Annotated in this window: 54 protein-coding genes and 1 riboswitch (2 of these 55 only partly in view); of the genes, 32 read left to right on the forward strand and 22 right to left on the reverse strand. The window is 62.8% G+C overall.

What is annotated here, in order from left to right; all coding sequences use genetic code 11:
• The 3 genes from NGR_RS08590 to NGR_RS08600 all read left to right on the forward strand — a co-directional run.
• On the forward strand, positions 1-1,140 hold the 3' portion of the coding sequence (locus NGR_RS08590) for a glycosyltransferase family 2 protein (RefSeq protein ID WP_015887861.1). The gene continues 714 nt to the left of window position 1, outside the view; the window shows 1,140 of its 1,854 coding nt (coding positions 715-1,854); the start codon falls outside the window, past its left edge; it ends in the stop codon at positions 1,138-1,140.
• 89 nt (positions 1,141-1,229) lie between these two features.
• A complete protein-coding gene (locus NGR_RS08595; RefSeq protein ID WP_032490813.1) occupies positions 1,230-2,168 on the forward strand; it encodes a glycoside hydrolase family 26 protein in 939 nt (312 codons plus the stop codon).
• Positions 2,169-2,199: 31 nt separating this feature from the next.
• On the forward strand, positions 2,200-2,697 hold the full coding sequence (locus tag NGR_RS08600; protein WP_015887863.1) for a DUF995 domain-containing protein: 498 nt from the start codon (positions 2,200-2,202) through the stop codon (positions 2,695-2,697).
• A gap of 193 nt (positions 2,698-2,890) precedes the next feature.
• Here the strand turns inward: NGR_RS08600 and NGR_RS08605 are convergent, their stop codons facing one another.
• From NGR_RS08605 to NGR_RS08640, 8 genes are all read right to left on the reverse strand, one after another.
• Positions 2,891-3,199 carry a hypothetical protein gene (locus NGR_RS08605; RefSeq protein ID WP_015887864.1) on the reverse strand — a complete coding sequence of 103 codons (309 nt, stop codon included), beginning with the start codon at positions 3,197-3,199 and terminating at the stop codon, positions 2,891-2,893.
• 175 nt (positions 3,200-3,374) lie between these two features.
• Complete coding sequence (locus tag NGR_RS08610; RefSeq protein WP_015887865.1) at positions 3,375-4,157, reverse strand: intradiol ring-cleavage dioxygenase; 783 nt, start codon at positions 4,155-4,157, stop codon at positions 3,375-3,377.
• 114 nt (positions 4,158-4,271) lie between these two features.
• Entirely contained in the window at positions 4,272-5,576 is a 1,305-nt protein-coding gene (locus tag NGR_RS08615) for a Gfo/Idh/MocA family protein (protein ID WP_015887866.1), read from the reverse strand.
• Positions 5,577-5,740: 164 nt separating this feature from the next.
• A complete protein-coding gene (locus NGR_RS08620; protein ID WP_015887867.1) occupies positions 5,741-6,565 on the reverse strand; it encodes a sugar phosphate isomerase/epimerase family protein in 825 nt (274 codons plus the stop codon).
• 21 nt (positions 6,566-6,586) lie between these two features.
• Positions 6,587-8,002, reverse strand: a complete 1,416-nt coding sequence (locus NGR_RS08625) for an enolase C-terminal domain-like protein (protein ID WP_015887868.1) — start codon at positions 8,000-8,002, stop codon at positions 6,587-6,589.
• A gap of 9 nt (positions 8,003-8,011) precedes the next feature.
• A complete protein-coding gene (locus NGR_RS08630; protein WP_015887869.1) occupies positions 8,012-9,175 on the reverse strand; it encodes a dihydrodipicolinate synthase family protein in 1,164 nt (387 codons plus the stop codon).
• Between the two features lie 3 nt (positions 9,176-9,178).
• Complete coding sequence (locus NGR_RS08635; RefSeq protein WP_015887870.1) at positions 9,179-10,327, reverse strand: Gfo/Idh/MocA family protein; 1,149 nt, start codon at positions 10,325-10,327, stop codon at positions 9,179-9,181.
• Positions 10,328-10,448: 121 nt separating this feature from the next.
• Positions 10,449-11,129, reverse strand: coding sequence for a TetR/AcrR family transcriptional regulator (locus NGR_RS08640; RefSeq protein ID WP_015887871.1), 681 nt, complete (start codon positions 11,127-11,129; stop codon positions 10,449-10,451).
• 195 nt (positions 11,130-11,324) lie between these two features.
• Here NGR_RS08640 and NGR_RS08645 point away from each other — a divergent pair, with 195 nt between their 5' ends.
• Genes NGR_RS08645 through NGR_RS08670 form a run of 6 tightly spaced genes read left to right on the forward strand, consistent with a single transcriptional unit; the run spans position 11,325 to position 17,665 of the window.
• A complete protein-coding gene (locus NGR_RS08645; protein ID WP_015887872.1) occupies positions 11,325-12,611 on the forward strand; it encodes an ABC transporter substrate-binding protein in 1,287 nt (428 codons plus the stop codon).
• A gap of 5 nt (positions 12,612-12,616) precedes the next feature.
• Positions 12,617-13,573, forward strand: coding sequence for a carbohydrate ABC transporter permease (locus NGR_RS08650; RefSeq protein ID WP_015887873.1), 957 nt, complete (start codon positions 12,617-12,619; stop codon positions 13,571-13,573).
• Positions 13,566-14,453, forward strand: coding sequence for a carbohydrate ABC transporter permease (locus NGR_RS08655; protein WP_015887874.1), 888 nt, complete (start codon positions 13,566-13,568; stop codon positions 14,451-14,453). Before NGR_RS08650 ends, NGR_RS08655 begins: the two co-directional genes overlap by 8 nt.
• Positions 14,454-14,475: 22 nt before the next feature.
• Positions 14,476-15,492 carry a Gfo/Idh/MocA family protein gene (locus NGR_RS08660; RefSeq protein WP_015887875.1) on the forward strand — a complete coding sequence of 339 codons (1,017 nt, stop codon included), beginning with the start codon at positions 14,476-14,478 and terminating at the stop codon, positions 15,490-15,492.
• Position 15,493: 1 nt separating this feature from the next.
• Positions 15,494-16,567: a Gfo/Idh/MocA family protein gene (locus tag NGR_RS08665; protein WP_015887876.1), complete on the forward strand. Its 1,074-nt coding sequence runs from the start codon at positions 15,494-15,496 to the stop codon at positions 16,565-16,567.
• 18 nt (positions 16,568-16,585) lie between these two features.
• Positions 16,586-17,665, forward strand: a complete 1,080-nt coding sequence (locus NGR_RS08670) for an ABC transporter ATP-binding protein (protein WP_015887877.1) — start codon at positions 16,586-16,588, stop codon at positions 17,663-17,665.
• Positions 17,666-17,679: 14 nt separating this feature from the next.
• On the opposite strand, the gene NGR_RS08675 is transcribed toward NGR_RS08670, so the two are convergent.
• Entirely contained in the window at positions 17,680-18,591 is a 912-nt protein-coding gene (locus NGR_RS08675; protein WP_015887878.1) for a LysR family transcriptional regulator, read from the reverse strand.
• Between the two features lie 126 nt (positions 18,592-18,717).
• On the opposite strand from NGR_RS08675, the gene NGR_RS08680 reads away from it, so the two are divergent.
• The 4 genes from NGR_RS08680 to NGR_RS08695 all read left to right on the forward strand — a co-directional run bounded on the left by NGR_RS08680 (position 18,718) and on the right by NGR_RS08695 (position 21,604).
• Positions 18,718-19,197 (forward strand): carboxymuconolactone decarboxylase family protein, encoded by a 480-nt coding sequence (locus NGR_RS08680; RefSeq protein WP_015887879.1) that lies wholly within the window; start codon positions 18,718-18,720, stop codon positions 19,195-19,197.
• 66 nt (positions 19,198-19,263) lie between these two features.
• Positions 19,264-20,016 (forward strand): SDR family oxidoreductase, encoded by a 753-nt coding sequence (locus NGR_RS08685; RefSeq protein WP_015887880.1) that lies wholly within the window; start codon positions 19,264-19,266, stop codon positions 20,014-20,016.
• Between the two features lie 61 nt (positions 20,017-20,077).
• On the forward strand, positions 20,078-20,500 hold the full coding sequence (locus NGR_RS08690; protein WP_015887881.1) for a cupin domain-containing protein: 423 nt from the start codon (positions 20,078-20,080) through the stop codon (positions 20,498-20,500).
• A gap of 78 nt (positions 20,501-20,578) precedes the next feature.
• Positions 20,579-21,604 (forward strand): mechanosensitive ion channel family protein, encoded by a 1,026-nt coding sequence (locus NGR_RS08695; protein ID WP_015887882.1) that lies wholly within the window; start codon positions 20,579-20,581, stop codon positions 21,602-21,604.
• Here NGR_RS08695 and NGR_RS08700 read toward each other — a convergent pair.
• On the reverse strand, positions 21,587-22,075 hold the full coding sequence (locus NGR_RS08700; RefSeq protein WP_015887883.1) for an RrF2 family transcriptional regulator: 489 nt from the start codon (positions 22,073-22,075) through the stop codon (positions 21,587-21,589). The genes NGR_RS08695 and NGR_RS08700 overlap by 18 nt on opposite strands.
• A 341-nt stretch (positions 22,076-22,416) precedes the next feature.
• On the opposite strand from NGR_RS08700, the gene NGR_RS08705 reads away from it, so the two are divergent.
• From NGR_RS08705 to NGR_RS08715, 3 genes are all read left to right on the forward strand, one after another.
• Complete coding sequence (locus NGR_RS08705; RefSeq protein ID WP_015887884.1) at positions 22,417-24,366, forward strand: methyl-accepting chemotaxis protein; 1,950 nt, start codon at positions 22,417-22,419, stop codon at positions 24,364-24,366.
• 181 nt (positions 24,367-24,547) lie between these two features.
• The gene (locus tag NGR_RS08710) at positions 24,548-25,018 is read left to right on the forward strand and encodes a carboxymuconolactone decarboxylase family protein (RefSeq protein ID WP_015887885.1); all 471 of its coding nucleotides are present in this window, start codon (positions 24,548-24,550) and stop codon (positions 25,016-25,018) included.
• Positions 25,018-25,875, forward strand: coding sequence for a sigma-70 family RNA polymerase sigma factor (locus tag NGR_RS08715; RefSeq protein WP_015887886.1), 858 nt, complete (start codon positions 25,018-25,020; stop codon positions 25,873-25,875). Before NGR_RS08710 ends, NGR_RS08715 begins: the two co-directional genes overlap by 1 nt.
• Before the next feature lie 80 nt (positions 25,876-25,955).
• Here the strand turns inward: NGR_RS08715 and NGR_RS08720 are convergent, their stop codons facing one another.
• Positions 25,956-26,207 carry a helix-turn-helix domain-containing protein gene (locus NGR_RS08720; protein WP_015887887.1) on the reverse strand — a complete coding sequence of 84 codons (252 nt, stop codon included), beginning with the start codon at positions 26,205-26,207 and terminating at the stop codon, positions 25,956-25,958.
• Positions 26,208-26,776: 569 nt separating this feature from the next.
• On the opposite strand from NGR_RS08720, the gene NGR_RS08725 reads away from it, so the two are divergent.
• Positions 26,777-28,597 carry an ABC transporter ATP-binding protein/permease gene (locus tag NGR_RS08725; protein WP_015887888.1) on the forward strand — a complete coding sequence of 607 codons (1,821 nt, stop codon included), beginning with the start codon at positions 26,777-26,779 and terminating at the stop codon, positions 28,595-28,597.
• A gap of 78 nt (positions 28,598-28,675) precedes the next feature.
• Here NGR_RS08725 and queE read toward each other — a convergent pair whose 3' ends face one another.
• From queE to queC, 3 genes are read right to left on the reverse strand one after another with little or no spacing between them, the layout of a single operon-like run.
• A complete protein-coding gene (queE, locus tag NGR_RS08730; protein WP_032490809.1) occupies positions 28,676-29,413 on the reverse strand; it encodes a 7-carboxy-7-deazaguanine synthase QueE in 738 nt (245 codons plus the stop codon).
• Positions 29,410-29,766 (reverse strand): 6-carboxytetrahydropterin synthase QueD, encoded by a 357-nt coding sequence (queD, locus tag NGR_RS08735; protein WP_015887890.1) that lies wholly within the window; start codon positions 29,764-29,766, stop codon positions 29,410-29,412. Before queD ends, queE begins: the two co-directional genes overlap by 4 nt.
• Positions 29,766-30,476: a 7-cyano-7-deazaguanine synthase QueC gene (gene queC, locus NGR_RS08740; RefSeq protein WP_015887891.1), complete on the reverse strand. Its 711-nt coding sequence runs from the start codon at positions 30,474-30,476 to the stop codon at positions 29,766-29,768. The genes queD and queC overlap by 1 nt, the downstream gene beginning before the upstream one ends.
• Before the next feature lie 647 nt (positions 30,477-31,123).
• On the opposite strand from queC, the gene NGR_RS08745 reads away from it, so the two are divergent.
• On the forward strand, positions 31,124-32,404 hold the full coding sequence (locus tag NGR_RS08745; protein ID WP_015887892.1) for an ATP-binding protein: 1,281 nt from the start codon (positions 31,124-31,126) through the stop codon (positions 32,402-32,404).
• A gap of 33 nt (positions 32,405-32,437) precedes the next feature.
• Here the strand turns inward: NGR_RS08745 and NGR_RS08750 are convergent, their stop codons facing one another.
• Both NGR_RS08750 and NGR_RS08755 read right to left on the reverse strand, forming a co-directional pair.
• On the reverse strand, positions 32,438-32,818 hold the full coding sequence (locus NGR_RS08750; protein WP_032490807.1) for a hypothetical protein: 381 nt from the start codon (positions 32,816-32,818) through the stop codon (positions 32,438-32,440).
• Positions 32,819-33,496: 678 nt separating this feature from the next.
• On the reverse strand, positions 33,497-35,311 hold the full coding sequence (locus tag NGR_RS08755) for an ABC transporter ATP-binding protein (RefSeq protein ID WP_015887895.1): 1,815 nt from the start codon (positions 35,309-35,311) through the stop codon (positions 33,497-33,499).
• Positions 35,312-35,802: 491 nt separating this feature from the next.
• On the opposite strand from NGR_RS08755, the gene galE reads away from it, so the two are divergent.
• A complete protein-coding gene (galE, locus tag NGR_RS08760) occupies positions 35,803-36,783 on the forward strand; it encodes a UDP-glucose 4-epimerase GalE (protein WP_015887896.1) in 981 nt (326 codons plus the stop codon).
• 21 nt (positions 36,784-36,804) lie between these two features.
• On the opposite strand, the gene NGR_RS08765 is transcribed toward galE, so the two are convergent.
• The 4 genes from NGR_RS08765 to exoY are packed head-to-tail and all read right to left on the reverse strand — an operon-like array spanning position 36,805 to position 41,117.
• The gene (locus NGR_RS08765) at positions 36,805-37,812 is read right to left on the reverse strand and encodes an acyltransferase family protein (protein ID WP_015887897.1); all 1,008 of its coding nucleotides are present in this window, start codon (positions 37,810-37,812) and stop codon (positions 36,805-36,807) included.
• A gap of 18 nt (positions 37,813-37,830) precedes the next feature.
• Positions 37,831-39,111 (reverse strand): O-antigen ligase family protein, encoded by a 1,281-nt coding sequence (locus NGR_RS08770; RefSeq protein WP_015887898.1) that lies wholly within the window; start codon positions 39,109-39,111, stop codon positions 37,831-37,833.
• 4 nt (positions 39,112-39,115) lie between these two features.
• The gene (locus NGR_RS08775) at positions 39,116-40,381 is read right to left on the reverse strand and encodes a polysaccharide biosynthesis/export family protein (protein WP_015887899.1); all 1,266 of its coding nucleotides are present in this window, start codon (positions 40,379-40,381) and stop codon (positions 39,116-39,118) included.
• A 55-nt stretch (positions 40,382-40,436) separates the two neighbouring features.
• The gene (exoY, locus tag NGR_RS08780; RefSeq protein ID WP_015887900.1) at positions 40,437-41,117 is read right to left on the reverse strand and encodes an exopolysaccharide production protein ExoY; all 681 of its coding nucleotides are present in this window, start codon (positions 41,115-41,117) and stop codon (positions 40,437-40,439) included.
• Positions 41,118-41,895: 778 nt separating this feature from the next.
• Here exoY and exoX point away from each other — a divergent pair.
• The 12 genes from exoX (at position 41,896) to NGR_RS08840 (ending at position 54,119) form a co-directional block, all read left to right on the forward strand.
• On the forward strand, positions 41,896-42,186 hold the full coding sequence (gene exoX / locus NGR_RS08785) for an exopolysaccharide production repressor ExoX (protein ID WP_015887901.1): 291 nt from the start codon (positions 41,896-41,898) through the stop codon (positions 42,184-42,186).
• Between the two features lie 244 nt (positions 42,187-42,430).
• Complete coding sequence (locus NGR_RS08790) at positions 42,431-43,456, forward strand: glycosyltransferase family 2 protein (RefSeq protein ID WP_015887902.1); 1,026 nt, start codon at positions 42,431-42,433, stop codon at positions 43,454-43,456.
• A gap of 43 nt (positions 43,457-43,499) precedes the next feature.
• On the forward strand, positions 43,500-43,652 hold the full coding sequence (locus NGR_RS08795; protein WP_164923766.1) for a hypothetical protein: 153 nt from the start codon (positions 43,500-43,502) through the stop codon (positions 43,650-43,652).
• A 170-nt stretch (positions 43,653-43,822) separates the two neighbouring features.
• Positions 43,823-44,389: a thermonuclease family protein gene (locus NGR_RS08800; RefSeq protein WP_032490806.1), complete on the forward strand. Its 567-nt coding sequence runs from the start codon at positions 43,823-43,825 to the stop codon at positions 44,387-44,389.
• Between the two features lie 39 nt (positions 44,390-44,428).
• Positions 44,429-44,680, forward strand: coding sequence for a hypothetical protein (locus tag NGR_RS08805; RefSeq protein ID WP_015887904.1), 252 nt, complete (start codon positions 44,429-44,431; stop codon positions 44,678-44,680).
• Positions 44,681-45,641: 961 nt separating this feature from the next.
• A complete protein-coding gene (locus NGR_RS08810; protein ID WP_032490805.1) occupies positions 45,642-46,436 on the forward strand; it encodes a glycoside hydrolase family 16 protein in 795 nt (264 codons plus the stop codon).
• Positions 46,437-46,538: 102 nt separating this feature from the next.
• The gene (locus NGR_RS08815; RefSeq protein WP_015887907.1) at positions 46,539-47,750 is read left to right on the forward strand and encodes a succinoglycan biosynthesis protein ExoL; all 1,212 of its coding nucleotides are present in this window, start codon (positions 46,539-46,541) and stop codon (positions 47,748-47,750) included.
• On the forward strand, positions 47,747-48,742 hold the full coding sequence (locus NGR_RS08820; protein WP_015887908.1) for a glycosyltransferase family 2 protein: 996 nt from the start codon (positions 47,747-47,749) through the stop codon (positions 48,740-48,742). Before NGR_RS08815 ends, NGR_RS08820 begins: the two co-directional genes overlap by 4 nt.
• Complete coding sequence (locus NGR_RS08825; protein WP_015887909.1) at positions 48,739-49,662, forward strand: glycosyltransferase family 2 protein; 924 nt, start codon at positions 48,739-48,741, stop codon at positions 49,660-49,662. The genes NGR_RS08820 and NGR_RS08825 overlap by 4 nt, the downstream gene beginning before the upstream one ends.
• Positions 49,659-50,708, forward strand: coding sequence for a glycosyltransferase family 2 protein (locus NGR_RS08830; RefSeq protein ID WP_015887910.1), 1,050 nt, complete (start codon positions 49,659-49,661; stop codon positions 50,706-50,708). The genes NGR_RS08825 and NGR_RS08830 overlap by 4 nt, the downstream gene beginning before the upstream one ends.
• Positions 50,709-50,712: 4 nt before the next feature.
• Positions 50,713-51,618 (forward strand): UTP--glucose-1-phosphate uridylyltransferase, encoded by a 906-nt coding sequence (locus NGR_RS08835; RefSeq protein WP_015887911.1) that lies wholly within the window; start codon positions 50,713-50,715, stop codon positions 51,616-51,618.
• Positions 51,619-51,752: 134 nt separating this feature from the next.
• Complete coding sequence (locus NGR_RS08840; protein ID WP_015887912.1) at positions 51,753-54,119, forward strand: polysaccharide biosynthesis tyrosine autokinase; 2,367 nt, start codon at positions 51,753-51,755, stop codon at positions 54,117-54,119.
• Between the two features lie 48 nt (positions 54,120-54,167).
• Here the strand turns inward: NGR_RS08840 and thiD are convergent, their stop codons facing one another.
• The gene (thiD, locus tag NGR_RS08845) at positions 54,168-54,986 is read right to left on the reverse strand and encodes a bifunctional hydroxymethylpyrimidine kinase/phosphomethylpyrimidine kinase (RefSeq protein WP_015887913.1); all 819 of its coding nucleotides are present in this window, start codon (positions 54,984-54,986) and stop codon (positions 54,168-54,170) included.
• Between the two features lie 58 nt (positions 54,987-55,044).
• Positions 55,045-55,147: riboswitch (TPP riboswitch) on the reverse strand.
• 210 nt (positions 55,148-55,357) lie between these two features.
• Between thiD and NGR_RS08850 the strand changes: the two genes are divergently transcribed.
• Positions 55,358-56,017, forward strand: a complete 660-nt coding sequence (locus NGR_RS08850; protein WP_032490803.1) for a peroxiredoxin — start codon at positions 55,358-55,360, stop codon at positions 56,015-56,017.
• 111 nt (positions 56,018-56,128) lie between these two features.
• Here NGR_RS08850 and NGR_RS08855 read toward each other — a convergent pair whose 3' ends face one another.
• Positions 56,129-56,313 carry the end of a serine hydrolase domain-containing protein gene (locus NGR_RS08855; RefSeq protein WP_015887915.1) on the reverse strand. 823 nt of this gene lie beyond the right edge of the window, so only the last 185 of its 1,008 coding nucleotides appear in the window; its start codon lies beyond the right edge, outside the window; the stop codon is at positions 56,129-56,131.

Here is a 56,313-nt window from a genome sequence, read left to right on the forward strand (position 1 = left end):
GCGGCGCGGGGCCGGCTCCATGCCGAGGCGAGCATGCACGGCGCGCTGCAGGCCGGCTACAACGGCGGCCTGGCACCGCTCTGCATCGGCTCGCATTACGCTGTCCGCACGGCGGCCCTGAAGGAGATCGGCGGCCTCGGCCCCGAGCTCGCGGAGGACCATTCGACGACCCTGATGATGAATGCCGCCGGCTGGCGCGGCGTCCATGCCCTCGAGGCGATCGCCCATGGCGACGGGCCGTGCACCTTTGGCGACCTGGTGACCCAGGAATTCCAGTGGTCGCGCAGCCTGGTCATGCTGCTGCTGCAGTACTCGCCCCGCCTCGTCGGCCGGCTGCCGCTCCGCCTCAAATTCCAGTTCCTGTTCTCGCAGCTCTGGTATCCGCTCTTTGCGTTCTTCATGGCGCTGATGTTCGCGATGCCGCTCCTGGCGCTCGGCCGCGCCGAAAGCCTTGTCGCCGTCAGCTATCCCGATTTCCTGGCGCATTTCGCACCGCTTTCGATCGTCCTCATCCTGATGGCCTATCGCTGGCGAGCAACCGGGACCTTCCGTCCCTATGACGCGAAGATCCTGAGCTGGGAATGCACGCTCTTCCTCTTCGCCCGCTGGCCCTGGGCACTGGCCGGGACCCTGGCTGCAATCCGCGACTGGCTGACTGGTTCCTTCGTGGATTTCCGTGTCACCCCGAAGGGCACGTCGGAAGTGGACCCGCTGCCCCTGAGGGTCCTCCTACCCTATGCCGGCCTCGCGCTGGCGGCCGTGCTTCCGGTCCTCCTGATCGACGATGTCGGCGAAGCCAAGGGCTTCTATCTGTTCTCGATCATGAATGCGGCGATCTACGGCCTGCTCCTGGTCGTCATCGTTCTCCGGCACGAATGGGAGAACAGGCTTGCCGCGATACCCCGCTTCTATCGTCCGGCCATGGCGGCCGGGCTGCTGTCGCTCATCGCCTTGCCGGGGATCGCCACCGCCGAGCACGGCAAGGACAGTCTCGAAGCGCTCTCCTGGGGATCGGATCACCTGCGCCTCTTCGAGGAACGCTACACGGTGGCGGGGGCCGGCGGCGCGACCTCGCGCAAGACCGTGTTCCGGCCGCGATGGATCTTTCTTCCGACCGACGCGCCGCAGGCGGAGGAGTGACGATGAAAAGGGCGATCCCCGCACCGCATCCCGGCTCAGTCCAAGTGAAGTTGGAAAGCGCGTACCACGACCGCATTCGGAGACGCAGGATGGACAGAGCATCAAAGACAATCGCCCTCGCAATGGCCGGCCTGATGTTTTCGGGCGCCGTGCTGGCGGCGAGCATTCCCGGCCTTGCCGGAAATTCAACGGAAACCGTGCAGAAGCGGCCGATCCTCACCAAGGAATCGATCGACTTCGGCGCCTACGATCCGCATGGCGACTTCGCGGAACCGTCGGCGTCCAGGATCGAGCATCTCTTCCTGCCCTGGGAAGACGTCGATCTCACCACGCTGAACATTGCCGACGACTACGCCCACGCCCGCGGCCGCACCCTGATGATCACGATCGAGCCCTGGTCCTGGTCGCCCGAATGGCGCCTGTCGTCAGAAGGTCTGCTCAAAAGCATCCTCGGCGGCGAGCGGGACCGGAACATGGCCGCGGTCTGTTCAACCGCGGCCACCCTCAAGAGCCCGGTCCTCATCCGCTGGGGCCAGGAAATGGACGAGACGGACAACCAGTTCTCCTGGGCGCATTGGCAGGGCAAGGATTTCGCCGCGGCCTTTCGCCGGATGGTAAAAGTGTGCCGCACGCATCTGAAATCCGCGAAGTTCATGTGGTCGCCCAAGGGCAACGAGGGGCTCGACGCCTTCTATCCCGGCGACGACGTCGTCGACATCATCGGCCTCTCGATCTTCGGCCTCCAGCAATACGATCGGGACAAGGTCGGCCGCGACCAGACCTTTGTCGAGCGACTGACGCCCGGCTACGGGCGCGTCAAGCACTACGGCAAGCCGATCATGGTCGCCGAGCTTGGCTATGAAGGCGATGCCGCCTATGTGCGCAGCTGGGCCGAAAGCGTGGCGAAACGGCATGCCGAGTTCCCGGCGCTTACCGCCGTCGTCTACTTCAACGATCGCGAGATCTATGACTGGCCGGATGGCTACGGCCGGCCGGACTGGCGCGTCGTGCAGGAACCAACCGATTGATTGAAATGCATTTTTTAAAGGAAATCATCAGATGACGACATTCCGCCTATTGCTTCTGGCCGCCACCCTCGCCGGCAGCATCGGGGCCGCTGCATCGACCGCCGAAGCGCGTCGGGGGACTGCGAAGACCACGCCTCTGACCGCCGGCGAAATCCATGCGCTCTATGGCCAGAAATCCTGGATCTGGAAGGCCGGCGCCGGCTATTTCTCCGTTCGCGAACGCCGCTTCACCGCCTGGTCTAAGGAGAACGGCAAACCCTCCTACGGCGTCGGCCGGTGGTTCATCACGGAACCCGGGAGGCTTTGCTTCAAGGCCGATTGGCACGCCAGGGACGGTTCAGCACCCGCGACCACCTGCTTCAGCCACCGAAAGCGGGGCAACGTCATCTACCAGAAGCGCGAGCCGGACGGCCAGTGGTACGTATTCAAGCATGGGCGGACGCGGGCGGGCGACGAATTCGCCAAGCTGCGGCGCGGCAATTATGTGAGCGCCCGGCTGGGCGCGATCCAGACCAGGATCGGTGAGTAACCCTCGCCATGAGCGGCCCTGCGTCCGTCCTTCGGACGCACAAAGGTCGCTGCAGCACTTTGAATGCTGCATGTCCTTATCCTTAAATCGGCGACGATCTAAGGAAACATGCAGCAGGAGTTGCGCATCCCCGAAGCCGACGCAAAATACGGCTCCGCAGATGAGCCCCGGCCTCGGCGCGCAACTCCACCCCTTATCTTGCGAAACAGCTGGATGTCCTTCCGAACCCGCTTGGTGTGCAGATATAGGGGGCACGGCCGAGATAGGTGGCGCCCGCCAGCTTGACCGTCCTCTGGGTGACGGCGACCCGCTTGATCCCGGCGGGTTTCTTCTCCGGCAGCGCGTAGCCGACCTGCTTCGTCAGCGAAGCGGTCTTGATGCTCTTGTCCGTCGTGGCCGAGCACCCTGCTAGGCTGGCGGCCAGAAGGACGGCAAGTGCGGAGCACGCCATCTTGCCGCGGCTGCCGTATGACCCTCGCGAAATCTTCCCTTGCGCGTTCACAACTCGAACTCCCCTCCAACCTTATGGGGGAGCACGGTATCGGCGAGGCTTTAAGTCGCCGTGCAGAAATTACTTACAACTCGAGCGATCCGCCGGAAAACCGGTCGCGCACCTTCGGCGACCGCAGCCGCCGAGGCCATATCGCTGTCTTCCTTCGTGAGCCCAGCTCTGAAAATCAGGCCGCGATGCCGATCGTATAGCTCGCCTGCAGCACCCCACCTTCGAGCTTTTCGAAATCGAAGATGAAGCGCGCCGCATCGCTCGAGGAGAACACCGTATCGCCGCCGTTCATGGTGGCGCGCACTGGACGCGCCGCATAATCCGGGTGCCCCTGATAGACGAGATCGCTCAAGGCGTCGTCGAAGAGAAGCTGGCTGACGAGCAGTTCGCGGTCGCCCAGCAGAGCGCGCAGATGTATATGGACGGCCCGGCTCGGATACCAGCCCGGATAGATGCTCAAAAAACTGACGACGCCATCGGCATCGCTGATCTGCCGGCCGCGCAGGAAGCTGGTGGCTCTGGCCGCCGAATCGTCCGCATTGCACATCGCCGCCGCCTCGCCGGAATAGATACCGCGCGCGTCCGCATGCCAGATCTCGACATCGGCGCCGTCGACCGGTTTGCAGGTCGCGGCTTCGACCAGGCGAAGGCTGATGCGGGTCGGCAGCCCCGTCACGCCGTCGGTCACGTCGCTACGGATCGGCACATCGCTGGTATGGCAGGGACCGAGCGTCTGGGCGAGCGTCGCGACGCATTGCGGCTCGGCGCGGAAGATCGGCTCCGGCAAGTCGCCGGAGACCCCGGCCGTTCCGCCGGAGCGGAAGTCGGACGCCTTCCAGTCGAAGCTGCGGCGCGAAATCGGCGCACCGCTACCGCTGCCGCGCGCCACGAAGACGGCGCCGGCTCCGGCCAGCAGCGCGCCGCCGCCGAGAATGATGGTTCTTCGTTTCATGGCCATCGCGGCGCTCCATTTACGGGACGAGGTGCGAACCGACCGATAGCGCAATCCGATCTCGAACCGAAGTTACGCTTTTGTAATATGCGAAACGAAGCTGCAACTCTCCCAAGTACATCAACGGCGGCCGCCGGAGGCGGAGGATTGCGCCGCAATCCTCGGCGCGGACGGCGCCTCGAAAAGGTCCGGCATCAGATCGGCAAGCCGCACGACCTTGCCGCTTTGCGCGCTCTGAAGCGCCGCGATGCCGCAGAGAACCGAAAGGGCGCCTGCCCGCGCGCCGGCCCGCTGTCCGAGCGGGTCGGCGATGCCGGGCTTGAAGATCATGTTGCGCATGCGGTCGTCGCCGCCGTAGTGCCCGCCCGAGGAATGCGGCACCTTGATATGCTCGACGGCCGGCTGCCCCTTCGGGAAGTTGCGCACCAGCAGGATGACGTCTTCCGGCGGCGTCTCCCAGGGCTGGTCCTCGTATTGGCGCAGCTCGATCCGGCCCTTCGTGCCGTTGAAGGCGATGTGGTGGCCCTCGATCGGCTGGAAGGTGTTCAGCGAATAGGAGACGTGGACATTGTTACGGTAGCGGATGTTGGCGACCATCGTGTCGGGAATGTCGATGTCCTCGCGAAAGACGCAGCCGTCGCGGAAATAGCCGTCGATCTCCGCGGGCTGCTCGTAGAGCGCGTCGAGGAACGGATCGGCTCCGATATCGATGTAGAAATCGCAGCTTGCCTTGTGGGGACAGAGCTTGCAGCGTGGGCCGCGGAACGGCCCCTTGCGCCCGTACATCTGCAGATCTGCAAAGGCGCTGACCGTGTCCGGCTCGCTGTCGAGATACCAGTTCAGGAGGTCGAAGTGATGGGTCGCCTTGTGGACGAAGAGGCTGCCGGAGCGGTCCGTATAGGCGTGCCAGCGGCGGAAATAGTCGGCGCCGTGGTGGGTGTCGAGATACCAGTGGAAGTCGACCGAGGTGACGCGGCCGATTTCGCCGGCATCGATGAGTTCCTTGATGCGCGCCGCCGTCGGCGCAAAGCGATAGTTGAAGGACACGTCGACCCGCCGCCCGGTGCGCTTTTCCGCATCGAGAATGCGGCGGATCTTCTCGACCGTCGTCGCCATCGGCTTCTCGGTGATGACGTCGGCGCCGGATTCGAGCGCCTTGACGACGATATCGTCATGGGTGTCATCCGGGGTGCAGACGATTACCAGGTCCGGCTGCGTTTCGGTGAGCATCGTGTCGACATCGCCATAGATGGGCGCGTTGCTGGCGATCATCGTGCGGGCCCGCTCCGCCCGCAACGCATTGGTGTCGGCGATGGCGACGAGATCGACGAAGCCGCGCCAACCGGCGAGCAGGTCCTCCCCCCACATGGTGGTGCCGCGGTTGCCGGTGCCGACCAGCGCAAAACGACGTTTGTCATCCATCATCTCTCACGCAATCCTGTCTGGAGTGGCGCCGCGCATCCGGCGGCAAAAGAAGAGCAACATGTAAAGATAAAATACATTGTTACCGATCGATCCTCACGAAAGTCAACCAACAGCCATGCGAATTGATGCCTTACTTGTAATCATTATAGCCGAGTTGAATCTTCTCAGCAGCAGGTTCGAAAGCGCTCGACGCAGGTGGCGATCACCTCCTCGGCCGGCCGTTTCCACCAGTTCTCGGCAGAGAAGATCTCGACCTCCTGCGCCCCAAAGAAGCCCGCTGCCTCGACGTGACGCCGGATACCCTTGAGGTCGATGACGCCGTCGCCCATCATGCCGCGATCGGTCAGCATATCCCTGGTCGGGACCAGCCAGTCGCAGATGTGATGCGCGAGGATCGCCTTCATCCGGCCGGCCCGGGCGATCTGGTTGGCGAGATCGGGATCCCACCAGACATGGTAGACGTCGATCGCGACGCCGACGCCCGGTCCGACCGCGTCACAGATATCGAGCGCCTGGCCGAGCGTGTTCACGCAGGCCCGGTCGGCCGCATACATCGGATGGAGCGGCTCGATCGCCAGCGGCACGCCTGTCGCGCGCGCATGCGGCAGCACGGCGTCGATCCCCTCCTCGACCATTCGGCGGGCCCGATCGATGTCCCGGGAGCCGTCGGGCAGGCCACCGACGACGAGCACCAGGCAATCGGCGCCAAGTGCCGCCGCTTCGTCGATCGCGCGCCTGTTGTCGTCGAGCGCCTTCTCCCGCCCGGCGGCATCCGCCGCCGGAAAGAAGCCGCCGCGGCAGAGGCCGGTCAGCTTCAGCCCGTTGGCGCGGACGATGCGGACCGCCTCGCCGAGACCGATCGCCGCCACCTGGTCGCGCCAGGGCGCGATCGCGGTGATTCCGTGCTTCAGGCAGACATCCACGGCTTCGGCAAAGCCGCATTGTTCGCGGATCGTCGCCAGATTGATGGAAAGGCCCTCGACCTGCATGGTGTTCTCCTCCCGGTTTGGTCAGCCTGCCAGTGACGCCCAGTCCGGCTCGACCGAGGAGCCGAGGCCAGTCGCGCGCAAGACGGATGCAAAGGTGATGTCGCCGTTGCAAATCGCCAGACGGGCCCGCCCGGCGGCGTCCTCGTAAAGATCGCCATGGGCGGCGAGATAGGCGGCCTGTTCCGCCATCGGTGCCCGGCCCATGCCGTCGACATAGTGGTGGCCGTTGCGCTCGATATGCCCGGCGCCGATAAAAGCTGCCAGGACGAGGTCCTGCTGAAGGCCAAGGCCGGCCTGCGTCGTCAGGTCCTCGGCGGACATGAAATAGCGGGCACTCCCCGCCTCGCCGTTCCATTTCTCGACACGGGCGCGATTGATCAGCGACCGATAGAAGCCCTTGCAGGACTTCGACGAGATGCCGGCATAGCCGAGTTCGCGGGCCCGCAGGAAGGATCCGACGTCGCCATCGGACTCGTCGATCTCGAGCGGCAGCCGCTCGGCGATCGCCGCGACCGATTTCGACAGCGCCTCCGCGCGCGCAATCGGCTGCTCGAAGAACAGCATTGACGCCCGCAACCGTTGCAGGCGGGGCTCTTTCTCGATCCGCTCGAGAAGGTCGCCGACGCCATCGCCGCTTTCGAACTGCTCGTTGCCGTCGAGCGTCACCCGATAGTCTTCGACAAGCCGATCGAGCACCGCGGCGATCGCGACCAGCCGCTCGGTATCTTCGGCAGGGCGCCCGGAGACCTTGATCTTGAAGAAGCGGTGGCCATAGGCGGCGATCACCTGGTCCAGCCTCTGCGGCAGCCCATCCTCCAGCCGTTGCGCGGAATCCAATTCGGAGGCAGTCAAGGTATCCGCAAGGCCGATCGTGTGGCGGACGGCAAGGTTGGGCTCGGGCGCCAGCCGCGACAGGAAGCGGGTGAGATCGAAGCCGGCTAGGTCGGGCGCGGTGGTGTCGGTGACCCCGAGCAGATTGCCCGTGATCGCTTCGACAGCGCTGACGCCCATCATCCGGCAGAGCGCATCGATGATGGCGCGGTCGACGAGCGCCAGCCCGTAGGAAGCCACAAGTGCGGGCAGGCCATGTCTTGCCGCCGCCCAATGATGATTCGCCTCGGCAGCGGCATGCAGGCCGAACGGAGTGTCCGCCTTGAGCGACTGCAACCCTTCGATCGCCAGACGAAGCGACGTCCGGAGCTGCCCGACATTGTCCTCGGGCGACAGTGCCGGGTTCTTGTCGAACCATTTCGGCATCATCATCTCGGCCGACCAGCCGACGGCCGACCGGCCGCGTTCATCCTCGACCCGCACCCGCACGAAGGCCTGCGGGGCGCGCTCGACGCGCGCCGCGCCGAAGCGGAAGGGAAAGCGGAAATCGACCGGCCGCTCGAAGAAGTCCGCTTCAAGGAGCCTGATGCGAGGGGCTTCCGTCATGGCCGCGCCTCACGCGACGCCATGGACGGCAAGCACGCGCTTCATGCGCGCCGTCGCGAGTTCGGGATCGGCGAGAGCCCCGGCCCTGTCCGCCAGCCGGAAGAGTTCGGCCAAGTGAGCGAGCGAGCGGGTGCTCTGCTGACCGCCGATCATCACGAAATGATCCTGCAAGCCGTTCAGATAGGCGAGAAAGACGACGCCGGTTTTGTAGAAGCGCGTCGGCGCCTTGAAGATATGCCGCGACAGCGGCACGGTCGGTTCGAGCAGTTCGAAGAATTCCCCGCTCCGCCCCTTGCCCAGCGCCTCCAGCGCCGCCGAAGCCACCGGCGCGATCGCATCGAAGATGCCGAGCAGCGCGTCCGAATGGCCCTCCTCGTCGCCGGCGATCAGTTCTGCATAGTTGAAGTCGTCGCCGGTATACATGCGCACGCCCTCAGGCAATTGCCGCCGCATGACGATCTCCTTCTCCTTCGAAAGGAGCGAGATCTTGATGCCGTCGACCTTTTCGGCATGCGCCTCGATGACGGTCAGGCAGGTCTTCATCGCCTCCCTATGGTCGGCATTGCCCCAATAGCCTTCAAGCGCCGGATCGAACATCTCGCCGAGCCAATGGATGATAACCGGCGCCTTTACCTGCGAGAGAACCCGATAGTAGACGCGGGCATAGTCGTCCGGGCTCCTGGCGGCCGCGGCGAGCGCCCGGCTCGCCATCAGGATGATCCGTCCGCCTTCGGCTTCGATCGTCTCGATCTGGCTCTCATAGGCCCTGATGATGTCGTCGACCGTCACCTCAGGACCGGGCACCAGATGGTCGGTGCCGGCGCCGCAGGCGATCAGCGCGCCGGGGCGGCCGCGCGCTTCGGCGAGCGCCCGGCGGATGAGCTCGCGCGCCTCCGGCCAGCCAAGCCCCATGCCGCGCTGGGCGGTGTCCATCGCTTCGGCAACCCCGAGCCCGAGGTCCCAGAGGCGATGTCGGAAGGCGAGTGTTCGCTCCCAGTCGATCGCCGGCGTCAGCCACGGATCGTTGTCGGCGAGCGTATCGGCGACCACATGCGCCGCGGCGTATGCGACCCGCGGAAAGGCGGCCGCCTCTCGCTTCCTGAGCGGAACCGGCCGGCCGGTGAGCTCATACCGGGCAAGCCTGCCTTCGAGGGGGAGATCGATGCTTGCCATGACTCAGAACTCCAGTTCCGGAACATCGAGCCAGCGGCGCTCGGCCCAGGACTTGAGGCCGAGTTCGGCAAGCTGCACGCCCTTGGCGCCGGCTTCGAGGCCGTATGGCCAGGGCGCGTCCTCGGCGACATGACGCAGGAACATCTCCCACTGGGCCTTGAAGCCGTTGTCGAAGAGCTGCGTGTCCGGCACCTCGTCCCAGGTCTTATAGAAATCGATGGTCTGCGGTTGGTCGGGGTTCCAGACCGGCTTCGGCGTGTTGACGCGGTGCTGGGTCCAGCATTTCGTCAGGCCGGCGACCGCCGAGCCGTGCGTCCCGTCGACCTGGAAGGTGACGAGATCGTCGCGGCGCACCCGGACCGTCCAGGAGGAATTGATCTGCGCGATCACCCCCCCTTCGAGCTCGAAAGTGGCATAGGCCGCATCGTCGGTGTCGCAATCATAGGTGCGGCCCTCTTCGTCGACGCGGCGAGGGACATGGGTGGCGCCAAGGCAGGAGACGGACTTGACCTCCCCGAACAGATTGTCGAGCACGTAGCGCCAGTGGCAGAGCATATCGAGGATGATGCCGCCGCCGTCGTTCTTGCGGTAGTTCCAGGAGGGCCGCTGCGCCGGCACGCCCCAGTCGCCTTCAAAGACCCAATAGCCGAACTCGCCGCGCACCGAGAGGATCTTTCCGAAAAAGCCGGAATCCCTGAGCATCGCCAGCTTGCGCAGGCCGGGCAAGAACAGTTTGTCCTGCACCACGCCGTGCTTCAGTCCGGAGGCGCGTGCCTTTCGGGCCAGCTTGACGGCGATCTTCAGATCGTCGGAGATCGGCTTCTCGCAATAGACATGCTTGCCGGCCTCCAAGGCCTTGCCGATCAGTTCGGCGCGCATCAGCGTCGTGCCGGCATCGAAGAAGATCTGGTCCTTCGGGTCGGCCAGCGCGGCGTCGAGGTCCGTCGACCAACGGGCAATGTTGTGGCGCTTCGCCAGCTCTTCCATCTTGTCGCGGTTGCGTCCGACGATGATCGGATCGATCTCCAGCCGTTCGCCGGACTTGAGCGTGATGCCGCCCTGGTCGCGAATGGCCAGGATCGAGCGCACCAGATGCTGGTTGTAGCCCATCCGGCCGGTGACGCCGTGCAGAATTATCCCCAAACGTGGCATGCGATCTCCTCCCTGACAGGCCTCGTGGGCGGGACCGCCCCTCGCGAGCCAGTAACTAAACAGTTACTTTGTGGCAGAGAAAAATCCCACTTGTCAACATTAAAAACGACATGACAGCGATTCAGCGGCGAATGGAGGCCAGAGTCACCTGGACGATATGCTGCTTCCAGGCCTCGATATTCGCCTCTTCCATCAGGTCGCGGCCGAAAATCGTCGTCAGCGTATGCTGGTTGGAGATGTAGAAATAGCCAAGCGCGGCGATCGTCAGATAGACGTTCAGGGGATCGGCGTCGACGCGGAACAGGCCCTTCGCCTTGCCGCGATCGAGCAGGTCGGCGAGCTTGTCGATGAAATGCGAATGCAGCTCCTTGAGCCGCGTCGACTGGCGCAGCCACCGGGCCCGATGCAGGTTCTCGGTGCCGAGCAGGCTCAGGAATTCCGGGTGCTCGAGGAAGTATCTCCAGGTGAACATGGCCAGCTCCGCCACGCCCTGCTCCGGCGTCAAGTCGCTGAGATTCAAAGATTTCTCAGCCGTTCGAATGCCGATATAGGCTTCCTCGAGAACGGCAAGGTAGAGCTGCTCCTTGTCGCCGAAATAGTGGTAGAGCATCCGTTTGTTGGTACCGGCCCGCTCGGCGATCGCGTCGACCCGCGCCCCGCCGATGCCGTTCTCGGCGAACTCGACCGTCGCCGCGGCAAGGATCGAGGCCCGCGTGCGCTCCGGGTCGCGGCTTCCGGCCCGGTCCGCCCGCCCGCTGGTCGCCTCTTTCCGCGCCTTTCCTTCCGCCTGCAGCTTGTCCATTCCGTCACCTCCGGCACCGCTTGCCATCAGCGGCAATCGATGCGACTTTGTAAAAAAATCTTACAAGATAATGATACCTTCGCACACAACTGCTTGACAGGATCATTGCTTGTCCATAATTTGTAACCAATTAGTTATTTGTTGCAAGAGGTATCACGGAACGTTGTGGAGGCGCTCCGGAGGGAGGAGGAACAGATGACAATGCGCATGACCAGACGCAACGTGCTCGCCGGAGGCGCGGCACTTCTTTCATATTCCATGCTGGCATCGAGCGCGCTTTCTGAGGAAGCGCGGCTCAGGCTGCTGTGGTGGGGCTCGCAGGCGCGCGCCGACCGCACCAACAAGGTCAACCAGCTCTTTACGTCCGCCAACCCGAATGTCGCGATCAACGGCGAGTTCCTTGGCTGGAGCGATTACTGGCCGCGCCTTGCGACACAGGTCGCCGGTCGCAACGCGCCTGATATCATCCAGATGGACTATCGCTATATCGTCGAATATGCCCGGCGCGGCGCGCTTGCGCCTCTTAACGACTATCTCGGTAAGGTGCTGAAGGTCGAGGACTTCGATCAGGTGCAGATCCAGGGCGGCAGCGTCGACGGCAAGCTCTACGGCATCAGCCTCGGCGCCAACTCGGCAACGATGCTGGTCAACACGGTCGCCTTCGAGGAAGCCGGCGTCGAGTTGCCGACACCCACGACCACCTGGGAAGACTTGGCGCGGATCGGCGCCGAGATCACCAAGGCCGGCAAGCGCAAGGGCTACTACGGCCTGTCAGACGGCAGCGGTGTCGAGCCTCTGCTCGAGAACTGGCTGCGCCAGCGCGGCAAGGCGCTGTTCACCGCCGACGGCAAGATCGGCTACGACGCGAACGACGCGGCCGAATGGTTCGCCCTGTGGGCGGCGATGCGCGAGGCGAAGGCCTGCGTGCCGCCGGATATCCAGGCGCTCGACCAGTTCAATCCCGACACGGCCCCGCTGTCGCTCGGCAAGGCGGCAACATCCTACGCCCACTCCAACCAGCTGGTCGCCTATCAGGCCATCAACAAGGACAAGCTGGCGCTCCGCAACCACCCGCTGATCGGCAAGGACGCCAAGGGCGGCCACTACCGCAAGCCGTCGATGTTCTTCTCGGTCTCGGCACAGACCAAGGACCCGGAGCTTGGCGCCAAATACGTGAACTTCTTCGTCACCGATCCCAAAGCCGCCGAAATCCTCGGCGTCGAACGCGGCGTGCCGGAATCGGCCGCGGTCCGCGAGAAACTAGCACCGACGCTCGACGAACTCGGCCGCGCTGCACTCGACTACGTCTCCGGTCTTGGGCCGCTCGCCGGTCCCCTGCCGCCGCCGCCGCCTTCCGGTGCCGGCGAGGCGGAACTTGCCCTGCGCACCGTCGCCGAGCAGGTGGGCTTCGGCCAGCTTGACGTCAAGCAGGGCGGCGAAACCCTGGTGAACGAGGTCACCCAGATCCTGTCGCGAGGATGAGGAGCATGGCTGCCGTGCAGGATTCCGCTGTAGCTATCGGTGCGGGCGCCAGGGGGCGCCCCGCCGCACAGGGCCGCTTCGCCGCCCTCTGGACGAAACACGGCGCCGGCTACATGTTCCTGTTGCCCTGGCTCGTCGGCTTCTTCGGGCTGACGCTCGGACCTGCCGTCGCCTCGCTCTATTTGTCCTTCACCAGCTTCGACCTGATCCGCTCTCCGGAGTGGGTCGGAACAGCCAATTACGTCCGCATCGCCACGGCCGATCCGAAATTCGCGGCCTCGCTCAAAGTCACCTTTCTGTATGTGGTGCTGTCGGTCCCCTTCAAGCTCGCCTTCGCGCTGTTCGTCGCCATCCTTCTCGACCGCGGCGTCAAGGGCCTCACCGTCTATCGCGCCATCTTCTACCTGCCGTCGCTGCTCGGCGGCAGCGTCGCGATCGCCGTGCTCTGGCGGCAGCTCTTTGCCGGTGACGGGCTGATCAACAGCCTGCTCGCCCAGTTCGGCATCGAAGGCCCAAGCTGGATCTCGCATCCGGACTATTCGATCTGGACGCTCGTCGTCCTTAGCGTCTGGCAGTTCGGCTCGCCGATGATCATCTTCCTGGCCGGCCTGCGGCAGATCCCGACCGACATGTACGAGGCGGCGAGCCTCGACGGAGCATCCAAGTTCCGCCAGTTCTACAAGATCACCCTGCCGCTCCTCACCCCGGTCATCTTCTTCAATGCCGTGGTGCAGACGATCGAAGCCTTCAAAGCCTTCACGCCGGCCTTCATCATCTCCGGCGGCACCGGCGGGCCGATCAATTCGACGCTGTTCTACACGCTCTATCTCTACCAGGAGGCCTTCGGGAACTTCCGCATGGGCTATGCCTCGGCGCTCGCCTGGATCCTCGTGCTGATCATCGGCCTGTTCACGGCCTTCTCGTTCCTGACCTCTCGCTACTGGGTGCACTACGATGACTGATGCGACCATGAGCTCGATCACCGCACCGCCCCCGCCGCCGGCCGGTCGCCGCAGCCCGCTCGGATCCGTGCTCATCCATACCGGACTGATCGCCGCCTCGATCGCCATGCTTTATCCGCTCCTGTGGATGCTCTCGGCATCGGTCCGGCCGGAGGACGAAATCTTCGCCTCGACGACACTCTGGCCCTCGTCGGTGGACTTTGCCTCCTATGTGCGCGGCTGGTTCGGGCTCGACGTCAGCTTTGGCCGGTTTACCTGGAACTCGCTGGTGATCGCAGTCCTGACGGTGGCCGGCAATGTCATCGCCTGCTCGCTCGCGGCTTACGCCTTTGCGCGGCTTCGCTTCGCCGGCCGCAATTTCTGGTTCGCGATGATGCTCGGGACGATGATGATCCCCTATCACGTCACCCTCATCCCGCAATACGTGCTTTTCCTCGATCTCGGCTGGGTCAACACCATCCTGCCGCTGGTCGTGCCGAAGTTCCTGGCAAGCGACGCCTTCTTCATCTTCCTGATGGTGCAGTTCTTCCGCGGCATTCCGCGCGAGCTCGACGAAGCGGCGATGATGGACGGCTGCGGCCCCTGGCGCATCTACTGGAAGATCATGCTACCGCTTTCACTTCCCGTGCTCGCGACGGCCGCGATCTTCTCCTTCATCTGGACCTGGGACGACTTCTTCGGGCCGCTGATCTACCTGAACGACATGAATACCTACACGATCCAGCTCGGCCTCAGGACTTTCGTCGACTCGAGCAGCACCTCCGATTGGGGCGGCCTCTTCGCCATGTCGACCCTGTCGCTCGTGCCGGTGTTCTTCTTCTTCCTGTTCTTCCAGCGCCTTCTGATCGAAGGCATCGCCACGACAGGCATGAAACGCTGACCGTCGGAGTTCAAAGATCATCATGACCGAATTGCGTTTCGCCGCCGTCGGCCTCAACCACAACCATATCTACGGCCAGGTGAATTGCCTGATCCGGGCCGGCGCCCGCCTCGTCGGCTTCCACGAGCCGGACGAGGCCTTGGCCGCGGAATTTGCCGGCGTTTACAAGGATGTGCCGCGCATCGCGGCGCTCGCGCAAATCCTCGAGGACGAAGGCATCGGCCTCATCACCTCGGCGGCCGTCTCGGCCGAGCGGGCGGAACTGGCGATCCGCGCCATGCAGCATGGCAAGGATGTGCTCACCGACAAGCCGGGCATGACGAGCCTCGACCAGCTTGCCAAGGTGCGCCGCATCCAGGCCGAGACCGGGCGGATCTACTCGATCCTCTATTCGGAGCATTTCGAGAGCCCGGCAACGGTGAAGGCCGGCGAACTCGTCGCTGCCGGGGCGATCGGCGATGTCGTGCATCTTGTCGGCCTCGGGCCGCACCGGCTGCGAAGGGAAACCCGTCCCGACTGGTTCTTCCGCCGCTCCGATTACGGCGGCATCCTCGTCGACATCGCCTCGCACCAGTGCGAGCAGTTCCTGTTCTTCACCGGTGCCAGCGACGCGACCATCCTTTCGGCGAGCGTCGACAACCGTAGCGTTCCCGACCGACCGGAGCTGCAGGATACCGGCGACATCCACCTTTCGACGGCGAGCGCCACCGGCACGATCCATGTGAACTGGCTAACCCCGGACGGCATGCCGACCTGGGGCGACGGCCGGCTCTTCATCGTCGGCACGACCGGAACGATCGAGGTGCGCAAGACTGTCGATCTCGCCGGCCGTGGCGGGGCAAACCACCTCTTTCTCGCCGACCGAAACGGTGTCGAGCATATCGACTGCTCAGGCGTCGAACTGCCCTTCGGTCGCCAGCTCCTCGCCGACATCCGCGACAGGACCGAAACTGCCATGCCGCAGGAGCGCTGCTTCAAGGCCATGGAACTCGCGCTTCGCGCCCAAGCAATCGCCGAACAGAACCGGGAAAAGAACTGACATGAGGGTAAAGACAGTCGCCATCATTGGCTGCGGCATCGGACGGTTGCACATGATCGAGGGCTACCTGCCGCATCCGGACAAGTTCCGGGTCAAGACCATCTGCGATCTCAACGTCGAACGGCTCAACGAGTTCGGCAGCGAGTTTGGCATCGAGGGGCGCACGACCTCCTTCGAGGAAGTGCTTGCCGACGAGACGATCGATATCATCGACATCTGCACGCCGCCCGGAATCCACCTCGAGCAGGTGATCGCGGCACTCGCGGCCGGCAAGCACGTGATCTGCGAGAAGCCGCTGACCGGCTCGCTCGCCGGGGTCGACAAGATCATCGAGGCCGAAAGGCACGCCCGGGGCGTGCTGATGCCGATCTTCCAGTACCGCTACGGCGACGGCATCGAGAAGGCGAAGCGCATCATCGAGGCCGGCATCGCCGGCAAGCCCTATGTCGGTTCGGTCGAGACCTTCTGGCTACGCAAGCCGGAGTATTATTCCGTCCCCTGGCGCGGCAAATGGGAGACGGAGCTCGGCGGCGTGCTGGTCACCCATGCGCTGCACCTGCACGACATGCTGCTGCATCTCCTGGGTCCCGTCTCCAAGGTATTCGGCCGCGTCGCGACGCGCGTCAACGACATCGAGGTCGAGGATTGCGCCTCGGCGAGCCTGCTCATGCAGAACGGCGCCTTCGTGTCGCTTTCCTGCACGCTCGGCTCTCAGGAGCAGATCAGCCGGCTGCGGCTGCATTTCGAGAATGTCACCTTCGAGAGCAGCCACGAGCCCTATACGCCCGGCAAGGATCCGTGGAAGATCATCGCCGCCAATGAGGCGGTGCAGGCCGAGATCGACGCGGTCGTCGGCAATTGGCAGCCGGTCTCGCCGCGCTTCACGACCCAGATGGCGCATTTCCACGCGCATTTGAGCGGGGGAGCGCCGCTGCCGGTGACCACGAAAGACGCCCGGCGGGCACTGGAACTGGTGACGGCGATCTATCAGTCGGCGGATACGGGGCGGGAAATATCGCTTCCGATCGGGCCGGACAGTCCGAAATACGCCGATTGGCGCGCCAATACGCGATAGGCCGGGGAGGAATTGGAAATGGCTACCAGCGTCGTTCTTCAGAAGGTCGAGAAACGCTATGGCGCGCTCGACGTGATCCACGGCATCGACCTCACCATCGATCCCGGCGAGTTCGCCGTCTTCGTCGGCCCGTCCGGCTGCGGCAAATCCACCTTGCTCCGGATGATCGCCGGGCTCGAGGAGATTACCGGCGGCACGCTGATGCTCGACAACGACCGGATGAACGAAGTGGCGCCCGCCAAGCGCGGCATCGCCATGGTGTTCCAGTCCTACGCGCTCTATCCGCACATGTCGGTCTACAAGAACCTCGCCTTCGGCCTCGAGACAGCCGGATACAGGAAGACCGATATCGAACCGAAGGTACGCCGCGCCGCCGAAATCCTGCAGATCGAGAAACTCCTCGACCGCAAGCCGAAGGCGCTGTCCGGCGGCCAGCGCCAGCGCGTCGCGATCGGCCGGGCGATCGTCCGCGAGCCGCGCATCTTCCTCTTTGACGAGCCGCTTTCCAACCTCGACGCGGAACTGCGCGTCCAGATGCGCGTCGAGATCTCACGGCTGCACCGCGACCTCGGCAACACCATGATCTACGTGACCCACGACCAGGTGGAAGCGATGACCATGGCCGACAAGATCGTCGTCCTGAATTCGGGCCGCATCGAGCAGGTCGGCGCGCCGCTCGATCTCTACAACAATCCGGTCAACCGCTTTGTCGCCGGCTTCATCGGCAGCCCGAAGATGAACTTCCTGAAGGCGCGGATCGGCGGCGTCACGGAAACCGAAACCGCCATCGAAGTCTGCGGCGGCACGATCCGCCTGCCGCGCCGCCTCAACGGGGCAACGCAGGGCCAGGAGGTCACCTTCGGCATTCGCCCCGAACACCTCTCGGCCCGCGACAGGGGCATTGCGCTAGCCGCGGTCAATGTCGAGCTCGTGGAGAATCTCGGTGGCGAGACCATGCTCTACGGCATCACGCCCGACGGCCAGCAACTGACGATCGCTCTCGAAGGCCAGCAGAGGGTGGAGCGCGGCGCCAATCTCTCGGTCTATTTCGAACCCTCCCGCTGTCACGTATTCGGCCTGGACGGCAGGGCGATGTAGGGCGGCGGCGTCATTCACGAGACGGATGCGGAAGCCATCAAAGGGTCCTCGCGCACGGCCTCGACGAGGAAGTCGAGGGCGACCCTGACGCGCGGCGGCATGTTGCGCCGCGAGGGATAGACGACGTTGATCGGCAGGCGGGTCGGCGGAAAGTCCGGCATCACATTCACCAGCCTGCCCGCCTCGATGTCCGGGCATACGAGGATATGGGAGAGCACCGCCAGGCCGCTGCCGGCCAGCGTGGCGCGGTGCACGGCCACCGCATTGTTGGCGATCAGCCGAGGCGCAATCCGTACGGAAACTTCGTCCGCCCCGTCGGAAAACGACCAGGTACGAGCATCGCCGGCCCGGCTGTAGCAGATGCATTCATGGGCGCGGAGATCGTTTGGCGTTTCCGGCGCAACTCGTTCTCGCAGGTAGGAGGGCGCTCCGACGAGAAAGGCCGTCGTCCAACCGAGCCGGCGACACACCAGGCTGCTGTCCGCGACCGGCCCCAGGCGCACTTCGAGGTCAAGTCCTTCGCCCACGAGATCCGACGGCTCCTCGCGGAAAATCATCTCCACGGAAAGCCCCGGGTGGTTGGCAAGCAGCCCCGTCAGCCGATCGCTCACATAAAGCCCAAGCGGCGCGGGCAGAGTGAGCCGCACCTTGCCGGATACCGATGCTCCCTCGGCACAGGTGGTTTCGCCGAGCGCGTCGACCGCCTCGACCACCCTTAACGCCATCGGGATGACCTGCTCGCCTTCGGCCGTCAAGGCGACCGCACTTGTGGTGCGATGCAGAAGACGCGTGTTGAGATGCGCTTCCAGCGCCGAAACCTGGCGGGACACGGCCGGCTGCGTCAGGTCGAGGTCGACCGCCGCTGCCGAAAACGACCCGGTCTCAGCCACCCGCAGGAAGGTTCGCAGTGCGGATACGACGTCCATCCTCACCCCCATACATTTGCGCATATGCCTTATGTCCGCAACGTAGGCAGGAAAGGCTTTACTGTCCAGTTATTACGGATATCTTTTATCCATAAGGATGTTTGATATCCTTAATTGGAGATACGAATGACCCAGCGCCTGAACTACGCCCAGCAATCGCCGGAGCTCTTCAAGAAGCTCGCGGACCTCAGCATGGCTCTCAAAGACAGCGTCATCGAGCAGAAGATCCACGATCTCGTCCAGATCCGCGCATCGCAGATCAACGGCTGCGGATTTTGCCTCGACATGCATGTCAAGGAAGCTAAAATCCACGGCGAAAGCGAGTTGCGGCTTTACCACATTGCAATCTGGCGGGAGTCGAACCTTTTCGTCCCGCGCGAGCGCGCAGCACTTGCCTGGACCGAAGCGTTGACGAGGCTGCCCGAAGGCGGCATCCCCGACGAACTCTACGAGCGGGTGCGCGGCCAGCTTTCGGAGAAGGAAATCTCGGACCTGACCTTCTCGATCATGGTCATCAATGCGTGGAACCGCGCCAGCATCGCCTTCAAGAACGTGCCCGGTTCCGCCGACAAGCTCTACGGTCTCGACAAGGCCGGCCTGAACTAGCTCTGCGCATCTTCGCTGACCCGTTGAACAACGCGGCGCGAAGGCTGCCGTAAACGGAGGAGTCTCATGAAAATCGTCATCATCGGCGGAACCGGGCTCATCGGTTCCAAGACAGTCGACCGCCTGCGCAAGCAGGGTCATGAAGTGATTGCCGCTTCTCCCAACACCGGCGTCAACACGATCACCGGCGAAGGCCTGGCCGAAGCGCTTGCCGGCACGGATGTGGTGATCGACCTCGCCAACTCGCCATCCTTCGAGGACAAGGCGGTGATGGAGTTCTTCGAAACCTCGGGCCGCAATCTGCTAGCGGCGGAAAAGGTTGGCGGGGTCAAGCACCATATTGCGCTTTCGGTCGTCGGCACGGAGCGCCTGCAGGAGAGCGGCTACTTCCGCGCCAAGCTTGCTCAGGAACGGCTGATCAAGAACTCCGGCATTCCCTACACGATCGTCCACTCGACGCAGTTCATGGAGTTCCTCGGCGGCATTGCCCAGTCCGGCACCGTCGGCGACAGGGTGCACCTGTCCCCCGCCTATGTGCAGCCGATCGCCTCCGACGACGTGGCCGATGCCATGGCTGACGTTGCCCTTGCTCGGCCGGCCAACGGCACGATCGAAATCGCCGGACCTGAGCGGTCGCGGCTCAGCGACCTCGTCGGTCGCTATCTGAAGGCGATGGGTGACGACCGCAAGGTCGAGCCGGATCCCGAGGCACGCTATTTCGGTGCCCGGCTGGAGGATGGCTCGCTCGTTTCTGACAACAATCCTCGCCTGGGGCGGATCACTTTCGAACAGTGGTTCGCAACCTCTGCCCGGAAATGACCGGGCACCGGCGCGCCGCGGCGGGTGGCGTGCCGTCCAACCGATCACAGGAGTTTTCGACATGCTGAAGTCAATCGCTGCCGCCCTGGCGCTCGCGGCAATGCTTTCCGGAGCCGCCGCGGCTGACGATACGCCTGCCGGCAAGGCCAACAAGGTCACGCTCGTCTATGAGCATGAATTGCCGAACGTTCCGGGCAAGAGCATCAGGGGCGTTCTGGTTGAATATGGCCCCGGCGGTTTTTCCGAGGCCCACACCCATCCGAGCTCCGCCTTTATCTACGCGACGGTCCTGGAAGGCGCCATCCGCAGCCAGGTGAATGACGAACCGGAAAGGGTCTATCAAGCGGGTGAGAGTTTTTCGGAGCTGCCCGGCAGCCGCCACGGCGTCAGCGCAAACGCCAGCGACACGAAACCCGCAAAGCTGCTGGCGGTCTTCGTCGTCGATACCGATCAGAAGGAGTTGACCTTCCCGATCGAGAAGTAGTTCAAAGGGAGGGCTGGATGCTGTTGCCGGCATCCGGCCCCGCCGCCGAACTGCACATCCTCGCGAGTGAGCCCTGCCATGATCGCCGATCCACTTTTGCTGCCGTTCATTCTGATAAACCTTCTTGGGATTGCCGGCATTGTCGTGTGGCATCTGCAGGGGCGCGGCCGTCCGACCGCGCGATTGATCGTCCAGATCCTGTTCTTCACCGCCATGACCGCCATACTCGGCTTCAGCGGGATCCTGCCGCACCGCGTCAACGAGACACACCTGACCGGGTTCGCCGCATTTCTCGCAACATCGTCAAGGGTCCTCTGGTGGACGCATCTCGCATGGGCGACCATCGGGTTCGTGCGCATCTACATCGTTCTGGACCGAAGGCCGAGGGAAGCGCGTCTCTTTCAGGATCTGATCATCGGCGTCGTCTATCTGGGTGTGGCGCTGTCGATCATGGGCTTCGTCTTCGGTGCGCCGATCGGCGCGCTGACCACGACTTCCGGCGTGGTCGCCATTATCCTGGGTCTTGCGCTGCAGAACACGCTCAGCGACCTGTTCTCGGGCGTCGCGCTGACGCTGGGGCGTCCCTTCGCCATCGGCGACTGGATTCAACTCGACGACGGTACCGAAGGGCGTGTCGTCGAAAACAACTGGCGCTCGACGCATCTGCTCACGCTCGCGAACAATGTCGTCGTCCTGCCGAACAGCGTGCTGGCAAAGGTTGGGCTGACCAACCTCAGCCGTCCCGACGAGACGCATCAGATCTTCCTGATCATCCGTATTGCGGCAACGCATGTGCCCAACGTTGTCGAAGAGGTGCTACGAACCGCGCTCGAAAGCTGCGAGCGGATCGTCCAGGATCCACCACCATCCGTCGGTCTCAAGGCGATCGACGCGGTGGCGATCGAGGCGGAGCTCATGTTTCGCGTGGTCGGGCCGGCCAACCGCACGCCGGCCAGAAACGAAGTGATCGATCAGGTCGATCGTCACTGCAAGGAGAGCGGCCTGTCCTTCGCAATGCCGCCCCAGAGCTATCTCTATGCCCTCCCCGCCCCCGGCAAAGAGCCGCAGGCGGCGATCGGTTCCCGCTCATCCGGCACGCTCTAGAACCCATTCGAAGCTGCTTTTCCACAGCTCCGCCGGGATCTCCTTGGCCAGGGTGTCGATGAGATCCGACAACCGGACGCTGCGCAGCTTTTCGCGCCAGGCTTCATCGGCTTCCCACATCACGCGCGCCACGGCGCAAGCTCCGGTTTCGCAATAGCCTTGCGGACGGCACGGATTGTTGGCGCGAATATTGTTGCAGACGAAGGTGCGTGCCTTACCCTCGACCGCCTCGACGATATCGAGGAAGGTCAGCTCGGCTGGTTTTCTGGCCAGGCGGTAGCCGCCCGAGGGGCCCAGCGTCGTATGGACAAGGCCCGCCTGCGACAGGCTCTGCAGCGCCTTGGACAGATATTCCTTCGGTACGCCATGAAATTCGGCAAGCGACTTGGTCGACAGATAGCGGCCCTCCGGCAGGCCGGCGAGAATGGCGCAACAATGCAGTGCCCATTCCACTTGGCTTTTCAGGATCATAGATGACTACCGGGTCGATGCTGATCGACAGCTATTACGGATAACAGATATCCCTATTTGGCGGCTGTGTAAACACGGTCTGCGCACTCGGACACCGCGCCGGTCGGGGCAAATCGGAAGCGTCACCTGAGCGGAATGGAGTATCCAATTTACGCGTGCCTATCCATTCCGCGAGGCTTTCGTCGCTTTCGCGATAAAGATGTGAGGTTTCATTAATCATCACAACTCTTGATGATGCAGCGACGTTGCCGCTGCTGCCCCACGCTGCCTCGCGCCACTCCTGCCGCTCGAATGATTTGAGGGCCTTTCTCCAACATGTCATCCGCGTTCAGGACGATTCAATGAAAAACTGGTCGATTATTTTCAAGATGCTGGTCATTCTCGGCGCCTTCGGTTTGTTTTCGCTAGGCACCGGCTACTACACCTCAACTCAGATCATGAAGATCGATACGGCGTATTCGAATCTGCTCGTCGAGCAGGTTCGCGCCTCGCAGAGCATGGCCTCGGCAACCCGAGCCTTGCAGCGGGCAAGGGCAGCAATCGCCGACATCATCATGCTCACCGATCCCAAGGCGGCTGAGGTGGCCAACGCCGAGCTGGCCGCCGCCAAGAAGACGTTTTCGGAGCTGATGGCCGTCGCCGCCCAAGCCAGCCCGGCGAACCCAAAGATCCCGGAATTCAGGCAGGCCGGCCTGGACATACTTGAAACGCATTGCGCGCGTGCACTCGATCAAGGATCGAAGACGACGAATGCCATGGAAATGATGTCGGCAGTCAAGACGTTCGGGACCGAATGCCAACCCGGCTTTCCGGAGCTGACCGACAAGATCGTCGCCGAAACGCGCGATATGGAACAGGCGATGCTGAAGGCCGGCGATGACCTTACCGGCGTTTCGACCTCGACCAGCAACAATACCCTTTACATCCTGATCGGTGGTCTCATCATCGTCCTGGCGGCCTCATATTTCGCTGTAAATGCTTGGGTTGTGAAACCGATCGATGCGCTTCGCGAACTGATGGCGGTTCTCGCCGGCGGCAATCTCGATGTGCATGTCGAGGGAACCGAGCGGCGCGATGAAATCGGCAAGATGGCCGCGGCTGTTCAGGTGTTCAAGGACAATGGCCTCAAGGCGCGCGAACTGGAGGGCCAGTCCGAGGAGATGCGGGCTGCGGCCGAACGCAACCGCCAGGCGGAGCAGGAGCGGATCGCCCGCGAGGCGGAGCAATTGCGCGTTGCCACGTCGACGCTCGGAGACGCTCTGAAGCGGCTTGCCCACGGTGACCTGGCCTGCGCCATCAATACCGCTTTCGCCGCCGAATACGAGCCGCTCCGCTCCGACTTCAACACGACGGTCGATCAGTTGAGCCTGACCATCAGTTCCGTTGCCGTCTCGGTACACAGCATGGACAATGGCACCAGGGAGATTTCGTCCGGCGCGAACGATCTTTCCAAGCGCACCGAGCAGCAGGCGGCCTCGCTGGAAGAAACCGCCGCGGCCCTCGATCAGATCACCGCGAATGTCGGCAACTCGACCAAGCGCACGGAGGAAGCCCGCACCGTCGCCAGCCGTGCCAACCAATCGGCGGTGCACTCTGCCGGGGTCGTTTCCCAGGCCGAAGAGGCGATGAAGAAAATCGAGGAGAGCTCGCAGCAGATCTCCAACATCATCGGCGTGATCGACGAGATCGCCTTCCAGACCAATCTGCTGGCGCTGAATGCCGGCGTCGAAGCTGCCCGCGCCGGCGAGGCCGGCAAGGGCTTTGCCGTCGTGGCCCAGGAAGTCCGCGAGCTCGCCCAACGCTCCGCCCAGGCCGCCAAGGAGATCAAGGGCCTGATCCAGAATTCCTCCGCCGATGTCGGCAGCGGCGTCAAACTGGTGCGCGACACCGGCGAGGCACTGAAGACGATCGGCGGCTTCATCGTCGAGATCAACACCCATATGGAGGCGATTGCGATCTCGGCGAAGGAACAGTCGACCGGGCTTGCCGAAATCAATACCGCGGTCAACCAGATGGATCAGACGACGCAGCAGAATGCGGCGATGGTGGAACAGTCCAGTGCCGCTGCCGTCTCGCTGGCGCAGGAAGCGGCGAAACTGCGCGACCTCGTCAGTCAGTTCAGGCTGGACGGCACCGCCCAGTCGGCGCCGGGCCAGGCAGCGCGCGCAGCCGCCCCTGACAGCAAGCCGGTCGCTTCCCCCGCCCGCGCGCTTGGCCGAAAAATCGCCAGCGCCTTCGGCGGCAAGGCGACCGCCGCGGCGGCTGCCGCCGAAGATTGGGAAGAGTTCTGATGAGCGGCTGAAGGTTTCCGCTGCAGTAAGACCGGCTGTCTTGGGAATGCTCGGAAGGCCATGGGATCGCTGTGATTCCATGGCCTTCCTGATTCTGGATTGGGAAAAAAAATCGACGTGCATGTCACATTGGCAGGAGCCTGGCTCGTCACGGTGTCGTAACCAACAAAGGAAAGCCACCATGACCGCCAAACTTGATCCTTTCGCCGCTGCCCCTTCCCTCATGAAGAACTGGATGAGCACATCGATTGCCGTCGCGTCGAGCCTCGAGCCGACGCTGATCGAACTCGTCAAGATCCGAGCATCGCAAATCAACGCCTGCGCCAACTGCATCAACATGCACACGACGGAAGCGCGGGCGAAGGGCGAGACCGAACAGCGGATCTACCTTCTGTCGGCCTGGCGCGAGGCGCCGTGCTATACCGGTCGCGAACGTGCCGCGCTCGCCTGGACGGAGGCCCTGACGCGGCTGGCGGAAGGACATGCGCACGAGGCTGCCTACGAGGCCGTGCAGGCCGAGTTCACGGAGGAGGAGCAGGTGAAGCTCACGCTGATGATCAATGTCATCAATGGCTGGAACCGCATTGCGATCGGCTTCGGCCTGTGGGTCGATCCGGCGGCCGCAGCCGCCGCTGCCAAGGCGGTCGCCTGATGGCCGGCATCGGGCACGAGGATGCAGCGGCGGTTTTCGATCCGCTACGTCCGAAGCTGATGCGCGTCGCCTATCGCATGCTCGGCTCGGTCGCCGATGCCGAGGACATCCTGCAGGAGGCCTTCATCCGCTGGATGGGGGCCGACCGCGCCGCGGTGCGCGAACCCGAGGCCTTCCTGCGTCGCACGGTGACGCGGCTCTGTCTCGATCAGCTGAAATCGGCCCGGCGCCAGCGCGAGACCTATGTGGGCCCCTGGCTTCCCGATCCCGTCGTCGAGGAGGAGGAAGAGGAAGACGTCACCTTGCCGCTGATGCTGGCACTGGAACGCCTGTCGCCGCTCGAACGCGCCGCCTTCCTGCTGCACGACGTGTTCGGCCTGGCTTTCGAGGAGGTCTCGACAACCATACAGCGCGACCCGGCTGCCTGCCGCCAGCTCGCCGCCCGCGCGCGCACCCATGTGCGCGAGGCGCGGCCGCGCTTCCGGGTCGAGAAAGAGCGTGGCCTCGAACTTGCCAGGGCCTTCTTTACCGCCTCGCGCAGCGGCGACATGAAGACGCTCGGTGCCATGTTGGCGGCCGATGTCAGCGTCCATTCGGACGGCGGCGGCAAGCGCCCGGCAGCCATGCAGCCGATCGTCGGGTTCGATGCCGTGATGAAGCTACACGAATATCTGGCAGCCCTGTTCCGGAAGAACGGTTCGAAGCTTGTTCGTGCCGGTTTCGTCAACGGACTGCCCGGTTTCGTCACGCTGGAGGACGATGGCGAACTCCAGACCACCGCGCTCGAAATCGAGGATGGAAAAGTCGCCGCGATCTATGTGGTGCGCAATCCCGACAAGCTCAGGCATCTGCATTAGGGAATTGCTGCCGGCGAGTTCGGAGAAACTGCTCAAGTTGGGGCGACCCGGCCGACGCATCTCGCCGGCCGGTCGTTCAGTCAAATTTCGGCGGGCAGGAAGTCCGAGACCGGCACCTGAAGGGCTATGGCGATTCGCTTCAGTTTTGCCGGACTGTTGTCCATGCCGCTTTCAATTTCGTTAATTTCAGCATTGGCGAGACCGCAAGTGACCGCGAGGTCCTCGATGCTGTAGCCGACGGCTTCACGAGCGGCCCGGACTCGGCCGGGGATGTCGCCGCCGAGTATGGCCGAGGCCTGGCCGTCGCCAATGCTGGAGGGTGAAATGGACATAAATGTCTCCTTCTCTAGGCATGAAATTCTTGCGAATTCGCGGTTGAGTGCGGGTGACACACGCCTTGGGATAAGCGGTAACGTTTTATGTCAATGTTGTAACATGAACAAGCCGAAATGAACGGCAGGGCTACGATTACGCTCCCAGGGCGATCACAAATGGGTCTGTCCACAGCTTCCACAGGCATCGAAACCAGTTTTCATCAGGCCCGGATACCCGTACACTGGCCGCATGGTTGTTACTGACTTGGCTGCATTTCAGCACCTTCGGATATTCAGTCGTATATTTGCATTGAACGGGCTGCCGCCCGCCCCCAAATGCGGGCATCGCAACGGCACTCTCCGACATTTCCGACCTTCACAGGACGCGCAACTGCCGCCGCTCCTGGATCGGGGCGTCCGCCTCGTTGATTCGGTGTCTCTTACGGCCTGCTTCAATGGCAGGACCGACCGAGAACGCAAAAACCCTGAACCGTCAGTTGGTGCGTCGTGCTTGCCGATGGGCTCGGTGTACCGACCGTCGGGATAGGGCCCGACAGGCTGTGCCCCTCGAAAGGGAGGAAATGACGATGAAGAAACCGACCGGCAAGAAGACCGCGCCCCGATCGCCGGCCGCAGCACCAGAGGGCAGCAGCATCTGGCAGCAGTTCGACATGATGCGGCGCGCCTTCGTCGCCTCGCCGCTACTGAAGAAAATCCTGTGGCTGACGGCCGCCAGCCTGGCCATCATCATCGCCACCGCCATCGGCCAGATCATTCTCAACCGTTGGTACCGGCCTTTTTTTGACTCCATCGAGCGGCGCGACCTCAACGCCTTTTTCTATCAACTCATGCTGTTCGTCGTCATCGCCGGCGTTCTCCTGGTGTTCAATGTCGCCCAGCAGTGGCTGAACCAGATGGTCCGGCTGAAGCTGCGTGAAGGGCTGACATTGGACCTGATCGGCGAATGGATGCGGCCACGCCGCGCCTTCCGGCTCGCAAATGGTGGCGCGATCGGCGTCAATCCGGACCAGAGGATGCAGGAGGATGCGGGCCACCTCGCCGATCTCACCACCGATCTCGGCTTCGGACTTGTCCAATCGTCGATACTGCTCGCCTCGTTCGTCGGCGTGCTCTGGTCGCTGTCGGCCGGCTTCGCCTTCCAGATCGGTGACCGATCACTCGAAATCCCCGGCTATATGGTCTGGGCGGCGATTCTCTACGCCGGCTCGGCCTCCTGCCTGAGCTGGCTGGTCGCCCGGCCGCTGATCGGCTTGAACGGCGAACGCTATGCGCGCGAGGCCGACCTGCGCTTCTCGATGATGCATGTCAACGAGCATATCGACGCCATATCGCTGGCGGGTGGCGAGGCCGGTGAGCGCCGGCGGCTGGAACTCGATCTTTCATCCGTGCTCGGTGCCGTGCGCAAAATCTATCGCGCCCAGATCAATCTTGCCTGGGTGCAGGACGGTTACGGCTGGGTGACGGTCGTCGCGCCGATCCTGATCGCCGCTCCCGTCTATTTCGCCGGAAACATCAGCTTCGGCGGCCTGATGATGGCCGTCGGCGCCTTCAACCAGGTGCATACGTCGCTCAAATGGTTCGTCGCCAATATCGGCGCGATCGCCGACTGGCGCGCCACACTGCTGCGGGTCGCCGCCTTCCGCCGCGCGCTGACCGTGGTCGACACGCTGCACGACCGGGAGAAGCGGATAGAATTCGTCGAGAACGACCGGGCGAGCCTGACATTCGACAATCTCGAAGTGGTTTCCCCGTCGGGACGGACGAGGCTCGCCGAGCCGCATATCGAGATCGGCGCCGGCCAGCGCGTCATCATCAGCGGCGATCCACGTGCCGGGAAGACGTTGCTTTTCCGGGCTCTCGCAGGGCTCTGGCCCTGGGGAGGCGGCCGTGTGGGATTGCCCGCGGACGATTCGGTTGCGTTCATTCCGCGCGCCCCCTACTTCCCGCGCGGCCGGCTGCGCGATGCGCTTGCCTATCCCCGGAATGCCGGCTTTTCGGACGCAGAGATCGTTGCCGCCCTCTCGAAGGTCGGGCTGGACCAGCTTGAGACATCGATCGACCGCGAGGCCCGCTGGGAGCGCGAACTCAGCGACGACGACCAGCGCCTGCTGGCCTTTGCCCGGATACTCCTGCAACGGCCGCGCTGGGTGATCATCGATGAAGCGCTCGAGACCATGGACAGCGACGCGCTGAAACGGGCGCTGTCGATCTTCGAGACCGACCTCAGGGAAACGGCGGTCGTGAAGATCGGCCGCACGCCGCGCAATGGCGCGCTGTTTTCTCGCGTCATCCATCTCGTCAAGGACGCCGAAGCCCCGGCCTTGAAGCCAGTCCGGCTTGGCGAAGCCGTCGCCGAAAAGGAGTTGGCGGCAGAGACCGCGTCTTGATTGCGGATCGCTAATTAAGGCCCTTGTTCTTATGCATGTCGTTCCGCCCAAAACCGCTACCTGCTTTTGGGCGACATGTTAGACGCCGCGCCTGTTGCCCCAGATCAGCACGTGCAGCTGCGGCAGAACGCGCGCCTCGAACCACCTGTCGGCGATGACCTTGTCGACCAGCCAGCGCATCCGCTCCATCACGCCTTCGATGTCGATCGGCGCATCGTGGTCATCCGGAGGTGGCGGGGTGTGGTTGCCGGGCTGCAGATAAACCGGCAATTGCGGATGGCGAGCCGCCGCCGTACGGGCATAGGCGTAGTCGGCTTCGTCGAAGACGACGATCTTCATTGCGATCTGCGGCTTGCCCCGCGCCATCAAGAGACAGGCGTCGAATGCCTCCCAATCCGTCTCCAGGCCGCTCGAGGGCGGCTTCGGGCTCAATACCAGCATGTCGAGCTCGGCGAACCAGTCGCGGGCGACGGATCCCTGCGTCTCCAGGGCAAAACGATAACCCTCGGCATGACCGCGCGCGATCAATGCGCCGAACGGCTGGATCGCCGGGTTGCCGCCTGAAAGCGAGACCATCACCGGCTGACCGCCGGAAAGTTGCGTGACTTCGCTCCAGACTTCATCGGTCGTCATCGCCCGCCATTCATCGCGATACGCGCTGTCGACGGCGTGCAGGCTGTCGCACCAGGAACAGCGGTAGTCACAGCCGCCGGTCCGGACAAATACCGTCGGCAGACCGATCAGCGCGCCCTCGCCCTGGATGGTCGGACCGAAAATCTCGCTGACGCGGATCTCGGCGGAACGCATGCCGGTCATGGCCGATATTCCGCCCAGGTCTTCGCCGTCTCGCTGACGCGCACGGCGCTCGTCTCCGGCAGCCGCGCCTGGCACCACACGTAGAAATGCTGTGCCAGGCATTCCGCAGTGACCCGATCGTGGCCGAGCACATCGTTCAAATGGCGGTGGTCGAACGACTCATCAATATACTGCTTGAGCGGCGCAAGCTCGTGATAGTCGCGAACGAAGCCGTGCTCGTTGAGCGTCTCGGCCGAAAGCTCCACCTCGACGACGTAGTTGTGCCCATGCAGCCTTGCGCATTGATGCTCGGGCGGCAGGCTCGTCAGCTGGTGCGAGGCGGAGAAGTGGAATTCCTTGGTGATGCGAAACATTATTTCACCTCCTCTGCCACGTAGGCAGCGGTGGCCGCGACCCAGAATTCCGGATCCTCGTACTCCGTCGGGTCGGTGACGCCGGCCAGATGGAAGGCTTCGCGGCGCTCGACGCAGGTGCCGCAGCGTCCGCAATGGCGCGTGCCGCCCTTGTAGCAGGACCAGGTCTCGGCAAAGGGCGTGTGGTGCTTGGCGCCATCGGCAACGATGTCGGCCTTCGAGACATTGACATAGGGCGTATAGAGGATGACGTCGGCGTAGCCCTCCAGCGCGTGGTTCTGCATGACCTGGAAGGCATCGATGAAGCCCGGCCGACAGTCCGGATAGATGAAGTGATCGCCGCCATGCACGGCGGCAGCGACCGCATCGGCCTTGCGGGTGGCCGCGACGCCGAAGGCGATCGCCAGCATGATGGCGTTGCGGTTCGGCACGACGGTGGTCTTCATCGTCTCTTCCGCGTAGTGACCGTCGGGCACGTCGACGTCGTCGGTCAGGGCCGAACCGGTCAGGTGCCGGCCGATCTCGCGGATGTCGATGATCTGGTGCGGCACGCCGAGGCGCTTCGCGCAGGCGGCGGCGAAATCCAGTTCCTTGCGGTGCCGCTGGCCGTAGTCGAACGACAGGAGGCCGAGAAGCTCATGTTCCGCCGCGATCCTGTGGGCAAGCGAAACGGAATCCAATCCGCCGGAGCAGATTACGATGGTTTTCATGACAGGTGTCCTTGTTTTGACCGGGTAGGCTGCGACCGGTATTTCCTGCCGGCCTTTTAGGCCAAAGCGGACGGTTTGTGAATGGCTGGCCGGGTGTGGGAAGACACAAAGTTTGTCCCACGGACACGGAGGCGTCCCGAGCTTCCGGTGCAAGTGGGTCGAGGACATTCCCAGCTCGACCGACGAGTTCTGCGAAGATTTGATCGGGGCTGATCCATTCGGGCTTCCATCGGGGCGCTTCGCGGGCGGTCAATGACACCATGCCAAGTGTAGAGTGCATAGAAATTCGTTATCGCCCAATGCAGGAAATCCTTCGAAACAGGAATTTCGCTAAGGCCGCCAGTGAGCACACCAGCATGGGTAAATGCCACTATTGGCAAGGCGCGGCGGAGCGGATCGAGGACCAAGTCTGAGCTGAGAAGACTGCGGTGGAGAAGCAACGATACCTGCTATGACTGATTTGGGCTCCGTCAATTTCTCGCGTACTGACAGTTCCACCAGGATGCTATTGACGGTTTCACCGATGTTCTATTGAAACTTTCACCAGATTCCTATTGGAACTTCCACCAGAATCCAATTGACACTTTTACCGCTACGCTATTACAACTTTTGCCATATCGGTCTGCTGAGAAAATGAAGTGACCATCATGGACGAGAGCCTTCTCCCGCGTCACCTGCAGCCCGAACTTGGGGCTGCACTTAAATCAGCACGCGTGGTTAACATTATTGGACCGCGCCAGGTCGGGAAGACGACACTGGTACGCGATCTATTGAGCATTGGAAAATTCATCACCTTGGATGACGAGGGTGTGCTTGCAGCTATTGAGGCTGATCCAAAAGGGCAGCTGGATGCCCTTTTGGCTGAGACGAAAGCAGGCCCCCTCATTGTCGACGAAGCCCAACGATCAACGAAATTAGCTTTGGCGTTGAAGAGAATCGTGGACGAAAACCGAGCAATGGGTCAGTTCGTCCTGACAGGCTCATCCAACGTTTTCATTTCCGCGCACGTGGCGGACTCGTTGGCAGGTCGGGTTCATACAATGACGATGCTTCCAATGAGTGTCGCCGAAACAAAGCGCATGGGGCCAGCGAAAATTCTCGACTGGGCATCGACGAAGGACCGTCCCGATCCGCTCGACCTGCCTAAACCAGAAACGTTGTCCCGGACGCAATACATCGACCTGATAGTCGCAGGCGGTTTCCCCGAGATACGAACTCTGGAAGAGCGCTGGAGGCAAAATCGATACACAGACTACGTTGACAGTGTCGTGGAACGCGACGTTGCGTACATCTTAAAAATAAGAAAATCAGATGCCATGAGGCGAATGATCGATCAACTAGCTACGCGTGTCGGAAACGAGCTGAATATAGACGAACTATGTTCAAACATCAGCCTGCAAAGGAATACCACAGAGACCTACCTCGATATTCTAACCAAGCTCTCTCTATTACGACGATTGCCTGCGTGGACCTCCGGAGAGTCCAAGCGCGACATACGCCAACCAAAAATCCATCTTGTAGATACTGGGATTGTCGCGGCTTTAAGGAGTATGAACGCCCAGAGCTTCAATATTGGCGCGAATCCCACGGCGCTTGGCGGCCTGTTCGAAAATTTCGTTTTCAATGAAATGTGGAAATCCCTCCCCCACCAGATGCGTCAATGGCGGCTTCATCATTGGAGGCAAAGAGGGCGCGAGATAGACATCCTTGCTGAGTCAGACAGAACGATAATCGGCTTCGAGATGAAGACATCGACCACGGTTGAAACAAAGGACTTTCAACATCTGCGATGGTTTCGAGACGAAGGCCCGGGTATGAACCGTCCCTTCGTCGGCATCGTCATCTATATGGGGGAGCGCGTGCTCAGTTTCGGCGAAAACATATTCGCGCTCCCTTTGTCGATATTTTGGTCCTTCAAAGACAGTTAGCCGAGTGGGCGTCCCAGTTTAATCCTCGGACGCTTACCTGGCGATCTCCCACAATCTACGACGACCATCGGAAGTACCTGACGAGCGAACCAGCCCTGTCTGCTCCATTCGTTCGAGCAGGCCAGAAAACCGACCGGCAAGGTTCGGACTAATCTCGTCGATCTCGGCCCCAAAGCCTTCGCGTTCGGCAAACTGTTTCGACAGGTCACCTGCAAGGATCGGCTTTTCCGCATCTCGGAGGAGTTCAAGCACGCCGCGGCGGACATCGCCTCTGAGAAGGTCGGTCACGCGGCGACCAGGGGTCGATCGATCCTTCCTCTTAGGCTGCTGAGGAGCCTCGGAGGTCGCGCTGGGATCGAAGACCTTGATCACGGTCGCAAAGGCCGCCTTTTGCGTTTGGAACGCAGGCACCATCGACACGTCCACGTTGAACCCAATTCCGATCTGTTTTGGCCGACCTCGTGTCCGCCATCCGGAACAGCATTCCCGTCGATGGCGTCTGCAAAAGGGGACGAACGTGTCCGCAGGACGTGGTCGTCCCGTGAGCATCGGAATCACGCGCGCCTCGCGGCACGAAGCGGGCGGCGGTAGCCGATCTTTGCCGCTTTGATTGTGCGATGAACCATCCCTCCAGCTTTAGCGGGCAGAGCCAATTCTTTCCGTAGGCTTGCCAACCACCCTTCGCTGAAAACCAGAAAGACCCCTGATGCCAGCCTGTGACGCGGAGCCGGTTTTGAACCTTCGTCATTGACCACCATTGCCCGCCGCTTTGGCCGCAAACCGACACTTCTACGTCCGCGACGTCATCGGAAATAAAGGCGGAGTTCGCTTCCGCTCAGTTTGGGCGGCCGCTCGAGCGCTAGAAAACCATAAAAAAGCGCCGCGAACGCACCAAAGAAGTTCAAACGATTTCAATGAGTTAAGAGTGCGGTCAAATAGGCTGACATCTGGGACATTTTGCGATGACGCAGAGCGCTCTAAGCTCCTGAAATTGTTGAATCGCTTAGGTCAAACTCTGTGTCTTTCCACACCGGGCAAAGAGGAAGAAAACCCCGTTTGCCCGGTCAGCGGCAGGTTTTCGGCGACCGACGCTCAGCCGTCGCTGAGGAGGAGCCCCTTGGTCAGTTCCAGCGCCTGCCTTTCGAACAGGCTCCTATAGATGCCGCCCTTGAGGCGGATGAGCGTGTCGTGATCGCCCTCCTCAGCGATGCGGCCCCGGTCGAAGACCAGCAGGCGATCGAGCGCCCGGACCGTCGACAGCCGGTGGGCGATCACCAGCGTGGTGCGGCCGGTCATCAGCCGTTCCATCGCCCTCTGGATCAGCACCTCGGACTCTGAATCGAGGCTCGATGTCGCCTCGTCGAGGATCAGGACCGGCGCATCCGCCAGGAAGGCCCGGGCGATCGCGACTCGCTGACGCTCGCCGCCGGAGAGCTTCACGCCGCGTTCACCCACCAGGGTCGCATAGCCTTTCGGCAGGGCCGTGATGAAGTCGTGCGCGCTGGCAAGCCGAGCGGCTTCCTCAATCTCATGCTGCGTCGCGCCGGGGCGTCCATAGGCGATGTTCTCGGCAAGCGAGCGGTGAAACAGGATAGGCTCCTGCTGCACGATGGCGATCTGCTGGCGCAGCGACGCCTGGGTGACGCCGGCGATATCCTGCCCGTCGATGCGGATATCGCCCGACTTCAAATCATGGAGCCGCTGGATCAGCTTGACGAACGTCGTCTTGCCGGAGCCCGAATGGCCGACAAGCCCGACCCGTTCACCCGGGCGGATCGCCACCGAAAACCCGTCATAGAGGGGCGCCCGATGGGCGCCATAATGGAAGGTCACGTTGCGGAACTCGATCCTGCCGTCGGTGATCTGGATCGGCCGGGCACCGGCGCGGTCTTCGACCCCGAGCGGCTGGGCGTGGATGGCGACAAGCTCCTCCATGTCGTTGACCGAACGCTGCAGGTTGCGGATGTGCATGCCGATCTCCCGCAGATAGCCCTGCAGGATGAAGAAGGCAGTGAGCACAAAGGTAATGTCGCCGGCGCTCGCCTTGCCCTCGGCCCAGAGCATGAGTGCAAATCCGATGACGGCGGCACGCAGCACGAGGAGCATCGCCCCTTGCGCCGTGCCGTTGAGGGTGGCGCGCGACCAGGTGCGGTCGGTCCGGTTTTCCCACTTGCGCAGCACCCGGGCGAGGCGGACGTCCTCGCGTTTTTCCGCCCCGAAGCCCTTGACGACGGCGTTGCAGCTCACCGCATCGGCGAGCGCACCGCCGAGACGCGTGTCCCAGCTGTTGGCAAGGCTTGCCATCGGCGCGACATAGCCGAGCGACAGCGAAACCGTGACCGCGATGAAGAGCACGGAGCCGAGGCCGACGACCGCACCCATGAGCGGCCAATACCAACTCATCAACGCCGTCGAGCCGATCAGCATGACGATCGAGGGAAACAACGCGACGAGCAGCGTATCGTTAAAGAGGTCCAGCGCCCACATGCCGCGCGTGACCTTGCGCACGGTCGAGCCGGCAAAACTGTTGGCATGCCAGTCGCTGGAGAGCCGCTGGATGTAATGAAAGGCGCCGGCAGCCATTTCGGACATCATGATCAGCGTGAGCCGCACGATGATCATGAAGGCGACATGCCTCAGGACGACGGCGCCGAGCGACAGGCCCAGCAGGATCAGAAAGGCCGAAACCGCCAGATTCCAGGCACTCCCATCGCTGGCGGAACCGGATACCACCGCATCGACGAGCCGGCCGGAATAGAGCGGCGTCAGCACGTCGGCCAAAGTGGACAGGAGCACTGCGCCAAGAATGCCGGCAAGCCGTACCGGCTGCTTTTTCCAGTGCGCCCAGGAAAAGCGGAAAACATTGCGGAAGGCGCGATCGCGCGCCGCAAAACGAGTAAACGCCATAGGATTTGCCCGGTGGCAGCGCACCGGCCTCAATATCTGGTCAGCGATGGAAATGCCGCGAAAAGACGGTCAGTGCGGCATCAGTGACGCGGCGCGGTCTCCGAAAAAAGGAGCGGCCGGACGGTGCGGATCCCGTCGCGTGATCAGTAAGCGCAAGCGCTCCCGGTCACGACTGCAGGATCGTGAGCCGTCCGTAGGGAGAAGGAATTGACAGTCATCGTAGCCTCCCTGATCTGATTGCCGGAGGACGGCTTATAGTTGAAGACGGCCAAGGAGCCAAGCGTAAATATTGTGTTCCCTGCCATGCGATCGCAAACTGCTGCATGTCTGCCACAGTCGCAGCACCTTCGCCGAGGCGAACCGTCGTTCGCCGTTGTGTGAAGTGCCATCTTTTGCAGAACTTACACACTGCGTTGGAAAATCGCCGCTATTGGTTGCGAAAGCCTGTGCGTTCCGTTCCAATGTCCGAAAGTCATTCCCTGAGGTTGCCCGTGCAGAACAACAACATCCTCGTCGTCGGCGGTGCCGGCTATATCGGCTCCCATACCTGCCTCCGCCTGGCCGAAAAGGGCTATAACCCGATCGTCTACGACAATCTTTCCAACGGCCACGAGGAATTCGTCCGCTGGGGCGTGCTGGAGAAGGGCGACATCCGCGACCGGCGGCGCCTCGACGAGGTGCTGGCCCGCCACAAACCGCGGGCAGTCCTGCATTTTGCGGCGATGATCGAAGTCGGCGAATCGGTCAAGGATCCGGTTGCCTTCTACGACAACAACGTCATCGGGACGCTGACCTTGTTGTCGGCGACGCTCGCCGCCGGCATCGAGGCTTTCGTCTTCTCCTCGACCTGCGCCACCTATGGCTTGCCCGACAGCGTACCGATGGACGAAACGCACAAGCAGGCTCCGATCAACCCCTATGGCCGGACCAAGTGGGTTTGCGAGCAGGCGCTCAAGGACTACGGCCTCTACAAGGGCCTGCGCTCCGTCATCCTGCGCTACTTCAACGCCGCCGGCGCCGATCTTGAGGGCCGCATCGGCGAATGGCACGAGCCGGAGACGCATGCGATCCCGCTGGCGATCGACGCGGCGCTTGGCCGGCGCGACGGCTTCAAGGTCTTCGGAACGGACTATGAGACGCGCGACGGCACCTGCGTGCGCGACTATATCCATGTCCTCGACCTCGCCGATGCGCATGTGCGCGCCGTCGACTACCTGCTCGAGGGCGGCGACAGCGTCGAACTCAACCTCGGCACCGGCACCGGCACGACGGTGAAGGAGTTGCTCACGGCCATCGAAAAGGTCTCCAGGCGGCCATTCAATGTCAGTTATGTCGGGCGCCGCGACGGCGACTCGACGACGCTCGTCGCCAACAACGACAAGGCCCGACAAGTCCTCGGCTGGGAGCCTCAGTACGATCTCGCGGCAATCACCGAGTCGGCCTGGAACTGGCATTCGCGCCGGAACGGCTGAGGAAATCGACTCTCGCCGGGCCTAATCGGCGGCAGGGCCGGTGAGACCAACCGCTGCAGGCGGCGTCCGCCTGGGCTGCAGCAGGGGGCGTTCGAGAAGCGCGTAGGCTGCGATACCGGCTACGGTCCCCGACACGATCGCCAGGGCCATCGACATCAGCGGATGAATACCGAGCATGCTGCCCGCCTTGGCGACCACCGAGATCGCGAAGGCGTGCCACAGATAGATCGAATAGGACGCATTGCCGAGCAGGATCGGCAGGTGCAGCATCGGCACCCGCCCACTTGCCTCGAGCGACAGCGCGCCAAGAACCAACAGGACGGCCAGCGGCCCGATCGTCCGTTCATCGAAGGGAAGATGAAGGGATTCGATCAGGGCGAAGCCGCCAAGCGAAGAGGCGATCAGCAGAGAACCGGCCGCCACCCCGGGGACCCTACCCTTCAGCCAGAGTTCGCCGAGAATCATGCCCGCCACGAATTCGAGGATGATCGGCCGGGTATAGGTCAACGACAGGGCATCCTCGAGGGGAGCGACCCCGCCGATCGTCACAAGCGCCACGAAGAGGCCGGCGATGGCCGGCAGGCGCCAATGGCGCGGCAACAGCAACGAGGCCGCGAATACGGCATAGAAGAGCATCTCGAAGTTCAGCGTCCAGCCCTGCACGAGCACCGGCCAGATCTCGCCGCTGCTCGGGGAACGGGCCGGAATGAAGAACAGCGATTTGAGGACGTGGTCGAGGCTCAGCACCAAATTGGGAAACAGGCTGGCCAGCGCGCCGGCGATCATCACGGCCGTGGCAAACCAGTAGATCGGCACGATGCGGCGGATGCGATCCCAGATGAATTTGGCGGGGGTCAAGGGCCGGCGGTCACTGATGACCCACATGATGAAGCCGCTGATGACGAAGAAGACGTCGACGCCGGCCGCACCGATTGCGAAATCGTGGCCGGTCTTCTCGGCGGCATGAAAGATCACGACCGCGAGCGCTGCCGCCGCCCGAAGATACTGGATCGCCCGGATCGTCCCCATCGCCCGCTCTGACCGTGATCACATGCTGAGCCGCGGCCGGTAGGCCGATGCATGCCCGTCTCCCGGCCAAAGCCAGGTCACCACCTGGCGGCGGCGCGCGATCGTCAATTTCCCTGCGGTGAAGTACAGCAGGAAGGATCCGACATGGTACGGGTTCATGATGTCGATCTCGACGAAGGAACGAATGAAGAGGAGCATGGCGATGCCGAACAGCACCATCGCTTCCGCATCACGGTCCTCGGACAGCAGGCGCTTCAGTTGCCCGAATACTGCGGTGAGCAGCAGCATCGTCAACAGCACCAAGCCGACCAGTCCGGTTTCGACGGCGGCCTCGATATAGGTGTTGTGAAAGTGGAAGCCGGAGCGGGCCGTGATGTAGAACTCTTCCCACAGGCGCTCCGCTTCGGAAAATCCCTGGACCCAATAGGCCTGGTAGCCGATGCCGAAGATCGGCGAAGCCTGCGCCGCTTCGACGCCTTGCTGCCACAGATAGGTACGCCCGGTGAGCGTCGAATCCTTGCCGAATGCGCCAAGGACGAGATCGATGGCACCGGCATAGATCAGTGCCACGGCGGCAACGCTGCCGAACACCGCCACACCGATAAAGAGCCCCTTTCGGCTCGCCGGCTTCAGCGCGGTGATCGCCCGCATGCCGACGCAAATCCCTAGAATTGCAACCGTCGTCAGCACCGACGTGGCCGATTGGGAAGCGAGCAGCGAGTAGGCGGCGATCGTTCCGGAGCCCCCGGCGGCGGCTCGCCAGACCCCCCGTTCTCCCAGGACGAAGACGGCCATCAAGGCGAAGTAGATGCCAAGCGAGGCATAGAAGCCCAGCTGGTTCTTGGAAGCGAATGCACCGACGAAGCTGTATGTGCCGTCGAGCGCGTCGTAGTGGTGGACGCCGAAGAGCAGCGAATAGACGAGCACGATGGCAACGCCCGCAATGGCGCCGCGGGTGAGCGTGCGGATGTCGACCACCCGCATGGCAATGAGGGCGCAGACGATGTGGCTCAGATACTGGATGCCGGCACGCAGCGTCACACCGGGCGCGGCCGACCAGAACATCGAAAGACAGGCAAGGATCACGAAGGCGAAGATCCACACGAACCTGCCGTAATTGCCGAGCACCTTGCGGTAGTCGACGAGAACGAGCGGCAGCCACAGGCCATAATAGGCGAGCACGGAAACCGGCCCGAAACGGGTCGAATAGGCGAAGACGAAGAGCGAAAGGGCAACGGCCGCGGTGCCGTAAAGCCCATTCGCGTCAGGATCTATGAGGCTCGCCTTGCGGATCTGCATGCATTCACCGCATCGCCACTGCGGCATTGACCTTGATCACGTCACCGGGAAGCACCGGCGTCGTCTCGGTCGCGGCGATCTCCGCCGACTTTCCGTCCTGTTCGCGAATGATCGAATAGGTGATGTTTGCAGCCTGCTCGTCCAGTTGCGCCGCCTCGGCCGATTGCATGAGCGCCTCGGTCATCAGGTCGCGGCTGGTGCCGAGCTTCAGCGTCAGCGTGTCGAGTTCGGCCTCGGTGTTCTGCAGTTCCTGGGCGAGCTGGGCATCCCAGTCGTTGCGCAGATTGGATTCGTCCTGCGTCGCCTTGCTGACGTCCTGCTTGGCCTTCAGCGAATTCGTATCGATGTCGAGAAGCTGCGACTGCACGTCGGCAACCCGCTGCTCAAGCGAGAGCTTGCGCTGGCTCAGCGCCAGGCCCTTCTCGGCGAGGCTGTCGACCTTGTCGCGGTCCTCCATGGCGAGCTCGAGCTGACGCTGCTGCGTTTCGGCCTTCTTCGCGAGCGATTCGATCTCGCTCTGCAGCAGGGACTTGAGATCTGCCAGGGCGTCGAGCTGGCGGTCCTGCCGCTTGTCGCGCGAAACCATCAGCGCCGTCTCGCTTTCGAGCAACTTGTCGACGCCGGGGGCGTTCTTGAGTTCCTCGGGCAGCTCAATCTTGTCATGCTTGGCTATCTCCGCCTGCAGACGGGCACGCCGAATGAGCAGCCGGTTGCGCTCGGCAACCTGGACGGACGAATCGCCATTCGCGGCGATATAGTCGCGGGCGAAGCGCTGGCCGGTCGGGCCCCGGCGCAGCCCGCCGCTGAGGCTGACTGCCTTGAGGACCGTCAGATTGGGAGCGTAGGGGTACTCGCCAGGTGTCTCCACCTCGCCATAGAGATAGACCGGCCGGTATTGTGCCATTTCGACCGAGGCAGACGGCCGGTCGCGCAGACCGAACAGCTTCTGCATCTTGATGCCGATCTCTTCGGCGACTTCCGTCGTCGTCCGGCCCGAGGCGGGCAGATCACCTACGAAAGGCAGCGACACGCTGCCCGATGCTCCGACCGTGTACTCGCCGCTGACGGCCGACCAATCCCGGACCGCGCCCTCGGCGGTCTGCCATTCGGCAACGCGAACCCGCAATTTGTCCATAACGCCGAGCCGATAGTCGTCCGCCCGGGCAACGGCGGCACCGGAGACGACAAGCGCCGCGCAGAGTGCGAGGCGGGCGAAATGGAGAAGCTTGCGGGAGCCGGCAGGCGCCCCTAGAACTCTTATCGATTGCATTTGGGATTTTCCCGTTGCTTGACGTCTTGCTCTACCGCGAGCAGACGCCAAGATTTCAGTAGCTGCCGCGGGAGAGGCAGACGGCGGGGATCGTCTTGAAGACGATGACGAGGTCGGCAAGGAGCGACCAGTTCTGGACATAGTGCGTATCGAAGGCCACCCGGGTGGCATAGGACACATCGTTGCGGCCGCTGATCTGCCAGAGGCCGGTCAGGCCGGGACGCGAGCGCAGATAGAACTCCGCGGCCGAATCGTAGAGCTCCAGTTCATCTTCGACCACCGGGCGCGGGCCGACGATGCTCATCTCACCACGAATGATGTTGAGGAGCTGGGGCAGTTCATCGAGGCTGAGCTTGCGAAGGACGCTTCCGACCACGGTGACGCGCGGATCGTCCTGCAGCTTGCGGGTCGTACGCCATTCCTCGTAGGCGGCAGGATTCGACTTGAAGAATTCCTGCAGGACCCGATCGCCGTTTTCCATCATCGTGCGGAACTTGAGGCACTTGAAGGTCTGGCCGTTATGGCCGATTCGGCGATGGCCGTAGAAAATGCTGCCGCCGTCCGAGAACTTAACCAGCCCCATGACGAGCAGGAAAAGCGGACTGAGGGCGATAAGTGCCAGGATGGCAATGAGAACGTCGAAGCTTCGCTTGGAGATTCCGCCGATCGGCCGGATTGCTCCGGTCTCCTGCGGAATAAAAAAAGCCGTAGTGGCCGAGCGAGTCGCGGACTTCATAGAGGTGACTCCATTTACGTTGGCGATTGTCGGTCCCGTGGGACGGGGCGTCATCTAGCGCGAGTGTATGGTGAGAATTTGATTTTTGAAGGCGGAATGATGGCAGCGCCAGCGCGCCGTGCCCCAAAGCGATTTCGCGACTGCGCCAGGCGACACTATTACCAAATTTTAAGTATATGGTTTGGAGATCACGTCTAAAATAGTTTGGCCCGGAAACGCGACATTCCAGCATCGGTGCACAAGCATTATTTGCGATGGCTAAAGTATTGTATTTGGCGGATCAATTTTTCACTCACCGCGACAGCAAACTGCTGCCGCCGTGATTTGACGAACGACGAATTCGCCGCCGTTTTTTGCATCGCATCATTTTGTTGCACTGCACATATTCTCAAGCACGAGGCCGGGCGCCTGTAACAAAAGTTGATCGGGAAAAATCGCTTCGACAGAAACAAAAGTCCCAACAATCAGAATGGCTTCGCGTTCTCCCCTGTGAATTTAGGGGCTTTGGGCTCGAGTCATCTTGACCCTCGGATTTCGCGGAAAAATAATCCCCCAAATCCGTTGAACATATCAGGGATTGTATCGTTTGGCAGATGGACCCGTTCGAATTGCTCGGTCTACTTAAAGATGACGGAAAGCTTTTCCGGTTAGGAACCGTAGCGACAAAGTTGCAATTTGCCGGTTGAAGAGACAAGCGACCGCTAATATAGTGGGAAACAGGAGCGAGGTTGGGAGTGCCATGGCGGTTCCACGAGAAAATCAGAAGGCGGGGTAGGCAATGTTCGCACCACGCTTCGTCGTGAGCATGTTGGGCGCGCTGGCGGCGTTTGCCATCGCGACCTATTTTCTCACCGGATCAATCGCCTCCACGGCTGTTCAGACACTGCTCTGTGCCGTCCTGATACAGGTCGGCTATTTTCTTGCCGTGCTTTTCCTGGTGTGGAAGGAGGCACGCGACCGCCGAAAATTATCCCCCGGCCAATTGCCGGCCGATCCGACGAATGACGAAAAGCAGACGGGCAAGCTTTCGCTGCGCCGGCTAAACCGCCCTCCCCACTTCAATTCCTGACCGAGCGTCTCTCGGCCTCATTTCGCCACCGCGGAAAAATCTTGTCCTTTGACGCGTTTGCGACATGATCGCGATGCAAATTCCCGCGTGCCCGCTCCAGCACCCTGCGTCCTTCCAGGTCCACTCGGTCGCTGTAGCAGCTCGAATCGCTGCATGTCTTTGTCCTCCGATCGGTGCCGACCGAAGGCAAGGGGCAGCAGGACCCGCGCAACAAGACGCATCCGATGACCCGCTGGAGGCCCGTATGACCGCAGCCGCGCCGACGAATGTCTGCATTATCATTGCCGCCAAGAACGCCGCCGGCACGATCGCCAAGGCGATCGCCTCGGCGCTCGCCGAACCGGAAGTCGCGGAAGTCGTCGTCATCGACGACGGCTCGACCGACGATACCGCAGCCGTAGCGCGTGCCACCGCCGACGGCAGCGGACGTTTGAACGTCGTCCGCTTCGAAGAGAACCGTGGACCCGCCGCCGCCCGCAACCACGCGATAGCGGTCTCGAAATCGCCGCTTCTTGGCATACTGGACGCCGACGATTTCTTCTTTGCGGGGCGGATGCATCAATTGCTTGCGCAGGACGGCTGGGATTTCATCGCCGACAACATTGCCTTCATCGATGCCGGGCAGGCAGCAGGTGCGGCCCGCAACATCGATCGCTTCGCGCCCAGTCCTCGCCTCCTCGATCTTGTCGGCTTTGTCGAAGGCAATATTTCGCGGCGTGGCGTGCGGCGCGGCGAGATCGGTTTCCTGAAACCGCTGATGCGGCGCTCGTTCCTGGACCAGTTCGACCTTCGCTATAATGAGACGTTGCGCCTCGGCGAGGACTTCGATCTCTATGCGCGGGCGCTCGCGCGCGGCGCGCGCTACAAGATCATTCATAGCTGCGGCTATGCCGCGGTGGTGCGGGGCGATTCCTTGAGCGGCAGCCACCGGACGATCGACTTGCGGCGCCTCTACGAGGCCGATCGCGCCATCCTCGCCGAAGCCCACCTGAGCGGCGAAGCCGCCGCGGTGCTCAGGCGGCACGAACGGCATATTCGCGACCGCTACGAGTTGCGGCATTTCCTGGACCTCAAGCGCGGCAAAGGGATTGCGAGCGCCTTCGCCTACGCGCTGGCACATCCGGGCGCCCTGCCGGCCATAGTCAGCGGAATCGTCGGCGACAAGACCGAGCGGTTCCGACGTTCCCGGTCACCCGCTCCGGTGGCGCTCGGCGGAACGGGCGATATACGCTACCTGCTCGATGCTCTTGCGTTGGAACGAGCGGAATAGGCGCGGCGGCTGAAGCGCTCCTCCGGCGACCGGTTGATCCTTGTTGCACATCGCGGCACCAGGAACGCTTTTCTCCGCGCAGCGTTACCCCGGCATGGTCAACAACTACCGGGATATCGAAATGAAAGGCATCGTTCTCTGGCTGATGGGTGTTCCCCTGATTGTCATTATCCTGCTCTACATGTTCGTTTTCTAATCGCAAGCTCTTGGATTTTTTGACGAACGCTACTGAAAGGGTCGGCGACCCTTTCAGTACGCCTGCCGATATCCACCGGTCTCGAGGCCTCCCCCTAGCATTTGAAGGATGCGAACCGCGCCCACGGTGCGTTAGGTTCATCCCCTGAACAGCGGGCTGGATGGACGCGCATGATTGGCAGTCGAATTGCCGCGAAGACCCTCACCGGAGGACCCTGTCGGTCACAAAAACGACGGTACTCGCCGTGGTTCCCGGCGAGGATAGTAGCGGTCGCGCTTGCTCTGCTGGCTACCGCGGTCGCCGCCGCGCAGACGGGGCCGATCATCGGCGACGCCGCCGTGATCGATGGCGACACCATCGAAATTGCAGGCGAACGCGTCCAACTCTACGGAGTGGATGCGCCGGAAGACTGGCAGTTCTGCCTCGACCAAAGCGGCACAGACTATCGGTGCGGAAAGGAATCGTCGCTGGCCCTGGACGCGTTTCTGTCCGCGTCCCGCCCCACCCGCTGCGAATTCTCGGGCCGCGACCGTTATGGTCGCTACGTCGGCACATGCTTCCGAGCGGACGGGAAGGACGTCAACCGCTGGATGGTTGAATCCGGCTACGCAATTAACCGTGATAATCACAACAGAGGACTGTACGGCGCCGCACAGGAAATGGCACGATCGATTGGGGCCGGAATGTGGCGAGGGCAATCCGGAGCAGAACGCTCCGGCCCCGGGGTGGAAGAGTAAGGCGGGGATTCCCCCCTCGCAGGTGGCAAGTGAGAGTCAATGGTCGTTGAGTTTTGGATATTCTGCGCCATCGCGACCGCGGTCGTCGCTGCGGTCAGAGGCGGACACAGTCTTCTTTGGCTACTGATCGGTTGCGTGCTGGGCCCGATAGGCCTGCTGGCCGCAATCCTGAAGCCTTCGCTGAAATCAGGGGAACCGATCGTCGCGGCCGAGCGGCAAGCGGAACTAGGCGAACTGAGAAAACCTGCCCGAGATCCCGACAGCATCTCGGCCAAGCGCAAGGGCGAGTAGCCAAGCTCGAATTGCGGACAAGATGCGCTCCCATACAGCGGCGAGCGTCTTTCCAGACGCAATGGACTCTGAAGCACTCTGCGTCGCTGCTCGGAAAAACCCGCCGCTTGCGCGGCGGGCTTGCTTTGGTACTGAAAGCACTAAAGTATGCATATACTATTGTCGTAGGCGCGGCGATTTTCCAGTAACATTTTAGGGGCATTCCAACGGGGCATCGCGTCCTACAGCGTCGCGCGCCCAGGCGCGCAACGGTCGCTGTAGCACCTTTGAATTGCTGCATGTCTTTGTCCTTAAACCGAGGTCGATTGAAGGAGACATGCCGTAGGGCGCGCCGAAGCGGGGCCCTTGCGAGCCGAAACCGTGCCGGCCCTCCGGCTCGGCATCAATCGGGAATGCGAATCGATTTATGTCGAGTGACGGCTCCAGGACAGGAAAGCCCGCCTCATCCTTGCCGCATTTCCCCGTGGCAGCCGCGCGAACGTCGGTTCCGCGTCGGGAAAATCAGGTGTGTTAAGGAAAATTCACAGCCTCTTCACACAACCCGTAATTGCCCCCAAATTTTGCGGGGCACAGTTTTCGCAACATGCGACGAAACAGGGATTTATCCTGAATGGCCGCCCCGGGCAGATGCCAGCCGGCTCGCGAAAACTTCGCCGCTTGGGTGCACTGCAGCATGACCCCAATCATTTTTCTGCTGCAGCGCCATATTTTTTCTTTGCAAATGCCCTAGTTTGTTCGGTGTGAGCTCAAGTCTGCTCCGTTGAAACGGCGCTTCGAGGCGCCGCCCGATAGGAGTACCGATATCGTGAGTATGGGCGCTTATGTCTCGACGCAGATCGACCTCGTGCGCGTTGCGCTATTTCGGGGTTCCGCAGGCATGCGCCGTCCTCACAACCCTCAGTCGCGCTTCGCTCGGGCCTCCATAACCCCCCGGACCGAATGCAGCAAAGGCAGCAAGACAATGAAATCCGACCGCTTTGGGCGCCTCTGGTGCCTCGCTCTTGTCACAGCACTTCCCCTAAACTGCAGCGTCGGCAATGCCGCGGCGCAGGACGGTGCCAACGGCACCTCGTTCATGGATGACTTCGACAAGCTGGACAGCAAGACCTGGTTCGTCTCGGATGGCTGGGACAACGGCGCGCATCAGAACTGCACCTGGTCGAAGAAGCAGGTGAAGATCGTCAATGGAATTCTCGAACTGGGTTTCGAAGAGCGCAAGGAAGGCAAGCGCAATTTTGCCTGCGGCGAGATCCAGACGCGCAAACGCTTCGGCTACGGCACGTACGAGGCAAGGATCAAGGCGGCCGACGGTTCTGGCCTGAACTCGGCCTTCTTCACCTATATCGGCCCGACCGACAAGAAGCCGCATGACGAGATCGATTTCGAGGTGCTCGGCAAGAACACCGCGAAAGTCCAGATCAACCAGTATGTGTCGGCGAAGGGTGGCAACGAATTTCTGGCCGATGTGCCGGGTGGCGCAAACCAGGGCTTCAACGACTACGCCTTCGTCTGGGAGAAGGACCGGCTCCGCTACTACATCAACGGCGAGCTGGTCCACGAAGTCACCGATCCCGCCAATATCCCGGTCAACGCCCAAAAGATCTTCTTCAGCCTTTGGGGAACCGACACACTCAGCGATTGGATGGGCACCTTCTCCTACAAGGAGCCGACAAGGCTCCAGGTCGATCGGGTCGCCTTCACCGCGCCTGGCGACAAATGCCAGTTCGCCGAGTCGGTCGCCTGCCGGTTGGACTGACGACATTCTGAGCCATTTAGTGAGCAATCGCAACAATTTGTTGCGATGCACAAAAAATCGAATTAAGCTCGGCCCGGGCTGAGCAGGGAAACGGATGTTTTCATGCTGCAGATACTCTATTTGGCACAGGACCTTGCCGATCCCGCCGTGCGGCGCAGGACGCTCACGCTGGTTGCCGGCGGCGCCAATGTCACGCTGGCAGGCTTTCGCCGCGGTGGCAGTCCGCTGGCCACAGTCGGCGGCGTCGAGCCCATCGAGCTCGGGACCACGGCGGACGGACGCTTCGCGCAGCGGATCGGCGCCGTCGCCACGGCCTGCCTGTCGCTGAAGAGCAGGCTCGGCGGTCTTCGCAAGCCTGACCTCATCATCGCCCGCAATCTCGAAATGCTGGCTGTCGCGAAACGCGCCGTCGCGCTCTTCGGCGGCGACGTTCCGATCGTCTACGAGTGCCTCGACATTCACCGGCTGATGCTGCGCGGCGACATGGTCGGCCGCGCGTTGCGCGCTGCCGAGGCCCGCCTCGGCCGCGACGCGCGCTCCCTGATCACCAGTTCGCCGGCCTTCATCGAGCATTATTTCCGCCCTCTTTCGGGCATCGAGGCGCCGCCGATGCTGCTCGAGAACAAGGTGCTAGAAATCGACGGAAGCACGCTACCGGCGCCTGCCCCCGCCCGATATCCGCCACCCGGCGCGCCTTGGAGGATCGGTTGGTTCGGAGCGCTGCGCTGCCGCAAGTCGCTCCATCTCCTCGCCGAGTTTTCCCGCAGGATGGAAGGCCGCTTCGAGGTCGTCCTGCGCGGCCGGCCCGCCTATTCGGAGTTCAGGGATTTCGACGGTTTCGTGCAAAACGAACCCTTCATGCGGTTTGGCGGTGCCTATCGCAATCCGGAAGACCTCGCCGAGATTTATGGCGACGTCCACCTCACCTGGGCGATCGATTTCTTCGAGGAAGGCCAGAACTCCGCCTGGCTGCTGCCCAACCGGCTCTACGAAGGTTGCCGGCACGCCCGCATACCGATCGCCATGAAAGGCACCGAGACGGCCCGCTTTCTCGCCGTGCGCGGCATCGGCCTGGTGCTCGCGGATGCCAACGCCGACAGCCTCGTCGCGCTTCTCGGTTCATTGAGGCCGGATGACTTTGCCGAAGCAGCGGATCGCATCGGCCGGTGCCATCCGGCAACCTGGGTCTTTGACCGCTCGGATTGCGAGACGCTTGTGCGGCGGCTGGCAACGCTCACCCACGACGCGCCGCAGACGATCATCCCAGCCGCTGCTCTCGCGGAAGCCCGTCACAACGAAAGTGGATTGCTATGACCGCGGTCAGTCCGGTGTCGCCACCGACCCTCATCGTCATACCCTGCCTCAATGAAGCGCTGCATATCGAGGCGCTCGTCGAGAAGCTGCGTACCTCGCTCGACGTCCTCGAGGCGAAGGTCGTCATCGCCGACGGCGGCAGCACCGATGGTACGCGCCAGATCGCTCGCCGCCTTTCAGCAGAGGATCCCCGCATCCTTTTCCTCGACAATCCGAAGCGAATCCAGAGCGCCGCCGTCAACCGGGCCGTCGCCGAGCTCGGTCCAGGCTTCGACTACCTGATCCGCATTGATGCGCATGCAAGCTACCCGGACGACTATTGCGAGCGTCTCGTCGAGGATGCGCTCGCAACCGGAGCCGACTCGGTGGTCGTCGCCATGCAAACCGAAGGGTTCAGCACCTTCCAGAAGGCGACGGCCTACGCGCAGAACTCCAAGCTCGGCAATGGCGGTTCCAAACACCGGACGGGTGCCGCCGGGCACTGGGCCGAGCATGGCCATCATGCCCTGATGCGCATTGCCGCCTTCGCAGCGGTCGGGGGTTATGACGAGACCTTCAGCCACAACGAAGATGCCGAACTGGACTATCGCCTCGGAAGGGCAGGCTACCGCATCTGGATGACCGACAGGACCAGCATGGTTTACTATCCACGCACCAGGATCGTGCCGCTGTTCAAGCAATATTTCGGCTATGGCCGCGGCCGCGCCAGGAACATCCTCAAGCATCGCGCCATGCCCGGCCTCCGGCAGATGCTGCCGCTTGGCGTCGCGCCAGTCGCGTTCGGCGCTCTTCTCGCCATCATCAACTGGGCGGCGATCATTCCTTTCGGCGTCTGGGCCGCGGCCTGCCTCGGCTACGGCGTCTGGATGGCGGTCGGTGAGCGCAACCCCTACGGACCGCTCGCGGCGATCTCGGCCATGGTCATGCATCTCGCCTGGTCGGCCGGCTTCTGGCGTGAACTCCTCGACTTTCGGCGGCGGGTGGTGGGATGAGCGCGACCGTTCAGATCGACATCGGCATCTGCACATTCCGGCGCCCCGAACTCGCCGCCACGCTCCGGTCGCTTGCGGCGGTGGCCGTGCCGCCAAGCGCGACGCTCCGCGTCATCGTTGCCGACAACGACACGACCTCGAGCGCCAAGGCACTTGTCGAGAGCCTGCGGCCGGACCTGCCGTTCGAGATCACCTATGTCCATTGCCCCGCCTCGAACATCTCGATCGCCCGCAACGCCTGCCTCGACAACGCCACCGGCGAATTTCTCGCCTTCATCGATGACGACGAGACCGCCTCGAGCGGCTGGCTGGTGCGCCTCCTGGAAGAGGCGCAGGCGACCGGTGCGGACGCAGTCCTCGGCCCGGTCCGGGCCCACTATGCGCCGTCGGCGCCCGCCTGGATGCGCCACGGCGACTTCCACTCGACATTTCCAGTCTGGGTGAAGAGCGAAATCCGCACCGGCTATACCTGCAACGCCCTGCTCCGGCTCAAGGCCCCGTCACTCCAGGGCCGCCGCTTCAAGCTGGCACTCGGCCGGAGCGGAGGCGAGGACACGGATTTCTTTGCCGGCCTGCACAAAGCCGGCGGCACGATCGCCTTTGCCGAGGATGCCTGGGTGCATGAGCCGGTGCCGGAAAGCCGGGCATCGTTTGCCTGGCTTGGCAGGCGCCGCTTCCGCTCCGGCCAGACCCACGGGCGGTTGCTGACGGAAAAGGCGCGCGGTGCGGGGCTTCTCAACCTTTCGCTTGCGGCCTCCAAAGCCGCCTTTTGTGCACTCGCAACGATTGTCTTCCTGCCCTCGGCTGTCCGCCGAAATCGCTATGCGCTGCGCGCCATCCTGCATGCCGGCGTGATCAGCGGCCTCCTCGGACATAAGGAGCTCGAGCAATACGGAGCAGCCGAGGTGTCCTCCCGATGACCACGCCCCCCGTGAACGAACCGATGAACGAGCCTAGGAATGCCCTTTCTCCGGACGTCACCTTCGTGATCGCCGCCTATAATGCCGCTGACACGATCACCCGCGCCGTCGGCAGCGCCCTTGCCCAGGAGGGCGTCACGGTCGAGGTGATCGTCATCGACGATTGCTCCTCGGATGTGACGGCCGCTCTTGTCACGGCGATCGACGACCCGAGGGTCCGCCTCATTGCGCTCGAACGCAACCGCGGCCCGGGCGGGGCTCGCAATGCCGGCTTCGAGGCGGCGCGCGGCAGATGGATCGCCGTGCTCGATTCCGACGACACGGTTCGCCCCGGACGGCTGGCGCGGATGATTGCGCGAGCCGAAGCGGCCGGAGCGCAGATCGTCGTCGACAATCTCGACGTGCTGTCCCTCGACGGCAAGAACGTCCGGATGTTCGAGGATGCCGAACTCGAGGCGCTGCCCGAACTCACCCTGCCGGCCTTCATCGAGTCGAACGTGATTTTCCGCTCCGAGCACAATTACGGCTACATGAAGCCGGTGTTCGAGCGCCGCTTCCTCGCCGAACATGGTCTCTCGTTCGACGAGTCGCTCAGGATCGGCGAGGACTATATCCTGCTCGCAGCCGCGCTGGCCTGCGGCGGCCGCTGCGCCATCGAGTCCTCGGCCGGTTACACCTATCATATCCGCGAGGGCTCGATCTCGCGTGTCCTGAAGCTCGAACACATCGACGCGATGATGGCGGCCGACGGGGCGTTCCTGCGCCGATACACGCTCGATCCGCTGTCGCTGATGATGCAGCGCAAACGGGCACGTGGGTTCCGTCAGGCGCGCTCTTTTCTCCTTCTCGTCGAGCAATTGAAGAAGAGATCGTTGGCTGGAGCGTTGAGAACCGCGCTCGCCGACCCGACTGCGCTTCGGCACCTCAGGATGCCGATCGCCGCGCGATTGCGCCGCCTGGCGGCGCGGGCGCCGCAACCCGCCCCGATCACGGTGGCGGCTGAACGATCCCCGCTGGGCAATGATCCTCACACAAGCAAAGGATAACAAAATGGACCGCATCAGGACCGTCAGGAAAGCAGTGATTCCGGTCGCAGGAAACGGAACGAGGTTCCTCCCCGCGACGAAGGCTGTGCCGAAGGAAATGTTGACGATCGTCGATCGGCCCGTCGTCCAATACGCGGTCGATGAGGCGCGTCAGGCCGGCATCGAGCACATCGTCTTCGTCACCAGCCGCAACAAGCAGGTGATCGAGGATCATTTCGACGACACGCCCGAACTCATCTCCTCGCTGTCGCGTTCCGGCAAGAATGCGCAGATCTCCGAACTCGAAGCCATGCTGCCGAAGGCCGGTTCGGTCAGCTTCACGCGCCAGCAGGCGCCGCTCGGCCTCGGCCACGCGGTGTGGTGCGCGCGCGACCTGATCGGCGACGAGCCCTTCGCGCTGCTGCTGCCGGACATGGTCTCCTACGGCGCGCGCGGCTGCATGGCCGGGCTGATGGACCTTTACCGCGAGGTTGGCGGCAATGTCGTCGCGGTCGAGCAATGCGCGCCCGAGGAAGCTTCGAAATACGGCATCGTCGGCAAGGGCGACACGGTGCGCCACGGCTTCTCGGTGACCGAGATGGTCGAGAAGCCGCCGGCGGGCCAGGCGCCGTCCAACTTCTATCTCAACGGCCGCTATATCCTGCAACCGGAGATCTTCTCCATTCTGGCACACCAGGCACGCGGTGCCGGCAACGAGATCCAGCTGACCGACGGCATGCTGAACCTTTCGGCGGACCAGCCCTTCCATGCCCATCCCTATGAAGGCCGTACCTTCGATTGCGGCTCGAAGCAGGGCTTCATCGAGGCCAATGTCGCCTTTGCACTCGCCCGCGCGGATATCGGCGACGTCGTGTTCGAATCCGTTCGCGAGATCGTCCTGTCTCACGAAAGCCGCATCCGGGCGGCATAAGCGCGAAACCTCCGGCCGCCGGATAGGCGGCCGGGACTACGGCGCCGCGCGTCTTGCGAGACGCGCAAAGGTCGCTGTAGCACTTTGAAATACTGCATGTTCTCGATGAGCATGCAGGAGGACCGGAGAACAAGATGAACAGAACGGCCCCCATGAAACAGAGAAGTGTACCCTTGAGCGTCGTGCCCCGCGAAGAGCAGTCGGACGGCTTTATCGATCTGGATCGTCTGCTGGCCGTCGTCGTCCGTCGGGCAAGGCTCGTTGCGGCTTTCGTGGTGCTCTTCATTCTGTTGGGGGCCGCCTATCTGCTGTTCGCGACGCCCTTCTACACGTCTCTGACGCAGATCCTCCTCGACGACAACCTGTCGAAATATGCCGAGGAAGAACCGGTGCCGACGAACAGCCAGATGCTCGATACGCAGATTGCCAGCGCGGTCGAGATCCTGAAGTCCGGGGAACTGGCGCTGCGCGTCGTCGACAAGCTCAACCTTTCGGAGAACGATACGCTCGTCAATCCGCCTCGTTCGCCCGTCGCCGTCGTCAAGGACTGGCTGAAGACGGCAACCGGCCTCTTTTCGGGCGGGCCGGGCGTCTCCGAGGAAGCGGCGCGCAATGGCCGACGGCTGAAGGCCGCCGCCTTGCTGCAGCAGTCGCTCTATGTCGAACGCGTTGGCCGCAGTTCGGTGATTGCACTCTCCTACCGCGCGAGCGATCAGCAGCTTGCTGCAACGGTCGTCAGAACCTATGCCGACTCCTATCTGACGGACCAGCTGAATGCGAACTTCGAAGCGACGGAACGGGCTTCGGTCTGGCTGCAGGAGCGGCTAGACGATCTGCGGCAGCGTTCGCAGGCGGCCGCTCTGGAGGTCGAACATTTCCGCAGCGAGAACGGCCTGACGGCGGCGCGCGGCGAACTGATGTCCGAACAGCAGCTCTCCGATCTCAACAGCCAACTGATTGTCGCCCAGGCGGACACAGCCAGCGCCTCGGCGCGCTACGAGCAGTTCAAGTCGATCATCGATCAAGGGCCGGAGGCTGGCGTCAACAATGCCACCATCTCTCCGAAGGAGGGTGACAACTCGGTGATCCGGGACCTGCGTACCCGCTACCTCACCATTGGCAAGCGCGAGCAGGAGGTGGCCCAGAACTTCGGCGAGGACCATCCCCAAGCGGTGTCGCTCCGGGCCGAAAAGGCTGACATCGGGCGGCAGATCTATCAGGAACTGCAGCAGCTGACGGCAAGCTACAAGAACGAATTCGAAGTCGCGCGCTCGCGCGAGGCCTCGCTGCGCAAGAGCATCGAGGGTATCGCCGGCAAGAACTCGGAATCCAGCAAGTCGCTCGTCCAGTTGCGTGTTCTCGAGCAGAAGTCGGCGGCGCTGAAGACGCTCTACGAATCCTATCTCGGCCGCTACGAACAGGCGACGCAGCAGCAGTCCTTCCCGATCGCCAAGGCACGCGTCATTTCCGAGGCCGGCGTCCCGACGGCGCCGTCAAGCCCCAAGAAGACCATGACGCTGGCACTTTCGGCTGTGCTCGGCCTGATGGTCGGCGGCGCCTATGCGGCCTTCCTCGAATTCCGCGAAAGGACTTTCCGGCTTGAAGGTGAGGTGCGCTCCGTGCTCGGCCACCGTTCGCTCGGCTATGTTCCGCTGATCGGCTCGCGGCCGAAGAAAACGACGCAACTCGTGCGCGCCCGCTTCGGATCGGATCGGCAACCGCACGATCCATCTCACGACGCCACGCCGTTCCAACGCCTTTCGCGCGTCGTGCTCGACGCGCCGCGCTCAGCCTTCGCGGAAACGTTCCGGAATGCCAAGCTCGCCTGCGATCACATGCTGCCAGGCAACGAGAGCCGCGTCATCGCGATCGTCTCCGCTCTTCCGGACGAGGGCAAGTCGATCGTCGCTGCAAACTTCGCGGCGCTGCTCGCCTCGAGCGGCAAGCGGACCCTGCTTATCGACGCCGACATCCGCAAGCCGGGGCTTACCCAGATGATCACGCCTGCCCCGCGCACGGGGTTGGTCGAGACGCTGACGGGCGAGGCGACCTGGCCTGCCGGTATCAAGGTGGATCAGCGCACCAAGCTGGCGATCCTGCCGGCCGGCGGTGGAGCGTCGGATCGCAGGCACCAGAGCAACGAACTGCTCGCCTCGCCGGCCATGGCCGGGCTGATCGAGAATGCCCGCAATTCCTTCGACTACGTCGTGGTCGATCTTGCCGCACTTGCTCCGGTCGTCGACGCGAAGGCCTTCGCGCCGCTCGCAGACGGCGTCCTCTTCGTCGCGGAATGGGGCCGGACGCCGTCGCGGCTCGTACGGGACCTGCTCAATTCCGAGCCGCAGATCGACGCCAAGGTTCTCGGCGTGATCCTCAACAAGACCGACATGGACGAACTCGAGAAATACAGCGACTTCGGTGGCGCGGAGAAGTACCGCCACCGTTACGGCAAGTACTATATCGAGCAGGGCATCACGGAGAACCGGAACACCGCTGCCTGATCGCCATCCAGGCGGCCGCTGATGGCGGTCGCCTGCGGTAAGACCGCCTCAGCGCGGCCACCATTCGTGGAAATGGTGCACTGGTCCCCGCCCCTCTCCCACTTTCAGCCTGTCAGCGGCGGAGATCGCCGCATGCAGATAGGCCTTCGCGGCGCCCGCCGCCTCGGCGAGCGACTGCCCCTTGGCAAGACCGGCGGCGATCGCCGCCGAAAGCGTGCAGCCGGTGCCGTGATCGTTGCGCGTCTCGACGCGCTTTGCGGGGAAGCGGACGAGCCGATCGCCGTCAAAGAACAGATCGGTGGCGTCGCTGCCCCGCAGATGTCCTCCCTTGATCAACACCGAACGCGCGCCCGCCCTCATCAGCGCCTCGGCCTGGCGAGCCATCTCGGCTTCGCCTTCGGCGAACGGGCGACCGGTCAGAAGTGCCGCTTCCGGCAGATTGGGTGTGACGACGACGGCCAGAGGCAGAAGCTCACACGTGAGTGCGGCCATGGCATCCGGCTGCAGCAACGGATCGCCGGAGGTTGCGACCATGACCGGATCGACGACCGCTTGCCTGTCGAAGCGGCGCAAGGCTTCGGCGATGGCAATGATCGTTTCCCGGCGCGAGACCATGCCGATCTTGACCGCCTTGACGTCGAGATCGGAAAGTACCGCGTCGATCTGCGCGGCAACGATCTCCGGTGAGACGTTCTCGACCGCGGTGACGCCCTTCGTGTTCTGCGCGGTGATCGCCGTCACGACGCTGGCGCCGTAGACGCCAAGGGCCGAAAAGGTCTTCAGATCGGCCTGGACACCGGCGCCGCCACCAGAATCAGATCCGGCAATCGTCAGCGCGATCGGCGGGAAGGAAGGAAGAGGCGGCATCGGTCGATCTCCTTGCGAAAAAACACGGAGACCCGGGGGGACGGCGAAGACGTGGCGGAGGGCAGCCTCGTTCCGTTCCTACGCCGGCATGACCCGGATCAGGTTCAAGGGTCCGGCTCACCGCCGTCTCAGCGCCGCCCGGCGCTCCCCTCGGAATGGAGGCATTCTATGCGGCAGCGGCCTGGCCGAGTCAACGCACTCCAGACTTGCAAGCGGAGGTCGAAATCGACTTGAGGAAGGTTTTTCTCCGAAAGGATCGAAACACGCTGCGGCTATTTCGCTTGGCGCCGCCGATCGCGCGTTTCCTCCTCGAAAACTCCGTTGATTGCGCTATTCTGGGCCCATTCCTGCCGACCCGAAAGGAACAAGCCATGAGCCTCCGCATCAACGAAACCGCCCCTGACTTCACCGCCGAAACGACGCACGGCACCATCAATTTCCATGAATGGATCGGCGATGGCTGGGCAGTTCTCTTCTCCCATCCGAAGAATTTCACGCCCGTCTGCACCACCGAACTCGGTGCCATGGCCGGCATCGAAGGCGAATTCCGCAAGCGCGGCGTCAAGATTGTCGGCATTTCGGTCGACCCCGTCGACAGCCACGCCAAGTGGAAGAACGACATCAAGGTCGCGACCGGCTTCGATGTCGAATATCCGCTGATCGGCGACCGTGATCTGAAGGTGGCCAAGCTCTATGACATGCTGCCGGCCGGCGCCGGCGACACGTCCGAGGGCCGCACTCCGGCCGACAACGCCACGGTGCGTTCGGTTTACGTCATCGGCCCGGACAAGAAGATCAAGCTGATCCTCACCTATCCGATGACCACCGGCCGTAACTTCAACGAAATCCTGCGCGCCATCGATTCCATCCAGCTCACCGCCAAGCATCAGGTCGCAACGCCGGCGAACTGGAAGCAGGGCGAGGACGTGATCATCACGGCGGCCGTATCGAACGAGGACGCCACCCAGCGTTTCGGCTCCTTCGATACCGTTCTTCCCTATCTCAGGAAGACCAAGCAGCCGACCGCCTGAGGCCGCTGGCGGCGCGTTCGCGTCATGAACTCCTGATCGCGAAAGGCTCGCTTCGGCCTTTCGCGATCGTCGTGATCCGCCATACCCGCATCGGCTCGCGCTGCCGTGGCATCAATCCGCTTTCACCGCGCTGACGATCTCCCCCAGGACGCCGTGCAGGGCGTCGCGGTATCCGTTGCGCGCCGAAGGGCCGCTCTCCTCGGAGGTCATCACGACAGTGAGCTTCAGCGCCGGTACGATGTAGAGCATCTGGCCACCGTAACCCCAGGCGAAATGGACGGTCTCGCCGCCGATCT

Origin of the sequence: Sinorhizobium fredii NGR234, from assembly GCF_000018545.1 — a bacterium.
Taxonomy (GTDB): Bacteria; Pseudomonadota; Alphaproteobacteria; order Rhizobiales; family Rhizobiaceae; genus Sinorhizobium; species Sinorhizobium fredii_A.

Excerpts from the sequence above, each read along its gene's own strand:
- NGR_RS08595 (WP_032490813.1), top strand. The coding sequence starts at position 1,230 with ATGGACAGAGCATCAAAGACAATCGCCCTCGCAATGGCCGGCCTGATG.
- NGR_RS08600 (WP_015887863.1), top strand. The coding sequence starts at position 2,200 with ATGACGACATTCCGCCTATTGCTTCTGGCCGCCACCCTCGCCGGCAGC.
- NGR_RS08610 (WP_015887865.1), bottom strand. The coding sequence starts at position 4,157 with ATGGCCATGAAACGAAGAACCATCATTCTCGGCGGCGGCGCGCTGCTG.
- NGR_RS08615 (WP_015887866.1), bottom strand. The coding sequence starts at position 5,576 with ATGATGGATGACAAACGTCGTTTTGCGCTGGTCGGCACCGGCAACCGC.
- NGR_RS08620 (WP_015887867.1), bottom strand. The coding sequence starts at position 6,565 with ATGCAGGTCGAGGGCCTTTCCATCAATCTGGCGACGATCCGCGAACAA.
- NGR_RS08625 (WP_015887868.1), bottom strand. The coding sequence starts at position 8,002 with ATGACGGAAGCCCCTCGCATCAGGCTCCTTGAAGCGGACTTCTTCGAG.
- NGR_RS08630 (WP_015887869.1), bottom strand. The coding sequence starts at position 9,175 with ATGGCAAGCATCGATCTCCCCCTCGAAGGCAGGCTTGCCCGGTATGAG.
- NGR_RS08635 (WP_015887870.1), bottom strand. The coding sequence starts at position 10,327 with ATGCCACGTTTGGGGATAATTCTGCACGGCGTCACCGGCCGGATGGGC.
- NGR_RS08640 (WP_015887871.1), bottom strand. The coding sequence starts at position 11,129 with ATGGACAAGCTGCAGGCGGAAGGAAAGGCGCGGAAAGAGGCGACCAGC.
- NGR_RS08645 (WP_015887872.1), top strand. The coding sequence starts at position 11,325 with ATGACAATGCGCATGACCAGACGCAACGTGCTCGCCGGAGGCGCGGCA.
- NGR_RS08650 (WP_015887873.1), top strand. The coding sequence starts at position 12,617 with ATGGCTGCCGTGCAGGATTCCGCTGTAGCTATCGGTGCGGGCGCCAGG.
- NGR_RS08655 (WP_015887874.1), top strand. The coding sequence starts at position 13,566 with ATGACTGATGCGACCATGAGCTCGATCACCGCACCGCCCCCGCCGCCG.
- NGR_RS08660 (WP_015887875.1), top strand. The coding sequence starts at position 14,476 with ATGACCGAATTGCGTTTCGCCGCCGTCGGCCTCAACCACAACCATATC.
- NGR_RS08665 (WP_015887876.1), top strand. The coding sequence starts at position 15,494 with ATGAGGGTAAAGACAGTCGCCATCATTGGCTGCGGCATCGGACGGTTG.
- NGR_RS08670 (WP_015887877.1), top strand. The coding sequence starts at position 16,586 with ATGGCTACCAGCGTCGTTCTTCAGAAGGTCGAGAAACGCTATGGCGCG.
- NGR_RS08675 (WP_015887878.1), bottom strand. The coding sequence starts at position 18,591 with ATGGACGTCGTATCCGCACTGCGAACCTTCCTGCGGGTGGCTGAGACC.
- NGR_RS08680 (WP_015887879.1), top strand. The coding sequence starts at position 18,718 with ATGACCCAGCGCCTGAACTACGCCCAGCAATCGCCGGAGCTCTTCAAG.
- NGR_RS08685 (WP_015887880.1), top strand. The coding sequence starts at position 19,264 with ATGAAAATCGTCATCATCGGCGGAACCGGGCTCATCGGTTCCAAGACA.
- NGR_RS08690 (WP_015887881.1), top strand. The coding sequence starts at position 20,078 with ATGCTGAAGTCAATCGCTGCCGCCCTGGCGCTCGCGGCAATGCTTTCC.
- NGR_RS08695 (WP_015887882.1), top strand. The coding sequence starts at position 20,579 with ATGATCGCCGATCCACTTTTGCTGCCGTTCATTCTGATAAACCTTCTT.
- NGR_RS08700 (WP_015887883.1), bottom strand. The coding sequence starts at position 22,075 with ATGATCCTGAAAAGCCAAGTGGAATGGGCACTGCATTGTTGCGCCATT.
- NGR_RS08705 (WP_015887884.1), top strand. The coding sequence starts at position 22,417 with ATGAAAAACTGGTCGATTATTTTCAAGATGCTGGTCATTCTCGGCGCC.
- NGR_RS08710 (WP_015887885.1), top strand. The coding sequence starts at position 24,548 with ATGACCGCCAAACTTGATCCTTTCGCCGCTGCCCCTTCCCTCATGAAG.
- NGR_RS08715 (WP_015887886.1), top strand. The coding sequence starts at position 25,018 with ATGGCCGGCATCGGGCACGAGGATGCAGCGGCGGTTTTCGATCCGCTA.
- NGR_RS08720 (WP_015887887.1), bottom strand. The coding sequence starts at position 26,207 with ATGTCCATTTCACCCTCCAGCATTGGCGACGGCCAGGCCTCGGCCATA.
- NGR_RS08725 (WP_015887888.1), top strand. The coding sequence starts at position 26,777 with ATGAAGAAACCGACCGGCAAGAAGACCGCGCCCCGATCGCCGGCCGCA.
- queE (WP_032490809.1), bottom strand. The coding sequence starts at position 29,413 with ATGACCGGCATGCGTTCCGCCGAGATCCGCGTCAGCGAGATTTTCGGT.
- queD (WP_015887890.1), bottom strand. The coding sequence starts at position 29,766 with ATGTTTCGCATCACCAAGGAATTCCACTTCTCCGCCTCGCACCAGCTG.
- queC (WP_015887891.1), bottom strand. The coding sequence starts at position 30,476 with ATGAAAACCATCGTAATCTGCTCCGGCGGATTGGATTCCGTTTCGCTT.
- NGR_RS08745 (WP_015887892.1), top strand. The coding sequence starts at position 31,124 with ATGGACGAGAGCCTTCTCCCGCGTCACCTGCAGCCCGAACTTGGGGCT.
- NGR_RS08750 (WP_032490807.1), bottom strand. The coding sequence starts at position 32,818 with ATGGTGCCTGCGTTCCAAACGCAAAAGGCGGCCTTTGCGACCGTGATC.
- NGR_RS08755 (WP_015887895.1), bottom strand. The coding sequence starts at position 35,311 with ATGGCGTTTACTCGTTTTGCGGCGCGCGATCGCGCCTTCCGCAATGTT.
- NGR_RS08765 (WP_015887897.1), bottom strand. The coding sequence starts at position 37,812 with ATGGGGACGATCCGGGCGATCCAGTATCTTCGGGCGGCGGCAGCGCTC.
- NGR_RS08770 (WP_015887898.1), bottom strand. The coding sequence starts at position 39,111 with ATGCAGATCCGCAAGGCGAGCCTCATAGATCCTGACGCGAATGGGCTT.
- NGR_RS08775 (WP_015887899.1), bottom strand. The coding sequence starts at position 40,381 with ATGCAATCGATAAGAGTTCTAGGGGCGCCTGCCGGCTCCCGCAAGCTT.
- exoY (WP_015887900.1), bottom strand. The coding sequence starts at position 41,117 with ATGAAGTCCGCGACTCGCTCGGCCACTACGGCTTTTTTTATTCCGCAG.
- exoX (WP_015887901.1), top strand. The coding sequence starts at position 41,896 with ATGTTCGCACCACGCTTCGTCGTGAGCATGTTGGGCGCGCTGGCGGCG.
- NGR_RS08790 (WP_015887902.1), top strand. The coding sequence starts at position 42,431 with ATGACCGCAGCCGCGCCGACGAATGTCTGCATTATCATTGCCGCCAAG.
- NGR_RS08800 (WP_032490806.1), top strand. The coding sequence starts at position 43,823 with ATGATTGGCAGTCGAATTGCCGCGAAGACCCTCACCGGAGGACCCTGT.
- NGR_RS08805 (WP_015887904.1), top strand. The coding sequence starts at position 44,429 with ATGGTCGTTGAGTTTTGGATATTCTGCGCCATCGCGACCGCGGTCGTC.
- NGR_RS08810 (WP_032490805.1), top strand. The coding sequence starts at position 45,642 with ATGAAATCCGACCGCTTTGGGCGCCTCTGGTGCCTCGCTCTTGTCACA.
- NGR_RS08815 (WP_015887907.1), top strand. The coding sequence starts at position 46,539 with ATGCTGCAGATACTCTATTTGGCACAGGACCTTGCCGATCCCGCCGTG.
- NGR_RS08820 (WP_015887908.1), top strand. The coding sequence starts at position 47,747 with ATGACCGCGGTCAGTCCGGTGTCGCCACCGACCCTCATCGTCATACCC.
- NGR_RS08825 (WP_015887909.1), top strand. The coding sequence starts at position 48,739 with ATGAGCGCGACCGTTCAGATCGACATCGGCATCTGCACATTCCGGCGC.
- NGR_RS08830 (WP_015887910.1), top strand. The coding sequence starts at position 49,659 with ATGACCACGCCCCCCGTGAACGAACCGATGAACGAGCCTAGGAATGCC.
- NGR_RS08835 (WP_015887911.1), top strand. The coding sequence starts at position 50,713 with ATGGACCGCATCAGGACCGTCAGGAAAGCAGTGATTCCGGTCGCAGGA.
- NGR_RS08840 (WP_015887912.1), top strand. The coding sequence starts at position 51,753 with ATGAACAGAACGGCCCCCATGAAACAGAGAAGTGTACCCTTGAGCGTC.
- thiD (WP_015887913.1), bottom strand. The coding sequence starts at position 54,986 with ATGCCGCCTCTTCCTTCCTTCCCGCCGATCGCGCTGACGATTGCCGGA.
- NGR_RS08850 (WP_032490803.1), top strand. The coding sequence starts at position 55,358 with ATGAGCCTCCGCATCAACGAAACCGCCCCTGACTTCACCGCCGAAACG.